Origin of the sequence: Acidiphilium sp. AL, from assembly GCF_025499445.1 — a bacterium.
GTDB lineage: Bacteria > Pseudomonadota > Alphaproteobacteria > Acetobacterales > Acetobacteraceae > Acidiphilium > Acidiphilium iwatense.
In genome coordinates this window covers 1-56900 of sequence record NZ_JAIMBZ010000006.1, presented here as the reverse complement: position 1 = coordinate 56900, position 56900 = coordinate 1, and the positions used below count along the sequence as shown (strand labels likewise).

53 protein-coding genes, 1 tRNA gene and 1 pseudogene (1 of these 55 running past the window's edge) are annotated in these 56900 nt (G+C 65.3%); 31 read left to right on the top strand and 24 right to left on the bottom strand.

Features of this window, described 5'->3' with window-relative positions:
- Together AiwAL_RS06400 and AiwAL_RS06395 are read left to right on the top strand one after the other, a co-directional pair.
- Window positions 1–212, top strand: the end of a protein-coding gene (locus tag AiwAL_RS06400) for an MFS transporter (RefSeq protein ID WP_408851335.1). 394 nt of this gene lie to the left of the window's left edge; the window shows 212 of its 606 coding nt (coding positions 395–606); its start codon lies off the left edge, out of view; its stop codon occupies window positions 210–212.
- Window positions 209–667, top strand: a complete 459-nt coding sequence (locus AiwAL_RS06395; RefSeq protein ID WP_262312341.1) for a GNAT family N-acetyltransferase — start codon at window positions 209–211, stop codon at window positions 665–667. Before AiwAL_RS06400 ends, AiwAL_RS06395 begins: the two co-directional genes overlap by 4 nt.
- Here the strand turns inward: AiwAL_RS06395 and AiwAL_RS06390 are convergent.
- From AiwAL_RS06390 to AiwAL_RS06355, 8 genes are all read right to left on the bottom strand, one after another.
- Window positions 639–875: a hypothetical protein gene (locus AiwAL_RS06390; protein ID WP_262312340.1), complete on the bottom strand. Its 237-nt coding sequence runs from the start codon at window positions 873–875 to the stop codon at window positions 639–641. The genes AiwAL_RS06395 and AiwAL_RS06390 overlap by 29 nt on opposite strands.
- A 34-nt stretch (window positions 876–909) precedes the next feature.
- A tRNA-Pro gene (locus AiwAL_RS06385) sits at window positions 910–986 on the bottom strand.
- A 61-nt stretch (window positions 987–1047) separates the two neighbouring features.
- Window positions 1048–1632 (bottom strand): MerR family transcriptional regulator, encoded by a 585-nt coding sequence (locus AiwAL_RS06380; protein WP_407932542.1) that lies wholly within the window; start codon window positions 1630–1632, stop codon window positions 1048–1050.
- Window positions 1629–1943, bottom strand: a complete 315-nt coding sequence (locus AiwAL_RS06375; RefSeq protein ID WP_235704486.1) for an integration host factor subunit alpha — start codon at window positions 1941–1943, stop codon at window positions 1629–1631. The genes AiwAL_RS06380 and AiwAL_RS06375 overlap by 4 nt, the downstream gene beginning before the upstream one ends.
- A gap of 59 nt (window positions 1944–2002) precedes the next feature.
- The gene (locus AiwAL_RS06370; protein ID WP_235704487.1) at window positions 2003–2962 is read right to left on the bottom strand and encodes a beta-ketoacyl-ACP synthase III; all 960 of its coding nucleotides are present in this window, start codon (window positions 2960–2962) and stop codon (window positions 2003–2005) included.
- Window positions 2963–2965: 3 nt separating this feature from the next.
- On the bottom strand, window positions 2966–4090 hold the full coding sequence (gene plsX / locus AiwAL_RS06365; RefSeq protein ID WP_235704519.1) for a phosphate acyltransferase PlsX: 1125 nt from the start codon (window positions 4088–4090) through the stop codon (window positions 2966–2968).
- Window positions 4091–4138: 48 nt separating this feature from the next.
- Window positions 4139–4342 (bottom strand): 50S ribosomal protein L32, encoded by a 204-nt coding sequence (gene rpmF, locus AiwAL_RS06360; RefSeq protein ID WP_235704488.1) that lies wholly within the window; start codon window positions 4340–4342, stop codon window positions 4139–4141.
- A gap of 135 nt (window positions 4343–4477) precedes the next feature.
- A complete protein-coding gene (locus tag AiwAL_RS06355; protein WP_235704489.1) occupies window positions 4478–5017 on the bottom strand; it encodes a DUF177 domain-containing protein in 540 nt (179 codons plus the stop codon).
- 81 nt (window positions 5018–5098) lie between these two features.
- On the opposite strand from AiwAL_RS06355, the gene AiwAL_RS06350 reads away from it, so the two are divergent.
- The 3 genes from AiwAL_RS06350 to AiwAL_RS06340 all read left to right on the top strand — a co-directional run bounded on the left by AiwAL_RS06350 (window position 5099) and on the right by AiwAL_RS06340 (window position 7684).
- Entirely contained in the window at window positions 5099–5632 is a 534-nt protein-coding gene (locus AiwAL_RS06350; protein WP_235704490.1) for an outer membrane protein assembly factor BamE, read from the top strand.
- Window positions 5633–5716: 84 nt separating this feature from the next.
- A complete protein-coding gene (gabD, locus tag AiwAL_RS06345; protein ID WP_235704491.1) occupies window positions 5717–7201 on the top strand; it encodes an NADP-dependent succinate-semialdehyde dehydrogenase in 1485 nt (494 codons plus the stop codon).
- Between the two features lie 36 nt (window positions 7202–7237).
- On the top strand, window positions 7238–7684 hold the full coding sequence (locus AiwAL_RS06340; protein WP_235704492.1) for a PAS domain-containing protein: 447 nt from the start codon (window positions 7238–7240) through the stop codon (window positions 7682–7684).
- Window positions 7685–7699: 15 nt separating this feature from the next.
- On the opposite strand, the gene AiwAL_RS06335 is transcribed toward AiwAL_RS06340, so the two are convergent.
- A complete protein-coding gene (locus AiwAL_RS06335; protein WP_262312339.1) occupies window positions 7700–8671 on the bottom strand; it encodes a succinylglutamate desuccinylase/aspartoacylase family protein in 972 nt (323 codons plus the stop codon).
- A gap of 126 nt (window positions 8672–8797) precedes the next feature.
- On the opposite strand from AiwAL_RS06335, the gene AiwAL_RS06330 reads away from it, so the two are divergent.
- Genes AiwAL_RS06330 through AiwAL_RS06305 form a run of 6 tightly spaced genes read left to right on the top strand, consistent with a single transcriptional unit; the run spans window position 8798 to window position 16641 of the window.
- Entirely contained in the window at window positions 8798–9994 is a 1197-nt protein-coding gene (locus AiwAL_RS06330) for a glycosyltransferase family 4 protein (RefSeq protein ID WP_262312338.1), read from the top strand.
- Between the two features lie 31 nt (window positions 9995–10025).
- Complete coding sequence (locus AiwAL_RS06325) at window positions 10026–11018, top strand: mitochondrial fission ELM1 family protein (protein ID WP_235704495.1); 993 nt, start codon at window positions 10026–10028, stop codon at window positions 11016–11018.
- A 3-nt stretch (window positions 11019–11021) separates the two neighbouring features.
- On the top strand, window positions 11022–12911 hold the full coding sequence (locus AiwAL_RS06320) for a hypothetical protein (protein ID WP_262312337.1): 1890 nt from the start codon (window positions 11022–11024) through the stop codon (window positions 12909–12911).
- Window positions 12912–12962: 51 nt separating this feature from the next.
- On the top strand, window positions 12963–15638 hold the full coding sequence (locus AiwAL_RS06315) for an AsmA family protein (RefSeq protein WP_262312336.1): 2676 nt from the start codon (window positions 12963–12965) through the stop codon (window positions 15636–15638).
- 6 nt (window positions 15639–15644) lie between these two features.
- Window positions 15645–16340 (top strand): ATP12 family chaperone protein, encoded by a 696-nt coding sequence (locus AiwAL_RS06310; RefSeq protein ID WP_235704498.1) that lies wholly within the window; start codon window positions 15645–15647, stop codon window positions 16338–16340.
- A gap of 25 nt (window positions 16341–16365) precedes the next feature.
- A complete protein-coding gene (locus AiwAL_RS06305) occupies window positions 16366–16641 on the top strand; it encodes an acylphosphatase (RefSeq protein ID WP_262312335.1) in 276 nt (91 codons plus the stop codon).
- 26 nt (window positions 16642–16667) lie between these two features.
- On the opposite strand, the gene AiwAL_RS06300 is transcribed toward AiwAL_RS06305, so the two are convergent.
- Together AiwAL_RS06300 and AiwAL_RS06295 are read right to left on the bottom strand one after the other, a co-directional pair.
- The gene (locus tag AiwAL_RS06300; RefSeq protein WP_262312334.1) at window positions 16668–18014 is read right to left on the bottom strand and encodes an ATP-binding protein; all 1347 of its coding nucleotides are present in this window, start codon (window positions 18012–18014) and stop codon (window positions 16668–16670) included.
- Window positions 18015–18025: 11 nt separating this feature from the next.
- On the bottom strand, window positions 18026–18745 hold the full coding sequence (locus AiwAL_RS06295; RefSeq protein ID WP_235704501.1) for a response regulator: 720 nt from the start codon (window positions 18743–18745) through the stop codon (window positions 18026–18028).
- 340 nt (window positions 18746–19085) lie between these two features.
- Between AiwAL_RS06295 and AiwAL_RS06290 the strand changes: the two genes are divergently transcribed.
- From AiwAL_RS06290 to AiwAL_RS06275, 4 genes are all read left to right on the top strand, one after another.
- Window positions 19086–20216 (top strand): type III PLP-dependent enzyme, encoded by a 1131-nt coding sequence (locus AiwAL_RS06290; RefSeq protein WP_235704502.1) that lies wholly within the window; start codon window positions 19086–19088, stop codon window positions 20214–20216.
- A gap of 60 nt (window positions 20217–20276) precedes the next feature.
- Window positions 20277–20993 carry a dienelactone hydrolase family protein gene (locus AiwAL_RS06285; protein WP_262312333.1) on the top strand — a complete coding sequence of 239 codons (717 nt, stop codon included), beginning with the start codon at window positions 20277–20279 and terminating at the stop codon, window positions 20991–20993.
- A complete protein-coding gene (locus tag AiwAL_RS06280) occupies window positions 20990–22189 on the top strand; it encodes a hypothetical protein (RefSeq protein WP_235704504.1) in 1200 nt (399 codons plus the stop codon). Before AiwAL_RS06285 ends, AiwAL_RS06280 begins: the two co-directional genes overlap by 4 nt.
- A gap of 80 nt (window positions 22190–22269) precedes the next feature.
- Window positions 22270–25305: a glycosyltransferase gene (locus AiwAL_RS06275; protein WP_262312332.1), complete on the top strand. Its 3036-nt coding sequence runs from the start codon at window positions 22270–22272 to the stop codon at window positions 25303–25305.
- A 100-nt stretch (window positions 25306–25405) separates the two neighbouring features.
- On the opposite strand, the gene ppdK is transcribed toward AiwAL_RS06275, so the two are convergent.
- Genes ppdK through AiwAL_RS06260 form a run of 3 tightly spaced genes read right to left on the bottom strand, consistent with a single transcriptional unit; the run spans window position 25406 to window position 30961 of the window.
- On the bottom strand, window positions 25406–28075 hold the full coding sequence (gene ppdK / locus AiwAL_RS06270) for a pyruvate, phosphate dikinase (protein ID WP_262312331.1): 2670 nt from the start codon (window positions 28073–28075) through the stop codon (window positions 25406–25408).
- A gap of 7 nt (window positions 28076–28082) precedes the next feature.
- On the bottom strand, window positions 28083–30077 hold the full coding sequence (gene glyS / locus AiwAL_RS06265) for a glycine--tRNA ligase subunit beta (protein WP_262312330.1): 1995 nt from the start codon (window positions 30075–30077) through the stop codon (window positions 28083–28085).
- Window positions 30077–30961, bottom strand: a complete 885-nt coding sequence (locus AiwAL_RS06260; protein ID WP_235704508.1) for a glycine--tRNA ligase subunit alpha — start codon at window positions 30959–30961, stop codon at window positions 30077–30079. Before AiwAL_RS06260 ends, glyS begins: the two co-directional genes overlap by 1 nt.
- Before the next feature lie 54 nt (window positions 30962–31015).
- Between AiwAL_RS06260 and AiwAL_RS06255 the strand changes: the two genes are divergently transcribed.
- From AiwAL_RS06255 to AiwAL_RS06245, 3 genes are read left to right on the top strand one after another with little or no spacing between them, the layout of a single operon-like run.
- Window positions 31016–31420 (top strand): hypothetical protein, encoded by a 405-nt coding sequence (locus AiwAL_RS06255; protein ID WP_235704509.1) that lies wholly within the window; start codon window positions 31016–31018, stop codon window positions 31418–31420.
- Window positions 31407–32579, top strand: coding sequence for an isovaleryl-CoA dehydrogenase (locus AiwAL_RS06250; protein WP_235704510.1), 1173 nt, complete (start codon window positions 31407–31409; stop codon window positions 32577–32579). Before AiwAL_RS06255 ends, AiwAL_RS06250 begins: the two co-directional genes overlap by 14 nt.
- Before the next feature lie 36 nt (window positions 32580–32615).
- On the top strand, window positions 32616–33572 hold the full coding sequence (locus tag AiwAL_RS06245) for an acetyl-CoA carboxylase carboxyltransferase subunit alpha (RefSeq protein ID WP_235704511.1): 957 nt from the start codon (window positions 32616–32618) through the stop codon (window positions 33570–33572).
- On the opposite strand, the gene AiwAL_RS06240 is transcribed toward AiwAL_RS06245, so the two are convergent.
- The 9 genes from AiwAL_RS06240 to AiwAL_RS06200 all read right to left on the bottom strand — a co-directional run bounded on the left by AiwAL_RS06240 (window position 33547) and on the right by AiwAL_RS06200 (window position 40579).
- Window positions 33547–34845, bottom strand: a complete 1299-nt coding sequence (locus AiwAL_RS06240) for a chloride channel protein (protein ID WP_235704512.1) — start codon at window positions 34843–34845, stop codon at window positions 33547–33549. The genes AiwAL_RS06245 and AiwAL_RS06240 overlap by 26 nt on opposite strands.
- Before the next feature lie 14 nt (window positions 34846–34859).
- The gene (gene speE, locus AiwAL_RS06235; protein ID WP_235704513.1) at window positions 34860–35720 is read right to left on the bottom strand and encodes a polyamine aminopropyltransferase; all 861 of its coding nucleotides are present in this window, start codon (window positions 35718–35720) and stop codon (window positions 34860–34862) included.
- A gap of 68 nt (window positions 35721–35788) precedes the next feature.
- The gene (gene speD, locus AiwAL_RS06230) at window positions 35789–36253 is read right to left on the bottom strand and encodes an adenosylmethionine decarboxylase (protein ID WP_235704514.1); all 465 of its coding nucleotides are present in this window, start codon (window positions 36251–36253) and stop codon (window positions 35789–35791) included.
- A 168-nt stretch (window positions 36254–36421) separates the two neighbouring features.
- Window positions 36422–37123 carry an arsenical resistance protein ArsH gene (arsH, locus tag AiwAL_RS06225; protein WP_262312329.1) on the bottom strand — a complete coding sequence of 234 codons (702 nt, stop codon included), beginning with the start codon at window positions 37121–37123 and terminating at the stop codon, window positions 36422–36424.
- Complete coding sequence (locus tag AiwAL_RS06220) at window positions 37116–38438, bottom strand: arsenic transporter (RefSeq protein WP_262312328.1); 1323 nt, start codon at window positions 38436–38438, stop codon at window positions 37116–37118. The genes arsH and AiwAL_RS06220 overlap by 8 nt, the downstream gene beginning before the upstream one ends.
- Before the next feature lie 23 nt (window positions 38439–38461).
- Entirely contained in the window at window positions 38462–38884 is a 423-nt protein-coding gene (gene arsC / locus AiwAL_RS06215) for an arsenate reductase (glutaredoxin) (protein WP_235706246.1), read from the bottom strand.
- The gene (locus AiwAL_RS06210; RefSeq protein WP_262312327.1) at window positions 38881–39405 is read right to left on the bottom strand and encodes an arsenate reductase ArsC; all 525 of its coding nucleotides are present in this window, start codon (window positions 39403–39405) and stop codon (window positions 38881–38883) included. Before AiwAL_RS06210 ends, arsC begins: the two co-directional genes overlap by 4 nt.
- Complete coding sequence (locus AiwAL_RS06205; RefSeq protein WP_262312326.1) at window positions 39402–39755, bottom strand: helix-turn-helix transcriptional regulator; 354 nt, start codon at window positions 39753–39755, stop codon at window positions 39402–39404. Before AiwAL_RS06205 ends, AiwAL_RS06210 begins: the two co-directional genes overlap by 4 nt.
- Before the next feature lie 68 nt (window positions 39756–39823).
- Window positions 39824–40579, bottom strand: a complete 756-nt coding sequence (locus tag AiwAL_RS06200; RefSeq protein ID WP_235705756.1) for an alpha/beta hydrolase — start codon at window positions 40577–40579, stop codon at window positions 39824–39826.
- A 218-nt stretch (window positions 40580–40797) separates the two neighbouring features.
- Here AiwAL_RS06200 and AiwAL_RS06195 point away from each other — a divergent pair, with 218 nt between their 5' ends.
- The 10 genes from AiwAL_RS06195 (at window position 40798) to AiwAL_RS06150 (ending at window position 54014) form a co-directional block, all read left to right on the top strand.
- Window positions 40798–41934, top strand: a complete 1137-nt coding sequence (locus tag AiwAL_RS06195) for a glycosyltransferase family 4 protein (RefSeq protein ID WP_235705757.1) — start codon at window positions 40798–40800, stop codon at window positions 41932–41934.
- The gene (locus AiwAL_RS06190; RefSeq protein ID WP_235705758.1) at window positions 41931–42890 is read left to right on the top strand and encodes a glycosyltransferase family 9 protein; all 960 of its coding nucleotides are present in this window, start codon (window positions 41931–41933) and stop codon (window positions 42888–42890) included. Before AiwAL_RS06195 ends, AiwAL_RS06190 begins: the two co-directional genes overlap by 4 nt.
- The gene (gene thrS, locus AiwAL_RS06185; RefSeq protein ID WP_235705759.1) at window positions 42868–44790 is read left to right on the top strand and encodes a threonine--tRNA ligase; all 1923 of its coding nucleotides are present in this window, start codon (window positions 42868–42870) and stop codon (window positions 44788–44790) included. The genes AiwAL_RS06190 and thrS overlap by 23 nt, the downstream gene beginning before the upstream one ends.
- An 18-nt stretch (window positions 44791–44808) precedes the next feature.
- Window positions 44809–45441, top strand: a complete 633-nt coding sequence (locus AiwAL_RS06180) for a trimeric intracellular cation channel family protein (protein WP_262312325.1) — start codon at window positions 44809–44811, stop codon at window positions 45439–45441.
- A gap of 165 nt (window positions 45442–45606) precedes the next feature.
- The gene (locus AiwAL_RS06175; RefSeq protein ID WP_262312324.1) at window positions 45607–48150 is read left to right on the top strand and encodes an acyl-CoA dehydrogenase; all 2544 of its coding nucleotides are present in this window, start codon (window positions 45607–45609) and stop codon (window positions 48148–48150) included.
- Window positions 48147–49556 carry a 3-oxoacyl-ACP reductase gene (locus AiwAL_RS06170; RefSeq protein ID WP_262312323.1) on the top strand — a complete coding sequence of 470 codons (1410 nt, stop codon included), beginning with the start codon at window positions 48147–48149 and terminating at the stop codon, window positions 49554–49556. Before AiwAL_RS06175 ends, AiwAL_RS06170 begins: the two co-directional genes overlap by 4 nt.
- 3 nt (window positions 49557–49559) lie before the next feature.
- The gene (locus AiwAL_RS06165) at window positions 49560–50450 is read left to right on the top strand and encodes a MaoC/PaaZ C-terminal domain-containing protein (RefSeq protein ID WP_262312322.1); all 891 of its coding nucleotides are present in this window, start codon (window positions 49560–49562) and stop codon (window positions 50448–50450) included.
- Window positions 50437–51723 carry an acetyl-CoA C-acetyltransferase gene (locus AiwAL_RS06160; RefSeq protein ID WP_262312321.1) on the top strand — a complete coding sequence of 429 codons (1287 nt, stop codon included), beginning with the start codon at window positions 50437–50439 and terminating at the stop codon, window positions 51721–51723. The genes AiwAL_RS06165 and AiwAL_RS06160 overlap by 14 nt, the downstream gene beginning before the upstream one ends.
- A 63-nt stretch (window positions 51724–51786) precedes the next feature.
- A complete protein-coding gene (locus AiwAL_RS06155; RefSeq protein WP_235705765.1) occupies window positions 51787–53517 on the top strand; it encodes an AMP-binding protein in 1731 nt (576 codons plus the stop codon).
- A gap of 14 nt (window positions 53518–53531) precedes the next feature.
- Window positions 53532–54014, top strand: a complete 483-nt coding sequence (locus tag AiwAL_RS06150; RefSeq protein WP_262312320.1) for a DUF4442 domain-containing protein — start codon at window positions 53532–53534, stop codon at window positions 54012–54014.
- 9 nt (window positions 54015–54023) lie between these two features.
- Here the strand turns inward: AiwAL_RS06150 and AiwAL_RS06145 are convergent, their stop codons facing one another.
- The gene (locus AiwAL_RS06145; RefSeq protein ID WP_235705767.1) at window positions 54024–54461 is read right to left on the bottom strand and encodes an Lrp/AsnC family transcriptional regulator; all 438 of its coding nucleotides are present in this window, start codon (window positions 54459–54461) and stop codon (window positions 54024–54026) included.
- A 145-nt stretch (window positions 54462–54606) separates the two neighbouring features.
- Between AiwAL_RS06145 and rocF the strand changes: the two genes are divergently transcribed.
- The 3 genes and pseudogenes from rocF to AiwAL_RS06130 form a co-directional block, all read left to right on the top strand.
- The gene (rocF, locus tag AiwAL_RS06140; protein ID WP_235705768.1) at window positions 54607–55536 is read left to right on the top strand and encodes an arginase; all 930 of its coding nucleotides are present in this window, start codon (window positions 54607–54609) and stop codon (window positions 55534–55536) included.
- On the top strand, window positions 55536–56597 hold the full coding sequence (locus AiwAL_RS06135; RefSeq protein WP_262312319.1) for an ornithine cyclodeaminase: 1062 nt from the start codon (window positions 55536–55538) through the stop codon (window positions 56595–56597). Before rocF ends, AiwAL_RS06135 begins: the two co-directional genes overlap by 1 nt.
- 66 nt (window positions 56598–56663) lie before the next feature.
- Window positions 56664–56900: pseudogene (locus AiwAL_RS06130) on the top strand (helix-turn-helix domain-containing protein); the annotation flags it as partial.

The following is a 56900-nucleotide window of genomic DNA, read 5'->3' as shown; positions in this document are numbered from 1 at the left end:
GCAATGTCAGCGGGATCATCGGCATTCTCTATACCAGCGTCGCGATCGGCACGCTGATCGGCCCCATCGCCGCCGGATTCGCCTTCGATATGAGCCACAGCTACATGGTACCGATCATTGCCGGCGTCTGCGCGAATTTCATCGCCGCGGGAATCGTGGCCGGCACCTCGAAGGTGCGTGAACCGATAACCGATATGGTGGAACCAACATGACAACCGGCACCGATATCAGCATTCGTCCGTTGCAGCGCGAGGATCATTCGGCCTGGCTGCCGTTATGGCGCGGGTATCAAGCCTTCTATCAGGTCGATATTCCGGCGGATGTTTCCGACCTGACCTGGGCGCGGCTGCTCGATCCGGCGGAACCGGTTTCCGGCGCGCTCGCCTGGGATGGTTCCGTGGCGGTCGGCCTGGTCCATCACATCAGGCATCGCTCCACCTGGACATCCGGCAATTACTGCTATCTTCAGGATCTGTTCGTCGCATCGGCGACTCGCGGCCAGGGGATCGGCCGCAAGCTGATCGAGCATGTCTATGCGACGGCGGCGCGCGACGGCTGCGCGCGGGTCTACTGGCTGACCCACGAGACGAACGCGCCGGCGATGCGGCTCTACGATAATGTCGCGGAGCGGTCCGGGTTCATCCAGTATCGCCATCGCCTCGACTAACGCTCGTGAGCGAGACGCCGCCGGCACAGACCGCGAGCAGCGAAACCGGACCGTAACGCTCCGCCGCGCCGCGCAGCGCCCGCGCATCGTCTTCATGCGTGAGATCGCCGCAATCGGCATGTTTCGCTGCGCTTGAAGATTCATCCCGGCGCGCGTGACCAGGGCCGGGAACATATCGGCCATCGCCGACGCCAGACATCACCGGCACCAGCCAATCTTCCTGTGCGTCAAACCGGAAACCATGGTCGGAGCGGCGGGATTCGAACCCACGACCCCCAGTCCCCCAGACTGATGCGCTACCAGGCTGCGCTACGCTCCGACGGACATTCCCTTAGCAACTGCGCCGATGCGAGGCAATCGAGCGGCGGCCGCCAAACCGATCAGCCGGCCAGCCGGTCGCGGAGACGCTCAAGCTCGGCGAGCGCCTCGCGCAGTGCCGCGCGAAGCAGCGCGGCCGCGCGGGTTTCACCGGGCGGGGTTATGGGAGCGCCATCGCGCTGGACCGGCGCGGCCTGCCGGCCCGGTTGGGGAGCGGGGGCGATCGGCAGTTCGGGAAGATCGCTCGCGCGCGGCTTCATCGGCGCCATGGCGCCGGCCTGTGCGCGCTCGGCGGCGGCGGCGGCCCGTTCCTCGTCCGACGCGGGCGGGATCTCGTCGTGAAGGGCACCGCCGCCTTCCTTCAGAAGCCGCTGCACGCCTTTGATCGTATAGCCTTGAATATACAGCAAATCGGCGATCCGGCGCAGCAAAACCACATCGTCCGGCCGGTAGTAGCGCCGGCCGCCGCCGCGCTTCAGCGGCTTGATGCGCGGGAATTTGGTTTCCCAGAATCGCAGCACGTGCTGAGGCACATGCAATTCGTCGGCGACCTCGCTGATCGTGCGATAGGCTTCGGCGGATTTGCGGGGCCGCGCCCTTGCGGGTTCGTCCGGTTCGCCGCTCAGTCCGGTCAGGGTATCGGTCAAGAGCGGGACGCCTGGCCGGCGGCGTTGCCGGCATCGACCGCTTCGCGCAGAATCTGGCTGGCGCGGAAAATCAGCACGCGGCGCGGCAGGATGGGTACTTCGCGTCCGGTTTTCGGATTGCGGCCGATCCGACGCCCCTTCTGCCGCACGGAAAACGTTCCGAACCCGCTGATTTTAATGGAATCTCCATCGGCAAGGGCGCGCTTCATGCGATCGAGCACCGCTTCCAGCAGGTCGGCGGATTCGTTGCGCGACAGACCGACCGCCGCATAGATCGATTCAGCCAAACCGGCGCGCGTCAACGTGCTCATTTTTCAAGATTACCAAGAACTCGGGCCCGGTCAACACGCAAGCACCGGCAAACCCCGCCTCAAAGACGGATCAGCGCCGATCCCCAGGTCAATCCGCCGCCCAGCGCCTCGAGCAGAACGAGATGGCCGGGTTTGATCCGTCCGTCCTGGACCGCTTCGGCCAGCGCCAGCGGGATCGACGCCGCCGAAGTGTTGGCGTGGCGCTCGACCGTCATCACCACCTGGTCCGGCCTGAGATTCAGCCGCTTGCCCATGGCATCGATGATCCGCCGATTGGCCTGATGCGGCACCAGCCAGTCGATATCGGCGTGGGAGAGATTGTTCGCCTCCAGCGCCTCGTCGACCGCGGCGGCGAGCTTGGCGACCGCATGACGGAACACCTCGCGGCCGTTCATCACCAGGTGCTGCGACTTGCCGGTCTGCCCGGTCGCGCCGTCGATATACAGGATGTCGCCGTACCGCCCGTCGGCATGCAGATGGGTCGAGATGACGCCGCGCGACTCGCCCTGGCCGGACGCGCGGAGAAACACCGCACCAGCGCCGTCCCCGAACAGGACGCAGGTGCCGCGATCCTGCCAGTTCAGGATGCGCGAATAGACCTCGGTGCCGATGACCAGGACGTTGCGACACTGGCCGGCGCGGATCATGCCGTCCGCGACCGACAAGGCGTAGACGAAGCCGGAACAGGCGGCGGAAATATCGAAGGCGAAGCCCTGGGTGACGGCGAGCGCGCTCTGGATGTTCACGGCGGTCGCGGGGAAACCCTGATCCGGGGTCGATGTCGCGACGATGATCGCATCGACGGCGCCGGCCTTCGCCCCGGCGGCGGCCAGGGCACGTTTCGCGGCTTCGGCGCCCATGAAGGTGGCGGTTTCGTGCGGTCCCGCGATATGGCGCTGGGCGATGCCGGTGCGCTCGCGTATCCAGGCATCCGACGTATCGATCCTGGCGGCGAGTTCGTCGTTGCTGACGATTCGTTCGGGCAGATAGGCGCCGACGCCTTCGAGCAGGGTTCGCATCCGCTACCCCGCCGTCGCGACCGGGTTGGCGCCGAGTGCCGCCTCGGTCGCCGGCTCGGCGACGAGCGCGGCGCGGCCTGCATATTGGCTCAGCCCGTCCTTGATCCGCTCGTTGAACCGATTGACGATCATGTCCATGGCGACATCGACGGCATGGGCGAAGCCTTGGGCATCGGTGCCGCCGTGGGATTTGACCACCACGCCGTTCAGGCCCAGCAGCACCGCGCCGTTATAGCGCCGCGGATCGAGCCATTCGCGCAGCCGGTTCAGCCCCGGCCTCGCCAGCAGATAAGCGAGTTTCGCGGCGATGCTGGCGGAAAACACGCGTTTCAGCAGGTCGCCGACCAGCCTGAGCGCACCTTCCCCGGTTTTGAGCGCCACATTGCCGGTGAAGCCGTCGGTCACGACGACATCGACGGTGCCGCCGGCGATATCGTGCCCCTCGACGAAACCTTGGAATTGCGGGCTGAGCGGGCTGGCACGCAACGCCTCGGCCGCGCGCTTCAGGATTTCGTCGCCCTTCATTTCCTCCGAGCCGACATTGAGCAACCCCAGCGTCGGGCTCGGCAGACCGAGCACGGTGCGGGCGAACATATCGCCCATCACGGCGAATTCGACCAGGTTGCGGGCATCGCAGACCATGTTCGCGCCAAGATCCAGCATCACGACATCGCCCCTGGCCGAAGGGCCGATCGCCGCCATCGCCGGACGGTCGATCCCGCTCATGGTCTTGAGAACGATTTTCGCGAGCGCCAGCAAGGCGCCGGTATTGCCCGCGGAAATCACGCCTGCCGCCTCGCCGGCGGCGACCGCGTCGATCGCGCGGCGCATCGAGGCGTCGCGCAGGCGGAGTGCCGCGGTCGGCTTCATATCGTCCGGGATCGTCTCGGTGGTTGGCCGCACGACCACCCGGTCTTTCAGGCGCTTGGTCTGCCGCAGCAATGCGTCGATCCGAGCCGGATCGCCGAAAACCTGGAAAACCGCTTTCGGGTGGCGTTCGGCGGCGATATCGAGTCCGGCGATCACCACGTCGGGCGCGTGATCCCCGCCCATTGCATCGACCGCCAGAACCGGCGCCGACGATCTGGCCTGCGATTCCGTCGCCGAGGGACCTTGCGGGTCGATCATCATGACCGGATCATGGAAAAATGCGAAACGCGATGTGCCGCGGCCCGCTCAGATCCGAACCGTGCCCTTCAGCTCCTTACCCGCGGCGACAACCTCGCGGCCGTCATAATGGCCGCAATAGCCGCAAACGTGATGCGGCCGCTTCAGTTCGCCGCAATTGCTGCATTCGGCATGGGCTTCGCCGCGCAGAGCCAGGTGGCTGCGGCGCATGCCCTGCCGGGAGGGGGAAGTCTTTCGCTTGGGTACGGCCATGATCGGGTCTCGTTTCTGGTGTCTCGGCGGCGCGACAACGCACCACCGTCCCGTGGACAGGGATGATCTCAAGCACGGGCGTCTAGCAGACGCGACTTCGGGCAGCAAGCGGGCCCGCGCCGCAGTTGGGCATGCCTATTTGCCTGGAGCTTTGCCGAGTCCCTTGAGCGCGGCCAAGGCAGCGAACGCGGCCTCACCCGGTGCCGCGGCAAGTCCGGGCAGTTCCGCACCGGGCTTGCGCGGATAGGGGTCGAGCGCCAGTGCCAGTTGCTCGGCGACCAGGGCGCCGAGATCGACGATGGTGCCATCCACGACGATTTCGTCCGGCGAGTCGAGATCGGCGATCAGGGTGTCCTCGGGCTCGGTTTCGCCGCCGGCCGACGGCATGATGACAAGCGCGGTCCGCTCGGCGATGTTCTGTTCGAACGGATCGAGCGTGACGACGCAAACCTGGGTCACACGGGCGGCAAGGTCGAGCCGTGCCGCGACTCGCCCGTTCGGCATCCGGCTCAGCCGGATTTTGCCGCCGAGCGAAGCGATGGCGGGCAGAGCGAAGGCGGCGGCGACGGCAGCGCACTCCTCGGGCGAGGCGGTGACGGTGATCGTCTCCGGCTTGCCGGCAAGCCGGGCGAGATCGAATTTGCGGGAAAAACCTTGTGACGCGCTATGCTGCATGGCCGATTAGTCGCGCATCTTGCGCGATCATGGAAGCTCGCCCATAGGACTGCGATCAGATACAACCAAGGACCGAGCCGCGTGCGCCGACCCGCCATCAAGCTCCATCGCCTGTTTCCGCTTCTGCTACTGCCCGCGCTTGCCGGCTGCGCAATCTTTTCGGCGCGCCCGCATTATCGCGGCAATGCGGTCTCGGCCCATGAGCTGAAACAGCTCAGGCCAGGAGTCTCGACCAAGGCCGATGCGCGGGCGCTGCTCGGCTCGCCCACGTTGCGCGAGACCTTCAACGACGACGACTGGCTTTATGTCAGCCAGATCACCAAGCGCCGCATCGCCCGCACCCAGGGCGTGATCCGCCAGCATGTGGTGGTGCTGCAGTTCAACCAGCAGGGCGTGCTGCAGTCGATCCACGGAATCGACAAGAAGAACGCCGTGATGGTCGCGATGGCGGGCGGCCACACCCCCGCGCCGGGCGGCCGGGCGAGCCTGTTCCAGCAACTGGTCGGCGGCGTGGGGCATTACAATCCTGGCCTCGGTGCCGGCCAGCCCGGCGGATTTGGCGGCGGCAGTCCCGGCTATGGCGGTGGCAACGCGGGCGGCTTCTCGGGCTTCTGATTTTCGGGCCGCCGATTTATCGGCGAGGGTTCTGCCCGGCATGTTGCATTCCTATTTTCCGAATGACTCGATCAGGAGGACGCCATGCTGAACCAACCCGACCGACTGAAGCTGAACGACCCGACATTGCTGCGCGAGGCGAACTATATCGGCGGCAAATGGATCGGCGCCGATAGCGGCAGGACGGTCGACGTTCCCAATCCCGCGACCGGCGAACTGGTCGGGCGGGTGCCAGCGATGGGCGAGGCGGAAACAAGCCGCGCGATCGAGGCCGCCGAGCGCGCCTTCGACCCCTGGCGCTCGATGCTTGCGAAGGAGCGCGCCGCGATCCTGCGCCGACTGTTCGATCTGATGATGGCGAACCAGGACGACCTCGCCGTCATCATGACGGCGGAACAGGGCAAGCCGCTCGCCGAATCGAAAGGCGAAATCGCCTACGCCGCCGGCTTCATCGAATGGTTCGCCGAGGAGGGCAAGCGCATCTACGGCGACACGATTCCGCAGAACGCGAAGGGTCGGCGGATCATCGTGCAGAAACAGCCGATCGGAGTGTTCGCCGCGATCACGCCGTGGAACTTCCCCGCCGCGATGATCACCCGCAAGGCGGGACCGGGCTGGGCGGCGGGCTGCACCGGGGTGATCCGCCCGGCGAGCCAGACGCCGTTTTCGGCGCTTGCCCTCGCCGTGCTTGCCGAGCGCGCCGGAATGCCGGCCGGGGTATGCAACGTGATCACCGGACCGTCCGGGCCGATCGGCAAGGAGCTGACCGGCAATCCCTTAGTGCGGAAATTATCGTTCACCGGCAGCACCGAGGTGGGTGCGAAGCTGCTCGCGCAATGCGCGCCGTCGATCAAGAAAACCTCGATGGAACTGGGCGGCAATGCGCCGTTCATCGTGTTCGACGACGCCGACCTCGACGCCGCCGTGAGGGGCGCGATCGATTCCAAGTTCCGCAATGCCGGCCAGACCTGCGTGTGTGCCAACCGGCTTCTGGTGCAGGATGGCGTGTTCGATGCATTCGCCGAAAAGCTCAAACGCGCGGTCGAGGCGCTGCGCGTCGGCAACGGCATGGAGCCAGGGGTGACGCAGGGCCCGCTGATCAATGCCGAAGCGGTGACGAAAGTCGAGCTGCATATCGGGGATGCCGTGAAGCGCGGCGCCCGCGTGATGACCGGCGGCGAACGCCATGCGCTCGGCGGCAATTTCTTCACCCCCACCGTGCTGGCCGACGTGCCGCATGACGCCTTGATCTTCCGCGAGGAAACGTTCGGGCCGGTGGCGCCGTTGTTCCGCTTCAAGACCGAGCGGGAGGCGATCGACCTCGCCAACGACACCGAATTCGGCCTCGCGAGCTATTTCTACGCGCGCGATGTCGGGCGGATTTTCCGCGTCGCCGAAGGGCTGGATTACGGTATCGTCGGCATCAACGAGGGCCTGATCTCGACCGAGGTGGCACCGTTCGGCGGCATGAAATATTCCGGCCTCGGACGCGAAGGCTCGAAATACGGGATCGAGGATTATCTCGAAATCAAATATCTGGCGCTGGGTGGCCTCGGCGGCGACAGGTAGCGGCGAAATACCATTCGGGCCGGTGGAGACTGCATCATGTCATTCGACGTTACCCGGTTCTGTGTCGCTTTGACCTCCGCGATGGCCGATGCGGTCGTCTATTCCGACGCCGCCGGCAAAATCCAGTTCTGGAACCAGGGTGCGGAGCGGGTTTTCGGCTTCACCCAATCCGAGGCGATGGGGCAGTCCCTCGACATCATCATCCCGGAGAACCTCCGGCAGCGCCACTGGACCGGCTATGACCAGACGATGCGGACGGGAAAGACCCGTTACGGCGCCGGCGACATGCTGGCGGTTCCGGCACTCCGCAAGGATGGCCAGCGAATCTCCATCGAATTCACCATCACGCCGTTCCACGACGAAACCGGTGCCCTGGCCGGTATCGCCGCGGTGATCCGGGACGTTACCGCGCGGTTCGAGGAGATGAAGCGATTGCGGCAAGAACTCCGGGCATTGCGGGCCGTGGCCAAGACCGAAGGATAGGGTTTCGCGCGGCGCCTATTCGACGAACCGGGCCAGCCGCACCGCCGTATGGCCGCGCCCGGTGCGCAGGCTCGGCATGATGAGCAGGCAATCGTCGTGCGGTGTGCGAATCTCCGCCGTCCCGTCATGCGCGAGCAGCGTTTCGCGCCGGCGGATCACCTCGCCGCCCCGGAACGGCCGGACGAAGGCAAACCGCCCGGTCGTCGCCGTGACCACCCGCGTCACCTCGGCGAAGCGCGCGCCCGCCGAGCGTGCCGGCACCGGTTCGACCATTCCGGCATGGGCGAGCAGTGCGGCGATGCTCGCCTGCATCTGGCCCACCGTGGTTTCCTGCCAGTGCTGCCCCGCTTCGACCAGGACCGAGGCCGCGTCGCCCCGCTCGGCGGTGAAGCGCGGATAGTCGATCAGCCGGCGGCCGCCGGCATGGCCCCCATCGGCAACGACAAGGCCTGGTGTCGCGATCGCCAATGCCAGCGCCTTGCCGCGCGCGCCGCTGCCGCAGAGCAACAGCGGATCGGACGGCCAGAGCATCGAATGGAGATCGAGCACCCAGTCCGCCGTGTCGATCAGCGCGCGCATCTCCCGCGCCCGGTCGAGTTCCAGCGAGCGGCGCGGCCCATCCAGCGTCGCCACATCCCATACCCGGTTCATATCCTCGTCGACGAAACGCGACGCGATCGGGTTCGCCGGGTCGAATCGGCCAAATGCGTCGATATTGGCGAAGCCCAAAGTGAGCCGCCCGCGCATCGGCCGCAGTTCCGCGCGCAGCATTGTATCGAGCGCGATGGCGCCGCCGATTTCGTTGCCGTGAATCAGGGCGATGATGACCACGTGCGGGCCGGAACGCGGTGCCGCGAAACTGGTAAATCCGCGCACTCCGGTATTGCCTTCGAGCCAGGGCGACAGATCGGGCGGCGCGAGCGACACGGCGAAACGCGGCCACTCGGCCGTTTCGATGCCCTCCCCTGGGGGTGCGATTACGCTCATCACTCGCTTTGGCACTCGCTTTGGTCGTCGCTTTCTGGCACCCGCTTTCGGCGAGATACGGACACGCACTCTAAACGGAGATCGAAACATCGCAACCGTCCCGCGCCAGCGACGCCAGGAACCGGCGTGACCGGCCGGCTTGGCAGGCTGCACCAAATCTGGCGCGCGATTCCGCCGGCGCCGCGCCGCGCCGCGCTGCGCGCGCTGACCTTGGCGGCGGCACCACGCGCCGACGCCACACCGCCGACATCGAGCGCCGGAGCCGTGATCGCCGGCGAGATGGCGCGAATCTCCGGTCTCGGCGAGGCGGCCCGGCTGCTTCATGCGGGTCTTGCCTCACTCGGAGCGGATCGCGGGGCGGTCGAACTCGGCGTGCTGCGCCCGCCGATACCGACCACCCTTCCCGAGGATGCCGCGCTGATCCTGCACGTCAACGCGCCCTCGATCCCGCTGATGCTCGCGCGCGCGGAAAAAAATTTCCTGCGCGGACGGCGTGTCATCGGGTTCTGGAACTGGGAATTGGAATCGCTGCCGAAGAACTGGCGCCGGGCCGAACAGTTCGTCCATGACATCTGGACGCCGTCCGCCTTCACCAAGGCGGCGATCGAGACAATCTATCCCGGACGGGTGCGGCTCGTCCCCTACCCGCTCGCGTCGCTCGATCTTGCCCCGGCGATGCCGGATCGCGCGTCGATCGGCCTGCCCGACCACGCGGTGATCGTCACGGTCATCGCCAATCTCGGCGCCAGTTTCGCGCGCAAGAATCCGCTCGGCGCGATCGCGGCCCATCGCGCTGCTTTCGGCAACCGTGCCGATCGCATCCTTGTTTTGAAACTCGCCGGCGGCGATGCGTTTCCTGGCGACATGGGGCGGGTGCGCGCGGCGATCGGCGATGCCGGCAACATCCGGCTGATCGACGAAACGTGGCCAGGAGAAAAGCTGCGCACCCTGCTCGCCGGTACCGATATCCTGCTCTCGCCGCACCGCGCCGAAGGGTTCGGGCTGGTCCCCGCCGAGGCGATGTTGCGCGGGATTGCCGTGGTCGCGACCGGATGGTCCGGCAATCTGCAATTCATGGACGAGACCAGCGCCGGGCTGGTGCCATACCGGCTGATCCCGGTCGCCGACGACCGGGGCGATTATGACGTGAAGGGCGCGGTCTGGGCCGAACCGGATATCGACGAAGCCGCGTCCCTGCTCCGCCGCCTCGCCGACGATCCCGCCAGGCGCATCGAGCTTGCGCTGCGCGGGCAGGCCTATGCGCGCGCCGCATTGGGTCTCGATCCGCTCGAATCGGCGCTGACCGCCAATGGCATCGGTTGACGAAACCGGGAGGCGGACCCAAAACCGCGCGATGCAAGCTGCCCGCAACGATGTCCTGGACGCGCCGCGCATCGATGCCGCGCCGAAACCCGCCCCGGTCGCTCGCATTCTGTGCACTGATCTCGCCGGGCTGCGCGCCCAGGCGCTCGGCCTCGCCGAAGCTGCCGGTTTCACGCCCGATTGCCGGGTCATCACGCCGAAAACGCCCTGGTCGTTCCTGTCGCCGATGCTCTGGCCCGATCCGCGCCGGGCGATCGATCCGGCCGCTCTCGCCCCGCCGGAAGGCGATCTGCTGATCGGCGCGGGCGGTGCCGCCGCGCGCCTGCTCGGCACGCTGCGCCGGCGCGACCTGCCCGCCGTCATCGTCCAGCATCCGCGCATGGACCCGACGCGGTTCGATGCGATTGTCGCGGCGAAACACGACGGCATCACCGGCCCGAACGTCATCGTCACCCGCACCGCGCTGCATCGGGTCACCGCCGCGCGCCTCGCCGAGGAACGGACGCTGTGGCAGCCGGTTTTCGCGCAGCTCCCGCGCCCGCTGGTCGCCGTCCTGGTCGGCGGGTCGAACGGCCGCTACCGGCTGGATGCGGCGGCGGCGCGCGCCTTTGCCGATGGTCTCGCCACGATGATGGATCGCGACCGCGTCGGCCTGATGCTCACCCCGTCGCGCCGCACCGATGCCGGTGCCCGTGCGACACTCGCGGAGGCCCTGGCACCGCGCGGCGCCTGGATCTGGGACATGACGGGCGAAAACCCGTATTTCGGGATGCTGGCCCTCGCCGACGCCATCGTGGTCACCGCCGATTCGGTCTCGATGGTCTCGGAAGCGGCCGCCACGGCAGTACCCGTCCTGCTCGCCCGCCTGCCGGGGCGATCGGTGCGCATCGGCGCCTTCATGGACGACATGGTCGCATGCGGCCGAGCCCGAAACTTCGCCGGCCGGCTCGACCTCTGGCCGGCTGAGTCCCTGAACGACACGCCGATGGCCGCGGCCGAATTGCGCCGCCGCCTGGGATTTTGAACGATGCTCGATATCGAAACCTTCGACAATCTTCGTGGCGGCAACGCCGTCTACAAGGCGCTGGCGCATCCGCTCGCCGCCGAAAAGCTTGCGGAACTCGCAAACCGTCTCACGGCGCTCGGTCCGGTTGCCGTCTATGATCCCGAGCGGATTTTCGCCCCGCTCCGCGCGCTCGCGCCGGATTTCCCGGTCGAAGGCGTCTATGTCCATGACACTCTGGCCCTGGGGGAGCTGCGCGGTGGCGCGACAACCCGCCCGCTGACCGAACTGCCCGGCGCTAACACCCGAATCGTGCTGATCGCCGCGTTCGATGCCCATCGCCTCGCCGCGCGCATCAAGCCGTTTGCGCCCGCCGGAGCCGAGATCGTCACGCTGGATGCCGTCCGCCTGCCCGACTCGATACTGACCAATCCGCGCCGTTATCTCGATCCACTCAACTTCGCGACCAATTTCGTGTTTTTCCGCGATGACGACAGGATGGCCACGCGCCTCGTCACCGCCAATTACTGGACCGGCTACGGCGCGAAATCGGTGCGGCTCTGGTGCCGCCTGTTCGACGCGGCGGGCGGCCCGATTGCCGAATTCGAGCACGCGATCCCGGATCATGCGGGCACCATCGCGATCGGCAGCGACGCTATCCGCCGCCGCTTCAATCTCGGCCCGTTCACCGGCCAGCTCTTCATCCACGCGATCGGCGTGGCCGGCCACGACGTGGTGAAATATGCGCTCGACACCTTTGCCCGCGACGGCCATGGCAGCCTGTCCTGCACCCATGACGCCAATGCCTGGCCGTCCGAACGGTTCGCCGGCCTGCCCGCCCCGCGCGAGGACGAACGGGTCATCCTCTGGCTGCAGAACAGCCACGCCGTGCCGATCCCGGCAGGTGCCGTCAGCCTCGACCGCATGGGCGCGGAAATTCCTGTGGCGCTAAGCGCGGAGATCCCGCCTTTCGCCACACGCGCCATCGATGTCGCGGAGCACCTGCCCGAGCTTCGCTGGCCGGCGCAGATCGAGATCCGCGCCGGGCGCCACATGGTCCGTCCGCGCTACGAGGTCGAGTGCGCGAACCGCACCCGCATCGCCCATGTCAACGTCGAGCGCGCCGATCTCAAACCCGATCCCAGCCTGAAATCGCTGTCGCCGCTGCTCGGGCGAGGCTTCCTGCTGCCCTTCCCGATCCTGCCGCGCCGGGATTTTCGCACCGTCGCCCTGCCGACGCCGATGGCGCATACCCAGGCCACGATTCCTCTCCGGCTCGATATATTCGCGCTGGACGGCACGCTCCTCGTCCAGAAATCCTATGGCGCATTACGGCGCGACCACGCGAGCGCCATCGATATCGACGAATTACTCGGCGCCGATGCCCTGCCCGAAGGCGGCCATGGCGAACTGGTCTATGATTTCTCCCAGGGCGGCGAGGCCGATGGCTGGCTGCACGGGCTGTTTCGCTACGAGCTGCGCGACGGCAGCCACGCGGCCGAAACCAGTTTCGGCGCGCATATGTTCAACACGATCATGACCTGGAAGAACGAGCCGCAATCCTATGCCGGGCCACCGCCGGGCCTTTCGACCCGGCTGTTTCTCGATCTCGGCACCGAAGCGAGGCCAAGCTTCTGCGTGCTGACCTATCCGGCCTCGGCGCGATGGCACGCTTTTTCCGACACCCATCTCGTCCTGCACGACGCCAAAGGGCGGGTGATCGCCGAGGAGCCGCTCGCCATCGCCTGCTCCGGCTCCGCCATGGTCGAACCCTGGCGCATTTTCACCTCCGAGGCGCTTTCCCGCGCCGAAGGCGGCTACGTGCTGATCCGCGACGCCACCTGCCGGCTGTTCGGCTATCACGGCAAGCGGAGCGGCAGCGCGTTTTCCTTCGACCACATGTTCGGGTTCTGAATTCACCGCAATCCGACCGGCCCGCGCTCGCGGCGGCCGGGAAAATCACGTATGGCAGACATCATGCAGCAGTCGAAGCACTTCCGCCGGATGGCGATCATCGTCGTGGCGATTGTCATTCTGGTGCCGGTTGCCGCCGTCGCGATCTTCGCCGCCAGCTTCAATCCCGACCGTTACAAGCCGCAGATCGTCGCTGCGGTCGAGCGGGCGACGCACCGGCAACTCACCATCGCGGGACCGCTGCACATGCGCCTGTCGCTGGTGCCCACCATCTCCGCCTCTGGCATCGTTCTGGCCAATCCGCCCGGCTTTGCCGATGCGGACATGGCCACGCTGAAGCGCGTGGAGGCGAGGGTCGCGCTGCTGCCCCTGCTGAGTCACCGGATCGACATCGTCAAGCTGGTCCTGGTCGATCCCGCGATCACCCTGGAATACGGCGCGGCGGGACAACCGAACTGGCTGCTGAGCCAGCCGCGCCACGCCAAGGCCATCATCACGCAATCTTTATCGGTTCAGAAGAGCACAGGGCAAAAAATCGCCCTGCAATCGGTTTCGATCGAAAACGGCACGATCACCTACAAGCCGCCGGTGAGGCTCGTTCCGCTCAAGCCGGGAGCGACGCAAGCGGTGCCGCATGGGCAGCCCGTTACCCTGACCATCGCGCATTTCACCGGCCGGGCCGACGCGCTGGATGCGCCGCTGCACGTGTCGATGCAGGCGCGGTATAACAGCGCGCCCTTCACCCTGGACGGCACGGTCGGGCCCGTCGCGCGCCTTACCGGCACGGGGAACGCCCCCTGGCCGGTGGATGTCACGCTCGGAGCAGCGGGGTCTGACCTGCACATAAAAGGCAGCGTCGCCCATCCGCGCCTGCTGCGCGGCTATGTGCTCGATCTTCACGCCACCATTCCCGATCTCGCCGCGCTCGATCCGTATCTGGGCGGCATGAATGCCGGCAAGTCCGGCCTGCCGCCGCTCAAATCCGTCGATGTCAAGGCGCAGCTTACCCAAACCGCCTCGGGTCTGTTGCCGGCGATCAGCAATGCGAGCCTGACCGCTGGCCGGTCGGATCTCGAATCCTGGCGCAAAGGCCTGTCCATCGCATCGCTCAATGCAACCATGGCCTCGCTCGATCAGCCGCTCAATGTGGCGATGGCGGGACAATATCAGGGCAAGGTACTGGGTCTGGAAGGCACCGCCGGACCGCTCGGCCCGATTCTCGAAGCCGCCTTTCACGGGACGAAACCCGCGCAGCCCGGCAATCCCGCGACCATGCAGCGCTTTGGCATCAATCTCGCCGCCAAGGTGGGTAATGCGCAATTCGGCGTCGCCGGCGGAATCGCGAGCCCGGCAAAACTCGCGGGCGTGGCCTTGAAACTCACGGCAAAAATTCCCGACCTCGCGCATCTCTCCGACCTTGCCGGAATGAAGCTGCCCGCCTGGACCAATATCGGCCTGTCCGGCCTGCTCACCGATCCCGGCGGTCAGGGGCTCGACCATGCAATCGGCCTCGACAGCCTCGCGGTCAGCTCGGATCAGGCGCAGTTCGGCGGCGCGTTCAGCCTGATTTTCGCCAAGGCGCCCGATCTGCAGGCGGTGATCAATGCCCCGCGCGTCGATCTCACCGCCTTGATGCGGGCGATGCCGAAGCCCTCCGCCTCGGCGTCGGACGGCGGCAATCCGCCCGCGCCTGCCCCAGCCGCCGGCAAGCATGCCGGCACCGGTCCGCTGATTCCGTCGACACCCCTGCCCTTCGGCCTGCTGCGCCGGGGCAACGGCAATGTCGAACTCACCATCGGCGAGTTGATGTATGACGGTGCGACCTATGACGCGATCACCGCGCACGGATTGTTGCAGAACGGCGTGCTGACGGTCCGGCCGATCAGCGCGGAACTGCCCGGCGGCTCGGTCTCCGGCACGCTGAACGTGGATGCCACCGCCAATCCGCCACGTGTTCACGTCACGGAGGCGGCGCCGGCGTTCCGCCTGGCGCCGCTGCTGACCCTGCTCGGCTTGCCCAACGCGGCGGGAGCGACGGTGCAGCTCTATGCCGATCTCGCCGGCCAGGGGAACACGCCGCGCGGAATCGCGGCCACGCTCAACGGCAATCTCGGCATGGCCACGGTCAATGGCGAGGTGGACGGCGCCTTGCTCAACCGGCTGTTCGGCAACGCGCTCGGCGCCGCCGGCCTGCCCGCGGGTATGGTGGGGGCGCAGGGTCCGGTTTCGGTGCGCTGCTTCGCCGCGCGGCTCGATGCGAAGAACGGTCTGGCCAGCCTGCGCGCGTTCACTCTCGATTCCAGCCGGATGTATCTTACCGGCACCGGCACCCTCGATCTCGGCGCCGAGCGGCTCAATCTGGTTCTGCGCCCGCAGGTTCGGATGGGCAATGGCAGCGCGCCGGTGCCGGTCGCGATTAACGGAACGTTCCGCAATCCGCATGCCGGCGTGGCATCGCCCGGCGCCTATGGTGCCACGGCGGCATCGCTCGCGCAGCAATTGGGCGGCGCCAACGGCAACACGGTGCTGGGGCGGTTTGCCCGGCAACTCGGCATCGGCATCGGCGCGCCGCCGAACCCGCAAAGCTGCCGGGGCGCGCTGGCGCTGGCGCGGATGGGCCATCCCGGCCCGATGCCGGTCACCGCCGCCGCGCCGGGAGTCGCGCCGGCGCAGGGTACGACGCCACAAGGCGGCCCGCAGAACCTGCTGCAATCGCTGTTCCGGTAGGGGTCGATGAAACGGTTCTGGCACTCCGCCGCCTGCGTGGTGGTGGAGGATGGATTCGGCATCTCGCTCGACGGCAAGCCACTTCGCCTGCCCGGCGGCGCGCCGCTCGCGGTGCCGTCCCGTCCGCTCGCCGAGGCGATCGCCGCCGAATGGAGCGCGGCCGGCCACGGCATCGCGGCGGATGATTTGCCGCTCACCCGGCTCGCCGGTGCAGCGATCGAGCGGATCGCTCCCGATCCCGAGCCGGTCCGCGGCAATCTGCTTGCCTATGGCCGCACCGATCTGCTCTGCTACCGCGCCGAGGCGCCGGACGATCTCGCCAGCCTCCAGCATCAGGCGTGGCAGCCCTGGCTCGACTGGGCGGCGGAGAGCTTCGGGGCACGGCTTGCCACGACGACCGGGATGATCGCCGTCCATCAATCCGATGCGGCAATCGCCGCCCTCGCGCGCGTGCTCGTAGCGGAAAATTGCTGGGCCCTGGCCGGACTCGGCGTCATCGTGCCGGCGCTTGGCAGCCTCGTGCTCGGCCTTGCCACGCTGCGCGGCGCATTGGCTCCCGAAGCGGCCTACGGCCTCGCCACCCTGGACGAGACCTGGCAGGAGCGGAAATGGGGGACCGACCCCGAAGCCCTGGCACGGCGCCGCGCGGTCGGTGCCGAGATTGCATCCGGCGTGAGGTTCGTTACACTCGCGCGGTCATGATGGGCATGATCGCACGGCACGCGCCATGATCGCGAAGACCCTGCGCCTGTCGGGCCGGGTGCAAAATGTGGGGTTCCGCGACTGGATGGTGACGCGCGCCCGCCGCCTCGGCCTCGCCGGCTGGGTGCGCAACCGGCGCGACGGCTCGGTGGAAGCGCTGATTGCCGGGGATGCGCCTTCGGTCGAGGAATTGCTGCGCGCCTGCCGGCGCGGGCCGCCCGGTGCCGAGGTGCGCGACATCATCGAGGATTTCGCCAACCCGCCCGCCGAGCCTGGTTTTTTCAAGCGGCCGTCGGAATAGGCGAACGACATACCGGGTTTGAGCGTTCACCGCGGCAGATAGACCGACGCAATCAGCCCTTTGCCGCCGTGTTTGTTGGCCAGGGTGATATCCCCGCCATGGGCGCGGATGGCGTTGCGCGCGATGGCAAGTCCGAGCCCGGTGCCGCCGGTTTCGCGGTTGCGGCTGGACTCGACCCGGCGGAACGGCTCGAAAACCCGGTCGAGCTCGGCGGCGGGAATCCCCGGCCCGTCATCCTCGATGTCGATCCGCAGCGTATCGCGCGCCGCATCGCGCAGCGTTACCCGCGCCGAATCGCCATATTTCAGCGCATTGCCGATCAGATTCGCAAAGGCGCGCTTGAGTGCCAAGGGCCGGGCGCGCAATGTGACATGCGACGGCCCGTCATAGCGCAGCGCATCGGCGCATTCCGGGATGATATCGGCGGCTTCGTCGAGCACGGTGCGCAGCAGGGTCACGAGATCGACAGGCACGCTCGCCTCGCTTTGCGCCACGTCCCGCCCGAAGGCGAGAGTCGATGCCAGCATAGCCTCCAACTCGTCGAGATCGCCGAGGAATTTTTCCCGCTGCTGATCGTCTTCCAGAAATTCGGTGCGCAGCTTGAGCCTGGTGATCGGCGTGCGCAGATCGTGGCCGATCGCCGAAAGCAGGAAGGTCCGGTCCTCGACGAAGCGGCGGATTCGCATGGCCATGGTATTGAAGGCGACCGCTGCGGTGGCGATTTCGGTGGGGCCACTTTCCGGCAATGCGGGTGCGTGGGCGATATCGCGCCCGAGCTGTTCGGCGGCCTCGGCCAGGGTGCGCACCGGCGCGGTGAGCCGGAATACCGCCCAGAAAATCAGCAACGCGCCCAGGACGAACATCACGATGAAGGCGGTCGCGAAGCCGGGGCTTTGCCAGGGTGCCGAGGGATGAAACGGCGAGGAGATGGTCAGCCAGCCCTGATCCGGCAGTTTGAAGCTCAGGATCATGCGCGGCGGCGACTGGATTCTGCCGCGCATCAGGATGCGGTGCGGGCGAAAGCGCGGTTTCATCGGAAAGGCCAGGATGGAGCCGCGGATGATCTGCCGTGCCGGCAGCGGCAGGGCGAAGCTGCCCGAAAAAGGCGGGATGGGGTCCAGGCTGATCCGTTCGCCGTTCAGCCCCTGCTCGGCGGCGACGATCGACGGGCGATCCTCCGCCGGCGCCAGCGCGACGCGCCGATAGAGCAGGATATCCCGCGTCGCGATTTCGCGCTCGGCGATGATGTGATTGAGCGCCATCTGATTGGCCGTATGAATCCCGAGCCCGATCGCCTGCACCACCGCGAAACCGGCAAGCAGCGTCAATGCGGTGCGCCAGGCGAGGCTGGCCGGCCAGAGACGGAATCGCATCGGGCGTGAGATCATGTGCGTTCGACCGAGGCGGCGAGCACATAGCCGCCGCCGCGCACGGTCTTGATGAGCTGGGCGTTGCGCCCGTCATCCTCCAGTTTGCGGCGCAGCCGGGAAATCGCGACATCGATCGCCCGGTCGAACGGGCCGGCCTGCCGGCCGCGCAAGAGGTCGAGCAGCATGTCTCGGGTCAGCACGCGGTTCGGCCGGTCGAGCAGCGCCACCAGCAGATCGTATTCGCCGCCGGTCAGCGCCACATCGACGCCCTGCGGATCGACCAGCCGGCGCCGCGCGGTTTCCAGAACCCAGCCGGCGAATGTGTAGAGCCGTGCCGGCTGCTCCCGGCCGCGCTCCTCGCCCTCGCCCACCCGGCGCAGCACCGCGCGGATGCGCGCGACCAGCTCGCGCGGGTTGAACGGCTTGGTTACATAATCGTCGGCGCCGAGTTCGAGGCCGATGATCCGGTCCGGCTCCTCGCCCAGCGCGGTGAGCATGATGATCGGCACCTTGGTTTCAGTGCGCAGCCAGCGCGCGAGATCGAGCCCGGATTCGCCCGGCAGCATCAGGTCGAGCACGACAAGCTGGTAATGTCCGTTGAGGAAGGCGCGGCGCGCCTCCCGCCCGTCGCGCGCGGCGGTGACGCGGAAGCGCTGGCGTTCGAGGAAGCGGGCGAGCAGGTCGCGGATGTCCCGATCGTCGTCGACCACCAGAATATGCGGCATGGTTTCCATGGCTGTTACAATAGCGTGAAGCCGCGGCGCGCGGCAGGCCGCGTTGCACTTCATTACGTTTCGTACCCGGCGCTCACGATCGGGCCGGCGAAATAAAATTCACTTGCGCCAGCGGGGGTTTGGGTCTATCGCGCCGCTCACGCAGCGCGTCACAGGCGCTGCTCACGCAGCAACGCACGTGCCTCTGCCTCCCATCCGGGGGTTACGCAACGACGTCAAGCGTTCTGGCAACACCCGGCGCCGCACGCGCCGGTTTCGTCTGGTCGCTGGTTCGTTCGACCGTTTCGCAACCCGTCCCGCGCATCGCGCGGGGCTGCACGTCTGGAAAGGGAGTGGGTTCATGACCCCGAAACTCGCCCGTTTTCTCGATTCCGGCGCCTACGCCACCCCTGCCGTCGCGGTTGATCTCGATCGCGTGGCGGCGAATTTCGCCGCTTTGCACGCGGCGTTGCCCGACGCCGCGATCTATTACGCCGTGAAGGCCAACCCGGCCGCCCCGATTCTCGACCGTCTGGCCGGGCTTGGCTCGCGCTTCGACGCCGCGAGCATCGAGGAGATCCGCGCCTGTCTTGCCGCCGGCGCCGATCCAGGCACGATCAGCTTCGGCAATACGGTGAAGAAGCAAAGCGCGATCGCCGAGGCGCATGAGCACGGCGTTGAGCTGTTCGCCTTCGATTCCGGCGAGGAACTGGCGAAACTGGCTCAAGCGGCACCGGGAGCGAAAGTGTATTGCCGGCTTTCGGTCAGCCAGAGCGGCGCGGATTGGCCGCTCTCGCGCAAATTCGGCACCTCGGCGGATCATGCGCGCGATCTGCTGATCGAAGCGCGCGATCTCGGGCTGATTCCGCACGGCGTGTCGTTCCATGTCGGCAGCCAGCAGACCGGGGTTGGCGCCTATCGGACCGCGATCGCCCAGGCGGCGATGGTGTTCACCGATCTGCGCGCTCGCGGCATCGACCTGCGCCTGCTCAATCTCGGCGGCGGCTTCCCGATCCGCTATCGCGAGGACGTCCCGCCGATCGAAACCTTCGGCGAGGCCATCATGGCGTCGGTGCGCGCCGCCTTCGGCAACGACCTGCCCGATCTGCTGATCGAACCGGGCCGCGCGGTGGTGGGCGATGCCGGGGTCGCGGTGTCCGAAGTGGTCCTCGCCTGCGCGCGCGCCGAAGATGGCGGGCGGCGCTGGGTCTATCTCGATATCGGACGGTTCGGCGGTCTCGCCGAAACCGAAGGCGAAGCCATCCGCTACCGGATTTCCGCCCCCGGCATCGCCGGTGCGGCGACGCCCGCCGTGATCGCAGGACCGTCCTGCGACGGGGTGGACGTGATGTATCGCGACACCGGGTATCGCCTGCCTTCGGCGCTGAAAGCGGGCGACCGCGTGCTGATTCACGACACCGGCGCCTATGTCACAACTTATGCGAGCCAGGGATTCAACGGTTTTCCGCCGCCGCAGGAATACTATCTGTGATGTCGGTCGCGCTGCCGACGGAATCCGGCGGCGCATGGCAACCGCAACAGGGAGGATATCATGACGGACAAGATCACCACCACGACCGGCAGCATCGAGATCGAGGCCGCCGACGGCAGCTTCAAGGCTTACACCGTAACGCCCTCGACCAAACCGACCGGCGCCGTGGTTGTCATCCAGGAGATTTTCGGGGTGAACGACGCGCTGCGGGCGACCTGCCAGGAAATCGGCGAGATGGGCTATATCGCGGTCGCGCCCGATTTGTTCTGGCGGCAGGAACCAGGCGTGGACATCACCGACAAATCCGAAGCCGAGTGGAAACAGGCCTTCGCTTTGATGAACGGGTTCGATCAGGACAAGGGCATCGATGATCTCAAATCCACCCTGGTCGCCGCGCGCAAAATGCCGGGCTGCAACGGCCGCGCGGGCACCGTCGGCTTCTGCCTCGGCGGCAGGCTCGCGGTGATGATGGCGACGCGTTCGGACGCCGATATCAACATTTCCTATTACGGCGTCATGCTCGACAAGCTCGTGCCCGAATTCGGCAACATCAGGCACCCTCTTCTGGTGCATATCGCCGAACAGGACGAGTTTTCCAGCGAAACGGTGCGCAACGCCGTGCTCGCCGGCGCGAAGGGCAATCCGCATATCGTGACGCACATATATCCGGGCGTGCCGCACGCCTTCGCGCGGGTGAATGGCGTGCATTACGACCGTCGCGCCGCGACCATCGCCAATGGCCGCACGGCGGAAGCGCTGGTCTCCGTGCTGGGTTGATCAAGCGCCGCTCGCTGATCGCCGGTATCGTTTCGATGCCGGCGGCGGGGTGGGCCGGGGCATCGAAGCCTCTTTCGCTCGCGCAACCGCTGACCGGGGCGATCCGCAAGCGGCTCAGCGCCGTTCCGCGAGGGCCGGCGCTCCTCGCGAGCTATCCCGATGCGGCAGCCAATGCGGATTTTCCAGAATTCGCGCCGGCCAACGACACGGCAGCCTATACCTATGACAATGCGTTAGCCGGGCTGGCGCTGCTCGCCGCCGGACACGCGCTGGAAGCCGCGCGGATCGCCGATGCATTTGTGGCGGCGCAGGCGCATGACCCCGATTTTCGCGACGGCCGGCTGCGCAACGCCTATCGCGCCGGCCCGGTGACGCCGCCGATCGCCCTGCCCGGCTGGTGGGACGCGGAGGCGAAGCTCTGGGCCGAGGACCCGTATCAGGTGGGCAGCGAGGCGGGGCCGATCGCCTGGGCGATCCTGCTCTGGACCGCTTTGCGCGAGGCGGGGGTGAACGGCGCGCGCTATGACGCGGCGGCACGGCGCGCGGCGGGCTGGATCGTGGCGCATTGCCATGACAAGAACGGTTTCTCCGGCGGATATTTCGGCTTTCCGCCGCATCCGCAAAAACTTCTCTGGCTCAGCACGGAGCAGAATACCGATCTCGCAATCGGTTTCGCGCGGCTCGGGATGCACGCGGATGCTGCCCGCGCCGCGGGATTCGTCCGCTCGATGCTCGATCCCGCGACCGGATTGTTCGCCGCCGGGCTGACGCCGGATGGCGCGCGCAACGGACTGCTCGCGGCCGATGCGAATCTCTGGCCGTATCTCGCCGGATTGGCGGACGGATCGGTCATCGCGCCGGCACTGCGCGCGCTCGGCTGGCCGCACGCCCACCCCGCCGGCATCGGATTCAGCGCGGCGAGCCGTGGCATCTGGACCGAAGGCACTGCCTTCGCGGCGCTGTCGCTTCGGCGTGCCGGACGAACCCGCGAGGCGGCACGCTTTCTCGCCACACTCGGGCATCAGGGCGCACCTGACGGTTATCTCTTCACGACGGATCAGCAGAGACTGGCCACCGGCCTGACCATCGGACCGGGTGCAAATTCACCGAAATTCGCCTATTACCGGGTTCCGGCCCTGGCACCCACAGCCTGGTCGGCGCTTGCGGCCCTTGGAATCAACCCGCTGCGCCGATGAATTCCGGCGCGCCACAAAATTCTTGCGCCACCCGATATTCTGTTGTTCAACCTGTATATTCGTTGGGATGAGTAAATAATTTGCCGAAAACTGCGGTTGAATTGTTGCGGGGAGAAACGGAGATCGATGCCGCCTGGGCGGTGTTCGATGCCGAATGGTATCTGGCCACCTATCCCGAGGCCGATCATTGCTGCGGCAGCGATCCCGGCCTCGCGCTCGATTATTATCTCCGCTTCGGCTGCAGGCTCGGCCACAGCCCAAGCCCGCTCTTCGACGAACTGTTCTATCTGAACCGGAACCCGGATGTCGCCGCCCTGATCCGTGCCGGCCAGTATCGCTCAGGCTTCGATCATTACTGCCAGCACGGCTATCGGGGGCTTTCGCCGCACTGGCTGTTCGACGATGCGCTTTACGGGCGGCTCTACGAGGATATGACCCTCGACAATCTCGACCGGCATCGCTGTTTCGGCCGCTACGACCATTGGCTGAAATCGGGCCAGCGCGAGGCGCGGATCGGCCATTTCATGTTCGACCCGCAATTTTACCGCGCGCGCGCGATCGAGGCGGGCGCCGATCCCGAAGACCTCGAACGGTGCGGCCCGTTCGCGCATTATCTGTATGCGCTTTACCGCGATGTACCGGAATTGGCCGCCTCGCCCTATTTCGCGCCGGATTGGTATGCCGCGACCCACGACCGGGCGCGCGCCGCGATCGCCGCAGGCATCGTGCGCAACGCGCTGCACCATTATGTGACCCTCGGCGGCCAGGACGGTTTCGATCCGGTGCCGGAATTCTCCGAATCCTATTATCGCGACACCTATCCCGACATTCGGGCGGCGATCGAAGCCGGACATTTTCCGAGCGGTTACCGGCACTTCGTGCAATTCGGCGCGTTCGAACTGCGCCGGCCGCGCGGCGATATCGACCTGCTCTATTATCGCGACATGAACCCGCGCGTGCGCGACGATCTCAACGCGGGACATGTGCGCGATGCGTTTGCCCATCTGCGCATGATCGGGTTGAAGGACAATCTCGTCTTTTGCCCACCCGAACGCGTACCGGACATTGCCGAGCCGGCGGCGAAGCAGCTTTTCGAACTCAAGGCCCGCAATCAGGTCGCGCTGTTCGCGCGCAGGCGGCTGAATTTTGCACAGCACGGACCTGCGGCGCTCGCCGTGGTGATGGTGCTGTTCAACAGGTTCGAGCTGACGATGCTGGCACTTGCCTCGTTGCGCGACAATTACGCGGACGATATCGAGCTTATCATCATCGACAACGCCTCGACCGACGACACCAGGCGGATCGAAACCTATGTGATGGGTGCGACGATCGTTCACAGCCGGGAAAATCTCGGTTTTCTCAAGGCGTGCAACCGGGCATTGGAACTGGTGACCGCGCCCGCGCTGCTTTATCTCAACAACGATATCGAACTCGGCCATGGCGCGATCGCCGCCGCACTCGACCGCCTCGAAACCGATACCGCCATCGGTGCGGTCGGCGGCAAGGTCATTCGTACCCATGGCCGCCTGCAGGAAGCCGGCTCGATCATCTGGGCGGATGGCAGCACGATCGGTTACCTGCGCGACGCGTCACCGTTAGCACCCGAGGCCAATTTCGTGCGCGACGTGGATTACTGTTCGGGCGTGTTCCTGCTCTGCCGGACCGATCTGATCAGGCGGCTCGGCGGCTTCGATGAGGCATTCAGCCCCGCCTATTACGAAGAAGCCGATCTCTGCGTACGGATGATCGAAGGCGGGCATCGCATCGTCTATGATCCCGATGTCGTCGTGCATCATCTCGAATTCGGCAGCGCCGCCAATACCGAAGCATCGATGGCACTGATGCGACGGGGGCGGCGTGTATTCAAGCGCAAACACGCCGCGTTTCTCAAGACCAAATTCGAATCCACGCCTGCCAACATCATCAAGGGGCGCGCGTTGGACGGCAGGGGAAAGCGCGTTCTATTCCTGGAAGATACCGTGCCGGTGCGGCGCCTGGGTTCCGGATTCGTCAGATCCAATGACGCGGTGCGCGCGATCGCCGAAGCGGGCTGGCGGGTTTCGGTGCTACCGGTCAACGGCGCGCGCCACGATATCATGAGCCTGTTCGGCGACCTGCCTGACACGGTCGAGGTCCTGCACGACCGGACCATCCTGACCCTACCGCAATTGCTGGAGGAGCGGCAGGATTTTTACGACGCGATCTGGATTTCCCGCACCCATAATCTCGACCGGACCTTGCCGATCTTCCGGGAAGCCGGCATCGATCCGGTGCGCACTCCGTTCGTTCTCGATACCGAGGCGATCGTGGCCGCACGGGATGCTGCGTCCGCTGCCGTCGGTTCCGAGCGAGGCGATTTCGATCTTGCCGCCGCTTTGCAGGACGAATTCCGCAACGCCGATGTCTGCCGGCACGTGACGGCGGTGAACCAGGCCGAAGCCGCGATGTTGCGCGAACTGGGCCTGCCGCAGGTTTCGGTTCTGGGGACGATCCGCGATCTCGATCCGACACCGCGCGGTTTTTCCGCGCGTGAGGGGATTCTGTTCATCGCGAGCATCCATCGGCGCGACAGCCCGAATTTCGATTCGCTGCGGTGGTATCGCGATGCGATCCTCCCGGCGCTGATCCGCGAGATGGGCACGCCGCCGAAGCTCATTTTCATCGGCTACACCGCACCGGATATCGATCTTTCGGAATTCGCCGATAATCCTCATATCGAGATTCGCGGCAGCGTGGACGATATTCGCCCCGCCTATAACAGCCACCGGGTTTTCATCGCGCCGACGCGATTTGCCGCCGGCACGCCCTACAAGGTTTATGAAACCGCGTCGTTCGGATTGCCTTGTGTCGCAACCGATCTGCTGATCCGTCAGCTCGGCTGGGACAAGGATGCGGAAATCGCCGGCGCCGCGGTGGACGACGCGCGCGGCTTCGCCCGTGAAATCGCCCGCCTCTATTGCGACGAAGAGACCTGGCGGGGGATGCGCGAAGCGGCTTTGCGCCGGCTGGAACGCGAGAACACCCGCGCGCGTTTCGACGCCACTGTGAAATCGATTCTCGACGAGGCAGGCAAGCCAGCATCGAAACGCCGTCCGTATCTGCGTGCCGTTAGTTAGAACGTGATCGGTTCATGCCGATCACGCTCTACTCATATTTTGGCGAGCAAGTTGGCCGGTTCCGATTGAACGAAATGGTTCAATCAGAACCTACCTTGCTCTAAGCTGTACGGTCGCCGCCAACGCCGATCGCCGCCTGGGCGGCCGCCAGGCGCGCCACCGGCACGCGATACGGACTGCACGAGACGTAATCGAGACCGATTTCCTCGCAGAACGTGATCGATGTCGGATCGCCGCCATGCTCGCCGCAAATACCGAGCTTAAGATTAGGCTTGGTAGCGCGGCCTTTTTCGGCCGCGATGCGCACCATCGCGCCGACGCCTTCGATATCGATCGTGACAAACGGATCCTTCGGCAGGATGCCGGATTCCACGTAGCGCGGCAGGAATTTTCCAGCATCGTCGCGTGATAGGCCAAACACCGTCTGCGTCAGATCGTTGGTGCCGAATGAGAAGAAATCGGCGGATTCGGCGATCGCATCGGCGGTCAGGGCCGCACGTGGCAATTCGATCATCGTGCCGATGCTGTATTCCAGCGTCTGGCCGGCCTCGTCGAACACCGATCTGGCGACGCGCTCGACCTGCTCGCGGGTGATGTCAAGCTCGCGCTTCATGCCGACCAGCGGGATCATGATTTCCGGCACCGGCGCCTTGCCGGTTTCCTTCGCGACCTCAAGCGCCGCTTCGAAAATGGCGCGGGCCTGCATTTCATAAATTTCCGGGTATGAAACGCCGAGGCGGCAGCCGCGATGGCCGAGCATCGGATTCGCCTCGCTGAGTTCGGAGGCGCGCTGGCGCATCGCGTCCACGCCCATTCCCAATGCGATTGCCACCTCCTCGAGTTCGGCCTCGCCATGCGGCAGAAATTCGTGCAGCGGCGGATCGAGCAGGCGGATCGTTACCGGAAGCCCGGCCATGATGCGGAACAGACCGACGAAATCCTTCCGCTGGAATGGCAGAAGTTTTTCGAGTGCGATGCGCCGCCCGCGTTCGTCGGACGCCATGATCATCTGTCGTACCGCCCCGATGCGCTCGGGGTCGAAGAACATGTGTTCGGTGCGCGACAGGCCGATTCCCTCGGCGCCGAATTTGCGCGCGGTTTCGGCATCGAGCGGCGTCTCGGCATTGGCGCGAACTTTCAGCCTGCGAATGTTATCGGCCCAGCCCATCAGCTTTGCGAAGTCGCCGGAGAGTTGCGGTTCGATCATCGGCACCGATCCGGCGAAAACCTCGCCGGTGGCGCCGTCGAGCGTGATGGTATCGCCGGCACGGATGCTGACGCCGCCGGCCGAAAGCGTCTTGGCGCCGTAATCGACATGGATACCGCCGGCACCCGCGACGCAGGGGCGGCCCATGCCACGCGCAACGACTGCGGCATGACTTGTCATGCCGCCGCGTGTCGTCAGGATGCCGCGCGCGGCGTGCATGCCGTGGATATCCTCGGGGCTGGTTTCGATCCGCACCAGAATGACCGCTTCGCCTTTCTGCGCGCGCATTTCCGCCTCGTCGGCCGAAAACACGACGAGGCCGGAGGCAGCACCTGGCGACGCGGGCAAGCCCTTCGACAGCAATTTGCGCGGCGAGTTCGGATCAAGCGTGGGATGCAACAACTGGTCGAGCGATTGCGGGTTGACCCGCGTGACCGCCTCGCGCTGGTCGATCAAATTTTCCTCGGCCATTTCGACCGCGATGCGCACACTCGCCGAGGCAGTACGTTTTCCGTTTCGAGTTTGCAACATGTAGAGCTTGTTGCGCTGAATCGTGAACTCGATGTCCTGCATGTCGTGATAGTGGCGTTCCAGCGTCTCGCGCACTCGCTTGAGCTCCGCATAGGCCTCGGGCAAAGCCTCTTCCATGCTGATCTCGCCGGGTTTCGCATAGGATTTCGAAAGCGGGCGCGGCGTGCGGATGCCTGCGACCACGTCTTCGCCCTGCGCGTTGACGAGATATTCGCCGTAGAATTCATTGAGCCCGGTGGACGGATCGCGGGTGAAGCACACGCCGGTCGCGCAGTCCTCGCCCATATTGCCGAACACCATGGCCTGGACATTGACCGCCGTGCCCCAGTCGGCGGGAATTTCGTGCAAACGGCGATAGGTGATGGCGCGCTGGTTCATCCACGAGCCGAACACGGCGCCCATGGCGCCCCAGAGCTGATCGTGCGGGTCCTGCGGGAAGGGCTTGCCGGTTTCGGCCTGGACAACCTCCTTGTAGCTTTCGACGACGCGGTGCCAGTCCTGCGCGGTGAGCTGCGTGTCTTCGACGGTGCCTTCGTCGAGTTTCACGTTCTCGATGATTTCCTCGAAGCGATGATGGGCGACGCCGAGAACCACCGAACCGTACATCTGGATGAAACGGCGGTAGGAATCCCAGGCAAAACGCGCATCGCCAGCACCTTCGGCAAGTCCCTGGACCGTGACGTCGTTGAGGCCGAGATTGAGCACAGTGTCCATCATGCCGGGCATCGACACCCGCGCACCGGAGCGCACGGAAACCAGCAGGGGTTTGTGCTTGTCGCCGAATCTGCGGCCGACTTCCTGCTCGATTTTCGTGAGCGCCGCATCGACCTGATTCTGCAATCCAGCGGGATATTGCCGGTCATTGGCGTAGAACTGGGTGCAGACCTCGGTGGTGATGGTGAAGCCGGGCGGCACCGGCAGGCCGATGCTGGCCATTTCCGCAAGGTTGGCACCCTTGCCGCCGAGCAGGTTGCGCAGCGCGGCACTGCCATCGCTGGCACCGGGGCCGAAACTGTAAACATATTTGCTCATGGCGGTGTTACCCTTCCAGTTTCGAGAAATCGGCGATTTGGTGCATCACGTCGCGTAGCCTTGCGAGCAGGCGAAGCCGGTTGCGGCGCAGCGCCGGATCGTCGGCGTTGACAGTGACGTGTTCGAAGAAGGCATCGACGGGTTCGCGAAGTGTCGTCAATTCACCCAATGCCGCCCCGAACTGATCTGTTGATAAAAAAATTTTGACCGATTTGATAATGTCATCGAGCTTGTTTCGAAACGCGATTTCTTCATCCGCAATAAGACTGAGCGGCTCGATTTCCCCGATATGCGGCCCATCCTTGGCGTCTTCGATCCGCAGGATATTGGCCGCCCGCCGATACGCGACGACAAGATTGGCGCCATTATCGGTTGCGAGAAAATTACCGAGATCGTCGGCACGTTTCATGATTCGAAGCAGATCGTCATCCGGTGCGGCCTCGAATACGGCGTTGAGAATGTCGAATCGCCGGCCTTCACTGCGCAACTTCACGCGCAGCCGGTCGAGAATGAAGTCGAACAGCTCCGTGTTTTCCAGCAACAAATTCAGCTTCAGGGTCAGCCTGTTTTCGAGGATGATCCGAATGACGCCGAGGGCGGCACGGCGCAGCGCGTAGGGATCGCCGGAGCCGGTCGGCTTCTCGCCGATGCGGAAGAATTCGCGCAGCGTGTCGAGCTTGTCGGCAAGTGCGACGGCGCAGGGAATGATACCGCGCGACACCTCGTCGCTCGGGCCTTTGGGTTGGTAATGGGTGCGGATCGCCGCTCCTACCGCCGGATCATCGGCATAATAGCCGCCCATGATGCCTTGCAGTTCGGGAAATTCGCCGACCATACCGGTCACAAGGTCGGCCTTGCAGAACCTTCCCGCCCGTTCGGCCTGATCGGCAACGGAATCATAACCGAGAGCTGCGGCGATTTCGCGCGCGAGTGTGGCGATGCGTTCGGCGCGGTCGAACTGCGTGCCGAGCCTGGCGTGAAACGTGACGGATTTCAGCTTCGGCAGATAATCCGACAAAGAATGCTTGCGGTCGAGGTTCCAGAAATGCTCGGCATCGGCGAGGCGCGCGCGCAGCACCCGCTCGTTGCCGGCGACGATCGTGGCACCGCCGTCATTGGCTTCGATATTGGCGACGAAGGCGAAATATGGAGCCGGATTTCCCGATGAATCGCGCGTGGCGAAATAACGCTGGTTCACCCGCATCGACAATTCGCGCACTTCCGGCGGCAGCGCCATGTGCCGTGGCTCGATGCGTCCGATCAGCGGCACCGGAAATTCGACCAAGCCGGCCACTTCATCGAGCAGGGCAGCATCTTCGACGAGGGTGAGGCCACGCGACGCGGCTTCCGCGCGCAACCCCGCTTCGATTTTGGCTCGTCGCTTCGCCGCATCCGCGACGACATAACGGCGTTCGAGTTCGCTTTCCCATTGCGCGGCGCTGGTGACCCTGAATGTGCCCGGCGCCATGAAACGATGGCCTTCGCTCTCGTCCGAGGCGGTAACGGGGCCGATGGTGATGGGCACTACCTCGCCATCGAGCAGGCAGGTGATCCGGCGTAGCGGCCGCACCCAGGCAAAATCGCCAGACTCGCCCCAGCGCATCGATTTCGGCCAAGGCAGCTTGCTGACGACAGACGGCAAAACCTCTGGGATAATCGCTCGCGCTGGCCGGTTCCCGATCGTTGGCCGCAGGACAAAGAATTCGCCCTCCCGCTCCAACGCATCGGCGGTAACCCGGTGTTTGCGCAGGAAGCCTTCGATCGCCGCCGGCAGCGCGCCAACGCGCGGTCCGCGAATCGCTGCGGTGCCACCGTCGCTGGACAGTGCCGCATCGATTTCCGCACGATAGGCGATGCGGCGCGGGGCAAACCAGATTTTGCCAGCACGCGGCCGCAGACTGCCGAACGCGCGTTCGACGATACGCTGCAACTGTTCCGCCGCCGCCGCCTGCATCCGCGCCGGGATTTCCTCGGAGAACAGTTCCAGAAAAAACTCGGGCATCAGGCCGTCTCCCCGGCAACCCACGCCTCGGCGCAGGCTTTGGCGAGGGTTCTCACCCGGCCGATATAGGAGGCGCGCTCGGCGACCGAAATCACCCCGCGCGCGTCGAGCAGGTTGAACAAATGGCTCGCCTTGATGCAGTAATCATAGGCGGGAAGCGCCAGTTTGCGCGCGACCAGCGCGCCGCATTCGGCTTCCGCGTCCGCGAAATGGCGGATCAGCATATCGGTATCGGCGAATTCGAAATTATGCGCCGAATACTCTTTCTCCGCGCGGAGAAACACATCCCCGTAGGTGGTTCCCGCGTCGTTGAAGCGGAGCGAAAACACGTTCTCCACGCCCTGGACATACATCGCCAGACGTTCCAGCCCGTAGGTCATCTCGAAGCTCGGCAGATCGACCGCGATGCCCCCCACCTGCTGGAAATAGGTGAACTGGCCGACCTCCATGCCGTCGCACCAGACCTCCCAGCCGAGCCCCCAGGCACCGAGGGTCGGGCTTTCCCAGTCGTCTTCGACGAAACGAAAATCGTGGCGCAGCGGATCGAGGCCGATCGCGCGGTAGCTTTCCAGCAGCAGATCCTGCGCGTCGGCCGGGCTTGGCTTGATGATGACCTGGTACTGGTAATAATGCTGCAGCCGGTTCGGGTTCTCGCCATAGCGCCCGTCGGACGGCCGGCGCGACGGCTGAACGTAGGCCGCCGCCCATGACTTCGGCCCCAGGGCGCGCAGCGTGGTGGCCGGGTGGAAGGTGCCGGCGCCCATTTCCATATCGTAGGGTTGCAAAATCACGCAGCCCTGGCGCGCCCAGAACCGGTGCAGGGTGAGGATGATATCCTGGAAGCTCAGCGCGGAAGAACTGGCGGCGTGTTTCAGGTCGGCCATGATACCATGTTAAGAGGGTGGCGTTTCGCGACGCACCATTACGGGGCAGATGGGATGAGGGCAAGGTTGCACCGGCATGACTGGGCCGGGATCGGCGTGGTTCTGGCCGTTGGGGTCGCCGCGATCCTGTTCCGCGAGGTGACTATCGTGCCGCGCGCCTATGTCGGCGTCTGCGCCGGGCCGCAGGCGCCGCTGGTCTGCGTGCCACGCCAGGCTGTGCTGTGGCTGCAATATGAGCGGCTGTTCGGGCTGGCCTCCCTGGTGCTCGGCCTGCTCGGCTTCGCCTTCGCGCGGCGCTGGCCGGGGGTCGCGGCGCTGGCGGTCGGGGTCGCTGCCGTGGTGAACTATAACGGCACGGAAGGCATTATCGGCGCGGCATTGGGGTTATGGGGCTGGCTCGAAGCCGCCGCTCCACGCTATGCCGGCGCGACGAACGGAGGACAAAATGCTCGCCAATAGCCAGACCATGCTCGATTTCGATCTCGGCCCGGAGATCGACGCCTTGCGCGAGACGGTGCGCCGGTTCGCCCAGGCCGAGATCGCGCCGCGCGCCGCCGCGATCGACCGCGATAACGATTTCCCGGCTGATCTCTGGCCGAAATTCGGCGAGATGGGGCTGCTCGGCGTCACCGTGCCGGAAGAATATGGCGGCGCCGGCCTCGGCTATCTGGCGCATTCGGTGGCGATGGAGGAAATCTCCCGCGCCTCGGCCTCGGTCGGGCTGTCCTACGGCGCGCATTCGAATCTCTGCGTCAACCAGATCAACCTGAACGGCACCGAGGCGCAGAAGCGCAGATACCTGCCCGGCCTGCTCGACGGCAGCGCCGTCGGCGCGCTGGCGATGAGCGAGCCGAATGCCGGGTCGGATGTGGTGTCGATGCGGCTGCGCGCGGAGAAGCTCGGGAACACCTACGTTCTCAACGGCACGAAAATGTGGATCACCAACGGACCGGATGCGGATACGTTGGTCGTCTATGCCAAGACCGACCCGGAAGCCGGTGCGCGCGGCATCACCGCCTTCATCGTGGAGCGAGACATGCCGGGCTTCTCCTGCGCTCAGAAGCTCGACAAGCTCGGGATGCGCGGCTCGAACACCGGGGAACTGGTGTTCGAGGATTGCGCCGTGCCGGAGCAGAACATCCTCGGCGGGCTGGGGCGCGGGGTGAATGTGCTGATGAGCGGGCTCGATTACGAACGCGCCGTGCTGGCCGCCGGGCCCTTGGGCATCATGCAGGCCGCTCTCGATATCGTGATCCCCTATGTCCATGAGCGCGAGCAGTTCGGCCAGAAAATCGGCGAGTTTCAGCTCGTTCAGGGCAAGCTCGCCGACATGTATGTGACGATGAGCGCCGCCCGCGCTTACGTTTATGCGGTGGCGAAAGCCTGCGACCGGGGCCGGACCACGCGCAAGGACGCCGCCGGAGCGATCCTGTACGCGGCCGAAAAGGCAACCTGGATGGCGCTGGAGGCGATCCAGTGCCTGGGCGGTAACGGCTACATCAACGACTACCCGACCGGCCGGCTGCTGCGCGACGCGAAACTCTATGAAATCGGCGCCGGCACCTCGGAAATCCGCCGGATGCTGATCGGCCGCGAGCTGTATAAGGAGACAGCCTGATTTGACTTCACGACGGTTCTGCGACAGGCGAGGCTGATGCGTCATTTCCTGGACTTCGAGAAGCCGGTCGCCGAGCTTGAGGCGAAAATAGAAGAACTGCGCCGGATGACCGATCCCGGCGAGCTCAACATCGCCGAGGAGGTCGCCCAGCTCAGCGACAAGGCCGAGCGGCAATTGCGCACGCTCTACGGCAAGCTCACCCCCTGGCAGAAAACCCAGGTCGCGCGCCACCCGGAGCGGCCGAAGGCAAAGGACGTGATCGCCCGGCTGATCACCGAGTTCACGCCACTCGCTGGCGATCGCGGCTTCGCCGAGGATGCCGCGATCATCGCCGGTCCCGGACGATTCGATGGCGAGCCGGTCATGGTGCTTGCGATCGAGAAAGGCTCGGACCTGGAAACCCGGCTCAAGCACAATTTCGGCTCGCCGCGCCCGGAAGGCTATCGCAAGGCGCGGCGGCTGATCGACCTGGCCGGGCGATTCGGTCTGCCGATCCTGTCCTTCGTCGATACCTCCGGCGCCTATCCGGGAATCGACGCCGAAGCGCGCGGCCAGGCGGAGGCGATCGCGCGGGGGATCGAAGCGTGCCTCGCCGCCCCGGTGCCATTCGTCGCCACCATCATCGGCGAGGGCGGATCGGGCGGGGCGATCGCGATTGCCGCAGCCGATGCAGTGCTGATGTTCGAGCATGCGATCTATTCCGTCATTTCGCCGGAAGGCTGCGCCGCGATTCTGTGGGAAGACCGGGCAATGGCCGCACAGGCCGCCGATGCGATGAAGGTGACGGCGCAGGATCTGAAGCGTCTCGGCATCATCGACCGGATCGTGCCGGAACCGCTGGGCGGGGCGCATCGCGCGCCGGAAACGGCGCTGGCTCAGCTGGGCGAGGCGATCGGCACGGCTCTGGCGCCGCTGAAGACGATGGCGCCCGAAGCGCTCAAGGCCAAGCGGCGGGAGAAATTCCTCGCTATGGGGCAGGCTCCGCTGTCCTGAGATTGTCCTCCGGCTTGCGCTCGATCACCCGCAGGAATTGATGCGACATGGCGTGATAGACCGGCTGCTTGCAGACCAGCCGGGACGCCATGGTGCCGAGCACGGCGGCAAGACCGACCGGCACCGTCATTGCCGGATTGCTGGTCATTTCGATGACGATGGCGGTCGCGGTCAGCGGCGACTGCACGACGCCGGAGAAATATCCGGCCATGCCTACCATCGCGAAGGCCGCTACCGGCACACCCGGCACCAGATGGGCGAACGCGGTGCCGACGCCCACCCCGACGGCCAATGACGGCGCGAAAATCCCGCCCGGAATGCCCGACAAATAGGACACCAGGGTCGCCGCCCATTTCAGCGGCGCGAAGCCGATCGGCGGCAGAACCCCGCGCGTGAGCGCCGCCCGTGCCTCGCCATAGCTCGCATCGAACACCTGGCCGTGCGAGATCACGCCCAGGCAGGCCAGGATTATTCCGCACACCACCGCGAAAACCACCGGCCGGCGTTTCGCCAGCGTGTTGATCGGACCGGGCATGAACCGCGCCGGCGCCACCAGAATCCGCGCGAACAAACCGCCCGCCAGACCGCCGATCACGGCGCAGACCGGCACCAGCGCCCAGGCGATTCCGAACGGCAGCATCGCCCGCGAAAATCCGAAATAGGGCTGGTAGCCGAGCACGAGCAGAAGAGTCACCCCGCTCGCGAAGGCGGCGAGCAGAATGGCGCGCACCTGCCGGTCGTCGAAGCTGCGCGCCATTTCCTCGATCGCAAACACAGCCCCGGCGATCGGCGCATTGAACGCGCAGGTGATTCCCGCCGCGCCGCCGGCCAGGATCAGCAGCCGCTGCAGCGCGTGGCTGCGCTCCAGCCCGAAGCGGCCGCAGATATTCATCGCCGCACAGCCGATCTGCACGGTCGGGCCTTCCTTGCCGATCGAGGCGCCGACCGCGAACCCCAGCAGGGTCAGCAGGAACTTGCCCGCCGCGATGCGAAAGGACAGCACCGAATCGACATCCGCCGGGTCCTGCATCTGCAGCCCGGCCATGGCCTGCGGAATGCCCGAGCCCTGCGCGCCGGGAAACACATTGCGAGTAAGAAACACGATGACCGCGAAGCCAGCCGGGCACAGCAGGAACGCCAGCCAGTCGCGTCCCTGGATGACCTGGGCGAACAGGGCGCTCGCGCGCACCACGCCAATACCGAAGGCGATCGAGACCAGCCCGGTGATGATGGCGGCGATAACGAAAATCAGGTTCCGTTTCGCTACCTGCATGTTAGGTCAATCTCCTACGGCAGATGCTTCGCGATATAGGGCGGCAGATGGAACGCGGCGGCATGGATCTCGGGCGACCAATAGCCGGTCGTGCCGAGAATGCCAGCCTCTCGTGCCCGTGCCTCGATCGTTGCCGCCGTATGCGCGGTCAGGCTGGGATCTTTCCCGGCCCAGCCGAGCGTCATGTAGCCGCCGACATAGGTGGGCACCGCGGTGACATAAGCGGTGACATGCGGAAAGAACCGCTTGCGGCGCCGCGACGTATCGCGCAACTCGTCCGCCTGCATGAACGGCACGCCGCACTGATTCACGATCAGTCCGCGAGCGGTGAGGATGCGCGCGCAGTTTTCGTAGAAATCGTCGGTGAACAGCACCTCGCCCACACCGATCGGGTCGGTCGAATCGACGATGATGACATCGAACGAGGCATCCGGCGCGCGCTTCACATAGTCGATGCCGTCACCCACGATAACCTCGGCGCGCGGATCGTCCCACGCGCCGCCGCCGATCGAGGGCAGGAATTCCTTCGACAGGCGAATCACCTCGCCATCGATTTCGACCATGACGGCCTTGGTCACGGTTTTATGCATCAGCACGCGGCGCAAAACGCCGCCATCGCCGGCGCCGATGATGAGCACGGATTTCGCATCGCCATGCGCCAGAATCGGCACATGGGCGAGCATTTCCTGATAGACGAATTCGTCGCCCTCGGTGATCTGCACGATGCCGTCGAGCGTCATCACCCTGCCGTGGGTTTCGCTCTCGAAAATCGCGATGTCCTGAAATTCGCTGCGCGCGCGGGCGAGTTCGCGCACCACGCGAAAGCGCTGGCCCCAGGCCGGATAGAGGGTTTCGTTATACCAGATATCGGTCATGACGGTCTCTCATGCGAAAGCACCGCCCGGTGCCGACCGGGCGGTGCGACGAGGTCATCGGATCGGGTTCAGGCGATCAGGCCGCGGCGCTGCTCGCCAACCTGCACGCTGCTTGGCGTAAACGCCTGCTTGAGCATCGGAATCGCCTTGTACGGGTTGCAGGTGCCGCACATGAAGATGTCCAGCGCCGCATAGCCCCGTTCCGGCCAAGTGTGGATGGAGATATGGCTCTCCGCCAGCACCACCACGCCGGAGACGCCGCCATTCGGCGAGAAATGGTGAAAATGACTGTGCAGGATCGTTGCTCCGGCGGCGAGGGCGGCCGCGCACAGGGTGGCGTCGATCAAATCCGGTTCGTCGAGACGGTCCGCGCCCCACAAATCCACGAGCAGATGCGTGCCGGCGAATTTCACGCCGTCGCGTTCCACGAAATAGTCCTTCGGCAGCGCCATATCGCCGGCTTCGCCGTGAGCAAACGTCTGGTTTTCGCTCGGAATTTCCGAGACCATCCCCAGTCGGGCAAGTGCGTTCATCGCGAACCCCCTCAACCAGTGACAGCCTGTAGAACGCGGCACCGCGCCGCGCCCCCCGGGGCTAAGAGCGCGCGATATGAGGGCATTCGCCCCCAGACGCAAGTGGTTTTCCCCCCTGGAATTATGAAATTTTACCCCCGCAGACCCGCAAGCCTCGAAGCCGGTGGATCACAACGTCCCTATCGAGCGTGCAACAGCATTTTTCCGCTCGCTGTAACGATCGACCAGATAGGCGCTGCGATCACGAAGCAGAAGCGTGAACCGGAGCAACTCCTCCATCACGTCGACCACCCGGTCGTAATAGGCCGAAGGCAGCATGCGGCCGGCTTCGTCGAACTGTTCATAGGCGCGGGCGACGCTGGACTGGTTCGGAATCACCACCATGCGCATCCAGCGGCCGAGCAAACGCAGCGTGTTCACCGCGTTGAAGCTCTGCGATCCGCCAGAAACCTGCATCACCGCAAGCACCCGGCCCTGGGTGGGGCGCACGGCACCTTCGGCCAGGGGAATCCAGTCGATCTGGTTTTTCATCACCCCGGTGACCGCGCCGTGCACCTCGGGACTGCACCAGACCTGCGCTTCGGACCAGAGTGAGAAGGCGCGAAGTTCCTGCACCTTCGGATGATCGACCGGTACGCTGTTGGCGACCGGCAGGTCGCGCGGATCGTAGATCCGGGTTTCGGCGCCCATCAGATCGAGCAGCCGGGCGGCTTCCTCGGTCGCGAAACGCGAATAGGAACGTTCCCGCAACGAGCCGTAGAGCAGCAGCACGCGAGGCTTGTGGGTTGCGCGGGCGACGGGTTCGAGACGCTCCGGATCGGGTAAGAGCAACAAATCGCGGTGCAAGGCGGGAAATTCGCCGTCATCCATGGCCCACCGCTCCCACAACTGGTAGCCAGAGCGCAAGGGCCGCGAGTGTGGCGAGAAGCACCGGCGGTGTGATGACCAGCCCGATCCGCATATACTGGCCCCAGGTGATCCGCGTTCCCTTCTGGCTCAGCACGTGCAGCCAGAGCAGTGTGGCGAGACTGCCGATCGGGGTGAATTTCGGGCCGAGATCGCAGCCGATCACATTGGCATAGACCATCGCATCGTGGATGCCCGGTGACAGATGCCCCAATTGACCGATCGCGAGCGCGCCGACCAACACGCTCGGCATATTGTTCATGATCGAGGACAGCACGGCCGCCAGGATGCCGGTGCCGAGCGACGCCGCCCAGATGCCGTGGGCGGCGAAAGCCCGGAGTGCATCGGCAATGTAATTGGTCAGGCCCGCGTTGCGCAGCCCATAGACGACGAGATACATACCCAGGCTGAAAATCACGATTTGCCACGGCGCGCCGCGCAAAACCCGGCGGATTTCGATGACCCTCCCCGATCCGCCGGCAAACCAGCGTCCGGCGATGGCGAGCAGCACGACGGCACCGGCGATGGTGACGAACGAGACCGGCACGCCGAGCGGCGCGGTGATGAAATACGCCGCGAGCAGCACCGCGAGCACCGGCCAGGCCGCGCGGAAAACCAGAGGATCGTGGATGGCCGACGAAGGCGCTTCCAGTGCTTCGATGGCATAGCGCCGGTTCGCCGCCCGGCGATACATGAGGCCGATCACGGCGAGCGTCGCGGCCAGCGAAACCAGATCGACCGGCACCATCACCACGGCATACCGGGTGAAGCCGATCCTGAAATAATTGGCGCTGACGATGTTGACCAGATTGGAAATCACCAGCGGCAGGCTGGTGGTATCGGCGACAAAGCCGGTCGCGATGATGAAGGCGAGTGCAGCGGCAGGCGGAAATTCAAGGCTCGTGAGAATCGCCATCACGATCGGCGTCAGCAGCAGTGCGGCGCCGTCATTGGCGAAGAACGCCGCGATGGCAAAGCCGAGCAGCACGATCAGCGGGAGCAGAACCCTCCCGCGTCCACGCCCCCAGCGCGCGACATGCAGGGCGGCCCAGCGGAAAAACCCGGCCTCGTCGAGCAGGAGCGAAATGATGATCAGGGCGACGAAGGTGAAGGTCGCGTTCCAGACGATATGCCAGACCGTCGGGATATTGCGCCAATGGATCACCCCCAGGGCGAGATCGACGACGGCGCCGGCCATGGCGCTCCAGCCGATGCCGAGCCCGCCCGGCTGTCCGATGACGAACACAAGGGTTGCGACGAACACCGCGAGGGCGAGCATGAGAAGCCTCGAATACTGGAGAGTTAGCGGATGCGCCGACCGGCGGAATCGACCACGGCTTCACCGTCTTCCTTGGCGAAGCCAGCCCGTTGCGGCGCGGGCAGGATGTCGAGCACGGTCTCGGACGGGCGACAGAGTTTTACGCCCAACGGCGTGACCACGATCGGCCGGTTGATCAGGATCGGGTGCGCCATCATCGCGTCGAGCAACGCATCGTCGGACACGGCAGGATCATCGAGCCCGAATTCGGCATAGGGCGTGCCCTTCTCGCGCAGCACGGCGCGGACCGGAATACCCATGCGCTCGATCACATCAACCAGGGTTTCGCGGGATGGCGGGGTTTTCAGATATTCGACGATCCTGGGCTCGATCCCGGCGTTGCGGATCAGCGCCAGCACGTTGCGCGAGGTGCCGCAATCGGGATTATGGTAGATGATCACGCTCATGCCGCCGAGCCTTCGCCTTCGTTCGGCCCGATCCGGCCGATCTCCTGTACCCGGCGCCGGAGCGACGCCTGCTCCAGTTTGGCGAAGGGTAGGCTGGCGAAGAGTTTGATACGGGTTTCCAACATTCGGAATGCGGTCCGGAATGAAGCCGTTCGTTCGAGGTCGGTGCCGGTGGCGGAAGCCGGGTCGGGCACGCCCCAATGCGCCGTCATCGGCTGTCCCGGCCAGACCGGACAAATTTCACCCGCAGCGTCGTCGCAACCGGTGAACACGAAATCCATCACCGGGGCGCCCGGCTGCGCGAATTCGTCCCAGGATTTCGAACGCAACCCATCGGTCGGCAGTCCGGCATCTTCCAGCATCGCGAGCGTGCGCGGATGAACCTCGCCTTTCGGATGACTGCCCGCCGAAAATCCCTGGAATTTGCCATCACCCCAGCGCTCGACCAGTTTTTCAGCCAATATGCTGCGGGCGGAATTACCGGTGCAGAGAAACAGCACGTTGAGCGGCTGGTTGGTCACGCCGATTTTGCTTTCGCGCGGAGCGTTTTCTGTTTTGCCGAGGGTAGCGCGGGATTACAGGCCGGTCCGCAAATGGAGACGTCCTGACCACAGCAATTTTTTACCAGGAAGCCAACCAACTCGTTCATCGCGGTGAAATCTGTGGCGTATATGACGTGCCGGCTCGCGCGCCGCTGGCTGATCAGCCCGGCCCGCAGTAGCGCCTGGATATGGAAGGTGAGCGAGGACGGCACCAGGCCGAGCTTTTCGGCGATCTCGCCCGCCGCAATGCCCGCGGGACCGGCTTCAACGAGTAGCCGATACGCCGCCAATCTGTGCTCGTGCGCCAGGGCGGCGAGGGCCGCAACCATCCAGGCGGAGCCGATTTTAGTATTTGATATTTTCATTATTATCGAAATAAAGAATTATCGCAGGATCGTCAACCCGCGCAGGCGATGGTTTCAAGCAACCGTCCGATCAGCGCCAGATCGCTCGCGCGAGAGAGCCGGTGCTCCCCGTCCTTTATCAGCGTGACCCACACATCCTCGCCCGCGATTCGTTCGGCGAGGCGCAGGCTGGTTTGCCACGGCACTTCGGCGTCGCGCTGGCCGTGAATCAGCCGCACAGGAGCGTCGATCGGGATCGGCGCGCGAAGCACGAGATGCCGCGCGCCGTCGTCGAGCAGCGCCGCCGTCATCGGCGTCGGCGAACCATAGGGGTTGGGCACCATCACCACACCGTCGCGTGCCAATGCCGCTCGCGCCGCCTCGGTCAGGCTTGGCTTCATCAGATCCTCGGTGAAATCGGGAGCGGCGGCGATGCCGAGAAACCCCGCGACTCGTGCGCCAAGCGCGCGCGCGAGCAAGAGCCCGATCCAGCCGCCCATCGACGACCCGGCGAGAATCAACTCTCCCTCCGGCAGCACCGTGTCGATGACCGTGCGCGCATCCGCGACCCAGCGCCCGATCGTGCCGTCCGCGAACGATCCGTCGGAGGCACCATGGCCGGAATAATCGAGCCGCAGCATCGCTGAGCCATGCGCGGCGCACCAGTCGCGCAGGAAAATCGCCTTCGTCCCCTGCATGTCGGACGCGAATCCGGACAGAAACACCAGGGTCGGCCCATCCCCCGCCAGATGCGCATAGGCGAGCCGCACCCCATCCGCCCGCTCGATCACGCCCCGCCGTTCGTCCATCGCACTCTCCCCTTCGCCCGCCGCTCATGGTAACGCGCGCGTTCCTAGTGTCCCGATTCGGAAGATCGTCGGCGCTGATTAAGGCGTCTTAACGAACTTCCGAATTGAAAGGATACTGGCAAACATATGATTCTAGTGTTGTTTTTGGTTCTGAAGTTCCTAAACGCACCGCCGCATATACGTAGGAACTTCAGAACCACCACACTAGCAGGTGAACGATGCGCAAACCCTCCGACTACGCGATTCTACAGGTTCTGCCGCGCCTGGAAACCGGCGGCGTCGAACAGGTTGTGGTGGAACTGACCGAGGCGATCGCCCGCACCGGCGCGCGCGCGCTGGTCGCGAGCCTGTCGGGACGGCTGGTCCCGGCGATCGAGCGTGCCGGCGGGATGCATATCGCGCTCGATCTCGAAACGCGCAATCCGCTGCGCATGTCGTGGAACGGCGACCAGTTGGCCAGGCTGATCAAGACCCATCGCGTCTCGCTGGTCCATGCCCATTCCCGCGCGCCGGCCTTCGCCGCCCGCGCTGCCGCCAGGCGCCGCGCTATACCGTTCGTCACTACCTATCACGGCGCCTATGGCGATAGCGGGCCGCTCAAGCGCCGCTACAACGCGGTGATGGCCTCGGGCGACCGGGTGATCGCGGTGTCGCACTACATCGCCGGTCTGGTGCGGGAGCGCCACGGCGTGGCCGAGAACCGGCTGCGGGTGGTTCCCGGCGGAGTGGATCCCGCGCGGTTCGACCCGGATACGGTGAATGGCCGGGTCGAGCGCCTCGCGCGGAACTGGCGCCTGCCCGACGGTGCGCCGACCATCATGCTGCCCGCGCGGCTGACATCGTGGAAGGGTCAGGCGGTACTGATCGAGGCGTTGACCCGGCTACGTCATCGCGACGCCATCGCCATCCTGGTCGGCGGCGCGCAGGGGCGCGATTCCTACATGAAATCGCTGGCCGAGGCGGCGAAGCGCCGGGGCGTAAGCTCCCGCGTGCTGTTCGCCGGCGACTGCGCGGATATGCCGGCGGCCTACATGCTGGCCGATGTGGTGGTGAATGCCTCGACCGACCCGGAAGCCTTCGGACGAACCATCGTCGAGGCCCAGGCGATGCGCCGGCTGGTGATCGCGACCGACCACGGCGCCGCGCGTGAGACCATTCTGGACGGCGAAACCGGCTGGCGGGTGAAACCCGGCGACGCGGCCGCGCTCGCCGCCGCGATCGACGCCGCGCTCGACATGCCGATCGACGCGCGCATCGCCATGGGTGCGGCGGCGCGGGATTTCGTCGCCGAGCATTACTCGATCGCCGCGATGCAGGCGGGCAATCTCGCCGTGTATCACGAACTGCTTGGGTGATGCGCGTCCTGGTCATCCGCCACGGCGCGCTCGGCGATGTCGTGCTGAGTTTTCCGGCCTTCGCCGCGATACGCGCGGCGCATATGGACGCCGAGATCACCCTGCTCACCACGGCGCCCTTTGCCGGTTTTCTGTCCCGCGCCCCCTGGTTCGACCGCGTTAAGGTCGATACCCGCCCGGCTGTCCACGATCTTCTTGGCCTGTTTCGGCTGCTCCGCCAGCTTCGCGGCTTCGACATGGTCTACGACCTGCAAACCTCGGGCCGTTCCTCGCGCTATTTCAGGCTCGCCGGATCGCCGCGCTGGTCCGGCATCGCGCGCGGCTGCGCCTACCCGCACGCCAATCCGGGCCGCGACGCGATGCACACGCGCGAGCGGATCGAGGAGCAGCTGGCGATGGCCGGTATACCGCGCCTGCCGCCGCCGGACCTGGCCTGGCTGCGCGGTGAGCCGGTAATCGCCCTGCCGGACCGTTTCACCGCCCTGGTCCCAGGCGCCGCGCCGCACCGACCGGCGAAACGCTGGCCCACCGGGCATTTCGGCGCACTCGCGGCACGGATCGGCGCGCCTTGCGTCATCCTAGGCGGCAAATCCGAAGCCGCGCTCGCCGCCGAAATCCGCGCCATCGCACCCGATGCCGTCGACCTGACCGGCAGAACCGGCCTCGGCGAGCTTGCCGCAGTCTTCGCCCGCGCGGATCTCGCCATCGGCAACGATACCGGGCCGATGCATCTCGCCGCGACTCTTGGCGTCCCCTCGATCGTGCTGTTCGGCGCCGATAGCGACCCCGCGCTCACCGCGCCGCGCTACCCGGACGGCGCCTGGCCCACCGTGCTGCGCGCGGCAAACCTTGCCGATCTGCCGGTCGATCGGGTTGCCGACGCCGTTTCGGGACGGCATAACCACCCGTCTTTCACACTCCAAGGAGCGAAAAATGCCGGCGATCACTTTGCCTGACGGTTCCGTCCGCGACTATCCGGGCGCCGTCACCGGCACCATGATCGCGGCATCGATCGGCCCCGGCCTCGCCCGCGCCGCGCTGGCGATGGAGGTCGACGGCGCGCTGATGGACCTGTCGCGCGAAATCGAGACGGATTCGCATGTGCGCTTCATCACCCGCAAGGACGCCGCCGCGTTGCCGCTGATCCGCCACGACGCCGCCCATGTCATGGCCGAAGCCGTGCAGGCGCTCTACCCCGGCACCCAGGTCACCATCGGCCCGGCGATCGAAAACGGCTTCTATTACGATTTCTTCCGCAACGATCCGTTCACCCCGGACGATCTTCCGGCGATCGAGGCGAAGATGCGCGAGATCATCGCGGCGAACGCGCCGTTCACCCGCGAGGTGTGGCCGCGCGACGCGGCGATCGGGTTTTTCGAGGCGCGCGGCGAACGGTTCAAGGCCGAGCTGATCCGCGACCTGCCCGACGGCGAGGCGATCACCGTCTATCGTCAGGGCGAGTGGCTCGATCTCTGCCGTGGCCCGCATATGCGCGCAACCGGCGATATCGGCCCCGCGTTCAAGCTGATGAAGGTTGCCGGGGCGTATTGGCGCGGCGACCATCGTAATCCCATGCTTTCGCGGATTTACGGCACCGCCTGGCGCGACCAGAAGGAGCTGGACGCGCATCTGCACCAGTTGGAGGAAGCCGAACGGCGCGACCATCGCAAGCTCGGCCGCCAGATGGACCTGTTCCACATGCAGGACGAGGCGGTGGGCAGCGTGTTCTGGCACGAGAAAGGCTGGCGGCTGTACCGCACGGTCGAATCCTATATGCGCCGCCGCCAGGAACAGTTCGGCTATCGCGAGGTCAGAACGCCGCAACTGCTCGATCGGGCCTTATGGGAAAAATCCGGCCACTGGGAGAATTTCCGCGCCAACATGTTCATCGCCGAGGTCGAGGACGAGGACAAAATCCTCGCGCTCAAGCCGATGAACTGCCCCTGCCATGTCGAGATTTTCAAGCACGGGCTGCGCTCCTATCGCGAACTGCCGCTGCGCATGGCCGAGTTCGGCGCCTGCCACCGCTATGAACCCTCCGGTGCGCTGCACGGCATCATGCGCGTCCGCGCCTTCACCCAGGACGATGCCCATATTTTCTGCACCGAGGATCAGATCGCGAGCGAGACGGTGCGCTTCGTCGACATGCTGCGCCTCGTTTATGCCGATTTCGGCTTCGCGGAGTTCACCGTCAAATTCTCCGACCGGCCGACCCCGCGCGCCGGGTCTGACGATGTGTGGGACCGTGCCGAGGCCGCGCTGCAATCCGCCTGCGCTCAGGCCGGCGTGAGCTATGCGCTCAACCCCGGCGAAGGCGCATTCTATGGCCCGAAGCTCGAATTCGTGCTTCGCGACGCGATCGGCCGCGACTGGCAATGCGGCACGTTCCAGGTCGATTTCGTGCTCCCCGAACGACTCGACGCCAGCTACATCACGCCCGAAAGCAGCCGCGCCCGCCCGGTGATGCTGCACCGCGCGATCGTCGGCAGTTTCGAGCGCTTCATCGGCATCCTGATCGAGAACTGCGCCGGCCGCTTCCCGCTCTGGCTCGCCCCCACCCAGGTCGCGGTCGCCAGCATCGTCACCGACGCCAACGACTATGCCGAAACCGTCGCGGCGAATCTGAAATCCGCCGGGCTTTCGGTCGCCACCGATCTGCGCAACGAAAAGATCAACGCCAAGATCCGCGATCTGAGTCTTTCCCTGGTGCCGAACATCCTGGTGGTCGGCCGGCGCGAGGCGGAGCAGAATACCGTCGCACTCCGTCGCCTCGGCGGCGACGCACAGGAAATGCTGTCGCTGGATGAGGCGGTTTCGATCCTGAAAACCGAGGCGACGACGCCGGATTTGCGGTAACGTCTAGACGGTGCGGACATGAACCACGTCCTCGCCGCCACGCTGCTGGTTCGGGCGCTCAACCTGATCGGCACTTTCGTCTTCGCGCTCAGCGGCGCGGTGCTCGGGGCGCGGCGCGAGATGGATTTGTTCGGCGTTCTGGTGCTCGCTTTCGTCACCGCCGTTTCGGGTGGGATCATGCGTGATGTGCTGATCGGCGCGATCCCGCCCGAGGCGTTTTCCTCCTGGCACACGCTGGCGATCGCGCTGATCGCCGGGCTGCTCGGCTTCGTGCTTTACGACCGGCTCGAAATCCTGCGCAATCCGGTGCAGATTTTCGATGCCGCCGGCCTCGGCATATTCGCAGTGGCGGGGACGCAAAAAGCCCTGGAATATGGGCTGAACCCGCCGATGGCCGCGATTCTCGGCATGGTCAGCGGCATTGGCGGCGGCATGGCGCGCGACGTGCTGACCGCACAGGTGCCGATCGTGCTGCGCACCGATATTTACGCGCTCGCCGCCCTCGCCGCAGCACTCGTGGTCATTGCCGGCCACGCGTTCGGCCTGCCGTCGGCACTGACCGATCTGCCCGGCGTGGCGCTCTGCCTGTTCCTGCGGCTGATGGCGCTCTATGGCGGCTGGCGGCTGCCTTCCGCGCACCGCAAGCGCTGATTTCATCAGGATCACCCGGCGAATTTATCGGTCATTCGAAATCTGCCGATAATTCTATTGACAAAAAAGTCAATAAAAGCCTATCCCGCTCCAGAAGGTGGGTTCCAAGCTCGGGGGCCACCATATACCTGCATATCGAATGCACGAGGATTAGGGAGAGGACACATGGCAATCACGACCGCGATCTGGTGGTTGGCCGGGATTATCGGCGCGGGCGCGCTGATCGCCGCACGCCGTTCCGCGCGCGCGTGGCTGGGCGCGCTGGCGCTCTGGCTGGTCGCCGGGCTGGTTCTGGGCACCATCGGCCTGATCGGCTTTATCGTGCTCGCGATCGTCGTGGGGGTACCGGCGGCGCTGCTCGCCAGCACGGCACGGCGACAGGCCATCATCACTGGACGGCTGCTCCCGGTGTTTCGCCGGATCATGCCGCAAATGAGCGAGACCGAGCGCGCCGCGATCGAAGCCGGCACGGTCTGGTGGGACGCCGATCTGTTCAGCGGCCGGCCGGACTGGCGGAAGCTGCTGCGCACTCCGGCGGCCAAACTGTCTCCCGAGGAACAATCCTTCATCGATGTCGAAACCGAACATCTGTGCGATCTCTCGAATGACTGGGACAGCACGCAGATCTGGCAGGATATGCCGCCCGCCGCCTGGGATTATGCGAAACATGCGGGATTCCTCGGGCTGGTCATTCCGAAATCCCATGGCGGCAAGGGCTTCTCCGCCGTGGCGCACTCGGCGGTGGTGATGAAGCTCGCGACCCGCTGCTCCGCCGCCGCCGTGTCGGTCATGGTACCGAACTCGCTCGGCCCGGCGGAATTGCTGCTGCATTACGGCACCGAGGAGCAAAAAAATCATTACCTGCCGCGCCTTGCCCGTGGCGAGGAGATTCCCTGCTTTGCCCTGACCAATCCCTATGCCGGGTCCGACGCGGCCTCGATCACCGATATCGGCGTGGTGACGAAGCGGCAATGGGACGGCCGTGAAACCCTCGGGTTCCTGGTTACGTTCGACAAGCGCTATATCACGCTCGCCCCGGTCGCGACGGTGATCGGGCTTGCCTTCCACGCCCACGACCCCGAAGGACTTCTGGGCGGCGAGGCGGATGTCGGCATCACCTGCGCGCTGATTTCACGCACCCATCCCGGCGTGGAGATCGGCCGGCGTCACTGGCCGCTGAACGCGGTGTTCCAGAACGGCCCGATCAAGGGACAGGACCTGTTCATCCCGATCGACATGGTGATCGGCGGTGCGGTGCAGGTTGGCAAAGGCTGGCGGATGCTGATGGAATGCCTCGCCGCCGGGCGGGCGATCTCGCTGCCGTCCTCCGCCGTGGGTGCCGCCAAGATCGCAACCAACGGCACTGGCGCCTACGCGGGAATTCGCCGGCAGTTCAACACGCCGCTCGGCCAGTTCGAGGGGATCCAGGAACCGCTCGGGCGGATGGGCGGGCATCTCTACGCGATGGACGCAGTGCGTTGCCTCTCGGCGGTCGCGATCGATATCGGCGAGAAGCCGTCGGTGATCTCGGCGATCGCCAAATACCACATGACCGAACGCGCCCGCATGGTGGTGACCGACGCGATGGACGTGACCGGCGGCAAGGGCATCTGCATGGGGCCAAGCAATTTTCTGGCGCGCGCCTATCAGCAGATCCCCATCGCGATCACGGTCGAGGGTGCGAATATCATGACGCGCAGCCTGATCATTTTCGGCCAGGGAGCGATCCGTTGCCATCCCTATGTCATGACATTGATGCAGTCGGCGGCGAATCCCGACCGCAAGCAGGGGCTGCGCGATTTCGACCGCGCGTTGTTCGGCTATGCCGGTTTCGTGACGAGCAATCTGCTGCGCGCGGCGTTTCACGGCCTGACCTTCGGTCGGCTGATCCGCGCGCCGCGCGGTGCCGCGCGCGAGCTTGCGCCCTACTACCGGGAAGCACAGCGACTTTCGATTCTGCTCGCGCTGAACACCGATGTCGCGATGGCGGCCCTCGGCGGCGCGCTGAAGCGCAAGGAGAGCGTCACCGCTCGGCTCGGCGACGTGCTCAGCCAGCTCTACATCCTCTCGGCAGTGCTGAAACGCTATGAGGATGACGGCCGGCAGAATGCCGATCTGCCCCTGGTCCATTGGGCGGCGCAGGACGCGCTCGGCCGCGCCTATGACGCGCTGCGCGCGCTCTATGCGAATTTCCCGGCCCGCCCGGCGGCGTTCGCATTGCGCGTCATCGGCTTTCCATTCGGCGTGCCGCGCCGCCAGCCTTCCGACCGGCTGCATGCCGATATCGCGGACATTCTCCGGCAGATGAGCCCGACTCGCGAGCGGCTGATGCAAGGCTCCTGGCGTCCCCGCCCCGAAATCGAGCCGGTGCTCGGCGTGCTCGAAGCGGCGGCGCTTGCCTATCCGCGGATCGAGGCGATCGAACGGCGCGTCAAGGACGCGGTCAAGGCCGGCACCGTCGACCGGATGCCGCAAGCCATGCCGCTGCTGAGCGCCTGGGCGGACGAGGCTAACCAAAAAGGCTTGATCGACGCAGATGAGGCGGCGGAGATTCGCGCCTTCGCTGAAAACGCCGCGAAGATCATCGCGGTGGACGACTTCCCGCAGGATTTCAACCTGATGGAGGATTTGCAGACGCGTAAGGCCTATTGGGCGCAGCAGAACGGCCGCAAAGCGAAGGCATCGGCCCCGCGCGCGGCGGCCGAATGATGGCGCGGGATCGCTATCTGGCGTTCGCGAATTCGCCGTTCGGGAAAAAGCTGACCGGCGCGATCGGCCTTCCCCAACCGACCCCGCTCGAACGCTTCGCCCCCGGACGGCCGGATCTTCTCGGTCCGGTCATTGTCGGTGCGGCACAAGGCGGGCGCCTCGCCGCGCCACTGGCCGAACTGCTCGCCGCCGCCCCCGTCGCCACGCTGTTTCACGGCGAATATGCCGGCTGGACCGATATCGCCGCGCAACACCGGCTGATGACAGGACGGTTCGATGCGAAATCCAGCGGCACTGTGGGCTCGGCGGTGTTCGACGCCACAGGCATCGCCGATCCCGATGATCTTGCCGCGATCTATCGGTTTTTCCACGACACGATCCGTTCGATCGCGCGCAACGGACGCATCCTCGTGCTCGGCACACCGCTCGAGGACGCGCCGAACCTTGCAGGGCGGATCGCCCAGCGCACCCTGGAAGGAATCGTCCGTTCGCTCGGCAAGGAAGCCCAGCGCAACATCGCCGCCCAGCTTTTGTATGTCGCGCCGGGCGCGGAAGGGGCGGCCAACAGCAGTCTGCGGTTTTTTCTCTCGCCGCGCAGCGCCTATGTCTCCGGTCAGGTGGTTCGAATCGGCAAGCCGGTCGCTCAGGACACTGACGGATACGATTCGCATGCGCCGCACGCCGGCAGGACGGTTCTGGTCACCGGCGCGGCGCGCGGCATCGGCGCCGCGATCGCCGAGGTATTCGCGCGGGACGGAGCGAAGGTGATCTGCCTCGACGTGCCGCAATCCACCGCCGATCTTCTGGCGCTCGCGCAACGGATCGGCGGCGAGCGCCTGACCCTCGACATCACCGCTCCCGAGGCGCCGAAGACCATCGTAGAGGATGCAATGGCGCGCGGCGGTTATGACGTGGTGGTGCATAATGCCGGGATCACTCGCGACAAGACGATCGCGAATATGACGCCTGATGCCTGGAACATCGTGATGAACGTGAACCTCGTCTCGGCCTTGCGTATCACCGAGGCACTGCTCGATGCGGATGCGCTGAAGCCGAACGGGCGCGTCGTCTGCGTCTCCTCGATCGCGGGGATCGCGGGCAATCTTGGGCAAACCAATTACGCCGCCTCGAAGGCGGGGGTGATCGGCATGGTGCAGGGTTTTGCCCCGGTGCTTGCCGCGCGCGGTGCCACGATCAATGCGGTCGCGCCCGGTTTCATCGAAACCCAGATGACGAACGCGATTCCGCTGACAATCCGCGAAGCCGGAAGGCGGATGAATGCGATGGCGCAGGGTGGCCAGCCGGTCGATGTCGCCGAAACCATTTCCTGGTTCGCCGATCCGGCCAGTGTCGGGTTGAACGGCAATGTGGTGCGGGTCTGTGGCCAGAGCCTCATCGGAGCCTGAGCGATGACCGATTGGCAAATCGCGCCACGAGTGATGACGGGCCCGCCGGAAGGTGGGGCCGTGTTGCGGGGTGCGATCGCCAGTTTGCGCAAGCGCGGCATAACGGGCGATCTCGATCCGGTCGCGCTGCTCCGGCCCGGCGTTATGCTGGATGCCGCGCGCATCCATGCCTATGCGCAGGTCTGCGGTTTCGGCGAGCGAGGCGGCGTGCCGCTGACCTATCCGCATCTGCTCGCCTTTCCGCTGCACATGGCGGCACTGCTCGCGCCGTCCTTCCCGTTTCCGGCGATCGGCCTGGTGCATCTGGAAAACACCATCGTTCAGCATGCAAAGCTCGATTCCGGCGACCGGCTCGATGTCATGGCCGGTTTCGGCGCGTGGATCACCCATGAAAAAGGCCAGGCTTTCACAGTCGAATCGCGGATCGCGCGCGCCGGACAGATCGTCTGGGAAAGCGCCAGTCTCTATCTGCGGCTCGGCGTCGATGCGCCGAAAGGCGCGCCGTATCAGGGGCTTCCCGCCGACGAATTGCCGCTCGCGACAATCCGCCGGTTCGATCTACCCGCAAATCTGGGCCGCCGCTACGCGCGGGTTTCGGGCGATTCCAACCCGATCCACACCTCCGCCATCGCGGCGCGGATGTTCGGCTTTCCTCGCCCGATCGCGCATGGCATGTGGACCAAGGCGCACGCTTTGGCGCAACTTCTGCCCGATGAACCGATCGAACACGCAGAGGTCAGGGTCGCGTTCAAAACACCGGCCTTCCTGCCCGGCGGCGCGTGTTTGATGGTGGCGCCTGACAGTTCGCCGCTGGTTTTCGAATTGCGCGACCGGCGCGAACAAAAGCCGCATCTGCGCGGATTATTGAAGGACGTACGATATGTTGACCGCTAACAGCCTGCGGCGCGTGGCGATCATCGGCGGATGCCGAATCCCGTTCGCCCGTGCCAACACCGCCTATGCCGAAGCCTCGAACCAGGACATGCTGACCGCCGCGCTGCAAGGGCTCGTCGACCGGCACAAACTGCACGGCGAACGTCTGGGCGAGGTCGTCGCGGGTGCGGTACTCAAGCACAGCCGCGACTTCAATCTCACACGTGAATCGGTTCTCTCGACCACGCTCGATCACGCCACCCCGGCCTACGACGTGCAGCAAGCGTGCGGCACCGGGCTGGAGGCTGCCTTGCTGGTCGCGAACAAGATCGCGCTTGGTCAGATCGAAGTGGGGATCGCGGGCGGCGTCGATACGACCTCGGATGCGCCGATCGCGATCAACGAGCGACTACGCAAAGTGCTGATGAAGGCGAATCGCGGCAAGACGACGGGCCAGAAACTTGCTGCCCTCGCCGCCATCCGCCCGCGGATGCTGATGAAACCGGAGCTGCCACGCAATTCCGAACCGCGCACCAAACTCTCGATGGGCGAGCATTGCGAGTTGATGGCGAAGCGATGGAACATCGCCCGCGCGGCGCAGGACGAGCTTGCCTGTGCCAGCCACCGCAATCTCGCCGCGACCTATGCGCGCGGATTTTTCACCGACCTGATGGTGCCGTTTCGCGGGTTGACCCGCGACAACAACCTGCGGCCGGATCTGTCGATGGAAAAGCTCGCCGCGCTGAAGCCGGCGTTCGACAAGCACGGCGGCACGCTGACCGCCGGAAACTCGACCCCGTTGACCGATGGCGCCGCCGTCGTTCTGCTCGCGACCGAGGATTGGGCGCGGGCGCATAACCTGCTGATCCTCGCCTATCTGCGCGCGGGCGAGACCGCCGCAGTCGATTTTGTGAATGGCGACGAAGGGCTGTTGATGGCGCCCGCCTATGCGGTGCCGAGACTGTTGGAGAAGCTCGGAATTATGCTCCAGGATTTCGACTTTTACGAAATTCACGAAGCATTCGCGGCACAGGTGCTTTGTACCCTGGCCGCCTGGGAGGATGCCGGTTACGCACGCGACCGGCTCAAGCTCGATACACCGCCCGGCCCGATTGACCGGACGAAACTCAACGTCGCCGGCAGTTCGCTTGGCACCGGCCATCCGTTTGCCGCGACCGGCGGGCGGATTCTGGCGACGCTCGCGAAACTGCTCGCCGAAAAGGGCAAAGGGCGCGGGCTGATCTCGATCTGCGCCGCCGGCGGCCAGGGCGTGGTCGCGGTGGTCGAGCGCTGAGCGCTGAGCGCTGAGCGCTGAGCGCTGAGCGCCAAAAATGACAAAAAATAACGGAGGAACCGAATGACCATGGCAGCCCAGGTGACGGAGCGGATCTGGCTCAAATCCTATCGGCAGGGCGTTCCCGCCACGATTGACGATGAGCTTGCGAACACGCCGTCGCTCAATTTCCTGTTCGAGAAATACACCGCCGACTATGCCGAGCGCGAAGCCTTCGTCAGCATCGGCACGGCCATGACCTATCGCCAGACCGCCAAGCGCTCCAGGGCATTCGCCGCGTGGCTCCAGAACACCGGCATCGCGCGCGGCGACCGGGTCGCGATCATGATACCGAATTCGCTGCAGTACCCGATCTGCGTGTTCGGCACGCTGCTTGCTGGCGGAACGGTGGTGAACGTCAATCCGCTCTACACGGTGCGCGAGCTTCATCATCAGCTCGCCGATAGCGGCGCGAAATATCTTATCGTGTTCGAGAATTTCGCCAAGACCGCCGAAGATGCCCTGCCCGGCACGTCGGTTGAGCGCGTTCTGATCACCGGGATTGGCGATCTTCTCGGCGGGCTGAAAGGCATCGCGCTGAATGTCATGCTGCGCCATGTGCAGAAGGCGGTGCCGAAGCATCGTCTGCGCGCCGAGCGTTTCACCGCCGCGCTGAAACGCGGTGCCACGCTGCCCTATCGCAGGGTCGAACTGGGCCACGAGGATATCGCCTTCCTGCAATATACCGGCGGAACCACGGGTGTTGCCAAGGGCGCGATGCTTACCCACCGGAACATCATCGCCAATATGCTGCAGGCCTATGCCTGGGGCGGCGATCAGTTCCACGGTGAGCAGGTCAATAACCTGACGTTATTGCCGCTCTATCATATTTTTTCGCTGACCGTGAATCTCTTCATGTTCATGGTGCTCGGGGGCCGCAACGTGCTGATCGCCAATCCGCGCGACACCAAGCGTGTGATGATGATCATCCGCAAGGAGCGGTTCGACGGCATGGCCGGAATCAACACGCTGTTCAACGCCTTCCTCGACAATCCCGATTTCAGGAAGCTCGATTTCTCGACATTGCGCCTCGTCATCGCCGGCGGTGCGGCGACGCAAAGCGAAGTCGCCAAACGCTGGCGCGAGGTGACTGGCCGGCCGATCACCGAAGGTTACGGCCTCACCGAGTGCTCGCCCGTGGTCTGCATCAACATGATCGATCTCGATCGCCCGGACCACATGGAATTCACCGGAACCGTCGGCCTGCCGATACCCTCCACCGAGGTCAGGATGCGCAAAACCGGCGGAGAATGGACGGCGATCGGCGAGCCCGGCGAAGTTTGCGTGCGTGGCCCGCAAGTGATGCGCGGCTATTGGAACCGCCCGGACGAAACCGCCGCCATTCTCGATTCCGAGGGCTGGCTCGGCACCGGCGATATCGGCGTGATGGATGAGAACGGCTATGTCCGCCTGATCGACCGGGTCAAGGACATGATCCTGGTATCCGGCTTCAACGTCTATCCCGCCGAGATCGAGGATGTGGTGATGATGCACCCGGACGTGATGGAAGTCGCCGCGTTCGGCGTGCCCGATCCGGGTTCGGGCGAGCGGGTCAAAGTCGTCGTCGTTCCGAAATCCGACCGGCTGACCGAAGCGGAGCTTCTCGCGCATTGCCGCAAGAATCTGACCGGCTACAAAATGCCGAAACTCGTCGAGTTCCGGCACGAGGAATTGCCGAAAACGCCGGTCGGCAAAATCCTGCGCCGGGAATTGCGTCAGCAGGATGCCGCAGCGCGCGATACAAGCGGCGTCTGAGTTTCATCGCTCCGATGGTGGTCGCGCCAAAACGCAAGGTCACGCCGAGGCTGATGCGCCTCGGCATGAACCTCTACCCGCCCTATCTGTTTTCCGGCATCCGAATCGACGAGATTTCGCCGGACTGGCGGCACTGCCGCGCGCGCATCACCCCGCGCTGGTTCAACCGCAACGCCGTCGGCACGATCTTCGGCGGCACGCTGTTCGCCCTGACCGACGGTCCCTGGGCGCTCATGCTGATGCATTTGCTCGGGTCGGATTATTTCGTCTGGGACAATGCAGCGAGTATCGACTTCATCGCCCCCGGTCGCGGCCGCGTCCGCACCGAGTTTTATATTTCGCCCGAAGCCGAGGCGGCGATCCGCGCCGAGGCCGCCACCGGCGACAAGGTTCAGCCCTGGTTCGACAACGACATCCACGACGATTCGGGCGTCCTGGTCGCGCGGGCGCGGCGGCAGCTTTACGTCCGGCTCAAGCCGCGGGCCCGCCCGGCGTAGTGTCCAGAATCACAGCCGCGCCTTGGTGGTGCGCGGTGTGGCGAGAAGCAGGGTCGTCTCGCTGGCGGTGATGCCGGGGATCAGCCGGATCATCCGCAGGATCGCATCGAAATCGGCGAGCGTCGCGGCGCCGAGTTCGACCACCAGATCCCAGCGCCCGTTGGTGGTGTGGATCGCTGAGATTTCGGTGAAACCACCCAGCGCGCGGATGACCCGGTCGGTCGCGTGACCCTCGATTTCGATCATGGTGATGCCGCGCACCGGCAGGTCGATCGCGTCCGCCCGCAGGATCACCGTATAGCCGAGGATCGCGCCGGATTGCTCCAGCCGCTCCATCCGCGCGCGCACCGTCGCGCGCGAAATCCCAAGCGCTGCCGCGAGATCGGACACGCTGCGCCGCCCGTTGTGGCGCAGCAGGGTGGTCAGTTTCTTGTCGAGGTCATCCATGTCAATTCACGTACGATTGTGCATTCCGGCAGAATGATCTGCCATTATGGTAATCTGTTCCGATTATTTTGCCAATTTTGCCCGTTCACATCGCCGGCCATGCCGCGTTTAATGCAGCCCGGCTGGACGGAAGGACTGAACGCCGATGCCGAACCGACACTGCAAGCTGCTGGGCATTCCGGTGCAGGACGGCGCCGGGCGCATGGGCTGCGAGATGGGGCCGAGCGCCCTGCGCACGGCGGGACTCGCCGCAGCGATTACCGAGCTTGGCCACCGGGTCAGCGATCTCGGCACGCTGTCGCCCGTGCCGTCGCGCATGCTCAGCCATCCCAACGCAGCGGTGCATCATCTGCCGGAAGTCGCCGCCTGGACCGAAGCGATCACTGCGGCTGCCTATGAGGCGAGCGCCGACGGCATGCCGATTTTCCTCGGCGGCGATCACAGCCTGTCGGCCGGAACCGTCGCCGGCATCGCCCGGCGCGCCACCGAGCGGAACCGCCCGTTGTTTCTGCTCTGGCTCGATGCGCATCCCGATTTTCACACGCTGGAAACCACCGCCAGCGGCAATCTGCACGGCGTGCCGGTCGCCTACGTCACCGGGCAGCGCGGGTTCGCCGGCTATTTCCCTTCCCTCGCCGCGACGGTCGAACCGTCGCGTGTCGGCATGATGGGAATTCGCAGCGTCGATCCGGCGGAGCGCGCGGCGCTGCTGCCCACCGGGGCGAGCGTCTATGACATGCGCATGATCGACGAGCACGGCGCGGCACCGCTGCTATCGCGCTTTCTCGATCGCGTCGCCGCGGAGAACGGCCTGCTCCATCTCAGCTTCGACGTCGATTTCCTCGACCCCGCGATCGCGCCCGCCGTCGGCACCACGGTGCCCGGTGGTGCGACCTTCCGCGAAGCCCATCTGGTGATGGAAATGCTGCACGACAGCGGCCTGGTTTCCAGCCTCGATCTGGTCGAACTCAATCCTTTCCTCGATGAACGCGGACGTACCGCGACCCTGCTGGTCGATCTGGTCGCGAGCCTGCTGGGCCGCCGCGTGATGGACCGCCTTACCAGGAGCTTCTGATGACCCCGATCCCCAATCTCAACATCGTCCCCTTCGTCAGCGTCGATCACATGATGAAGCTGGTGGTCAAGATCGGCATCGAAACGGTGCTCACCGATCTCGCCGCCTATATCGAGGAGGACATCAAGCGCTGGGAGAGTTTCGACAAGACGCCGCGCATCGCCGCCCATTCAGTGGATGGCGTGATCGAATTGATGCCGGCCAGCGACGGCAGTCTCTATGCGTTCAAATATGTCAACGGCCATCCCAAGAACACCCGCGAGGGCCGGCAGACTGTCACCGCGTTCGGTCTGCTCGCCGATGTCGGCACCGGCTACCCGACCCTGCTGTCGGAAATGACCATCCTGACCGCGCTGCGCACCGCCGCGACCTCCGCCGTGGTGGCGAAATATCTTGCCCCGAAAGGCGCCGATTGCATGGCGGTGATCGGCAACGGCGCGCAATCCGAATTCCAGGCGATCGCGTTCAAGGCGCTGCTCGGCGTGAAAAAGCTACGGCTTTACGATGTCGATCACGCGGCCACCGAAAAATGCATGCGCAACCTCGCCGGCCTCGGCTTCGATCTGGTTCCCTGCACCACCATCGAGGACGCGGTGCAGGGAGCCGCGATCGTCACCACCGCGACCGCCGACAAGCAGAACGCCACGATCCTGACCGATAACATGGTCGGCGCCGGCATCCACATCAACGCGATCGGCGGCGACTGTCCGGGCAAGACCGAACTGCATCGCGACATCCTGCTGCGCTCGGATATTTTCGTCGAATACACTCCGCAAACCCGGATCGAAGGCGAAATCCAGCAATTGCCGAAGGATCACCGGGTCACCGAACTCTGGCAGGTGATGACCGGGCAGGCCGAAGGCCGCAAGAGCGCGCGGCAGATCACGCTGTTCGACTCGGTGGGTTTCGCGATCGAGGATTTTTCGGCGCTGCGCTATGTGCGCGACCAGTTGCAGCGCACCCGGCTCTACCAGGAACTCGACCTGTTGGCCGACCCGGACGATCCGCGCGATCTGTTCGGCATGATCCAGCGCAGCACGGCGAATCTGGCGGTGGCCTAGTACCCTCCGTCATTGATTTTGCGGCGGACCTTCGATTCGATGACTCCGCAACGACGGAGATGGTTCGTGACCGCGAAACAAAGTGCCGTAAAGAAGTATGTGGTGAAGCTCAGCCTCGAAGAGCGCGAGCGGCTCGACACAATGATCCGGGTTGGAAAGCACCTGGGTTGGAAGCTGCTGAAAGCGCGCATCCTGTTGAAGGCCGACGCCTCCGAGGCCGGCCAAGGCTGGAGTGACAGCCAGATCGCCGCCGCCCTGGACACCAGCGTCGACACCGTCGCCAGGACCCGTCAGGTCCTGGTG

Coding starts and splice junctions, on each gene's coding strand:
- AiwAL_RS06170 (WP_262312323.1), top strand. CDS start 48,147: ATGATGGCGCGGGATCGCTATCTGGCGTTCGCGAATTCGCCGTTCGGG.
- glyS (WP_262312330.1), bottom strand. CDS start 30,077: ATGCCCGAGTTTTTTCTGGAACTGTTCTCCGAGGAAATCCCGGCGCGG.
- arsC (WP_235706246.1), bottom strand. CDS start 38,884: ATGAGCGTGATCATCTACCATAATCCCGATTGCGGCACCTCGCGCAAC.
- AiwAL_RS06250 (WP_235704510.1), top strand. CDS start 31,407: ATGCTCGCCAATAGCCAGACCATGCTCGATTTCGATCTCGGCCCGGAG.
- AiwAL_RS06205 (WP_262312326.1), bottom strand. CDS start 39,755: ATGGTTGCGGCCCTCGCCGCCCTGGCGCACGAGCACAGATTGGCGGCG.
- ppdK (WP_262312331.1), bottom strand. CDS start 28,075: ATGAGCAAATATGTTTACAGTTTCGGCCCCGGTGCCAGCGATGGCAGT.
- AiwAL_RS06300 (WP_262312334.1), bottom strand. CDS start 18,014: ATGCGATTCCGTCTCTGGCCGGCCAGCCTCGCCTGGCGCACCGCATTG.
- speE (WP_235704513.1), bottom strand. CDS start 35,720: ATGACCGATATCTGGTATAACGAAACCCTCTATCCGGCCTGGGGCCAG.
- AiwAL_RS06325 (WP_235704495.1), top strand. CDS start 10,026: ATGCAAGCTGCCCGCAACGATGTCCTGGACGCGCCGCGCATCGATGCC.
- AiwAL_RS06375 (WP_235704486.1), bottom strand. CDS start 1,943: ATGAGCACGTTGACGCGCGCCGGTTTGGCTGAATCGATCTATGCGGCG.
- AiwAL_RS06255 (WP_235704509.1), top strand. CDS start 31,016: ATGAGGGCAAGGTTGCACCGGCATGACTGGGCCGGGATCGGCGTGGTT.
- AiwAL_RS06180 (WP_262312325.1), top strand. CDS start 44,809: ATGAACCACGTCCTCGCCGCCACGCTGCTGGTTCGGGCGCTCAACCTG.
- AiwAL_RS06335 (WP_262312339.1), bottom strand. CDS start 8,671: ATGAGCGTAATCGCACCCCCAGGGGAGGGCATCGAAACGGCCGAGTGG.
- AiwAL_RS06165 (WP_262312322.1), top strand. CDS start 49,560: ATGACCGATTGGCAAATCGCGCCACGAGTGATGACGGGCCCGCCGGAA.
- rpmF (WP_235704488.1), bottom strand. CDS start 4,342: ATGGCCGTACCCAAGCGAAAGACTTCCCCCTCCCGGCAGGGCATGCGC.
- AiwAL_RS06320 (WP_262312337.1), top strand. CDS start 11,022: ATGCTCGATATCGAAACCTTCGACAATCTTCGTGGCGGCAACGCCGTC.
- AiwAL_RS06160 (WP_262312321.1), top strand. CDS start 50,437: ATGTTGACCGCTAACAGCCTGCGGCGCGTGGCGATCATCGGCGGATGC.
- arsH (WP_262312329.1), bottom strand. CDS start 37,123: ATGGATGACGGCGAATTTCCCGCCTTGCACCGCGATTTGTTGCTCTTA.
- AiwAL_RS06315 (WP_262312336.1), top strand. CDS start 12,963: ATGGCAGACATCATGCAGCAGTCGAAGCACTTCCGCCGGATGGCGATC.
- AiwAL_RS06135 (WP_262312319.1), top strand. CDS start 55,536: ATGACCCCGATCCCCAATCTCAACATCGTCCCCTTCGTCAGCGTCGAT.
- AiwAL_RS06150 (WP_262312320.1), top strand. CDS start 53,532: ATGGTGGTCGCGCCAAAACGCAAGGTCACGCCGAGGCTGATGCGCCTC.
- thrS (WP_235705759.1), top strand. CDS start 42,868: ATGCCGGCGATCACTTTGCCTGACGGTTCCGTCCGCGACTATCCGGGC.
- AiwAL_RS06245 (WP_235704511.1), top strand. CDS start 32,616: ATGCGTCATTTCCTGGACTTCGAGAAGCCGGTCGCCGAGCTTGAGGCG.
- AiwAL_RS06355 (WP_235704489.1), bottom strand. CDS start 5,017: ATGCAGCATAGCGCGTCACAAGGTTTTTCCCGCAAATTCGATCTCGCC.
- AiwAL_RS06175 (WP_262312324.1), top strand. CDS start 45,607: ATGGCAATCACGACCGCGATCTGGTGGTTGGCCGGGATTATCGGCGCG.
- AiwAL_RS06200 (WP_235705756.1), bottom strand. CDS start 40,579: ATGGACGAACGGCGGGGCGTGATCGAGCGGGCGGATGGGGTGCGGCTC.
- speD (WP_235704514.1), bottom strand. CDS start 36,253: ATGAACGCACTTGCCCGACTGGGGATGGTCTCGGAAATTCCGAGCGAA.
- AiwAL_RS06395 (WP_262312341.1), top strand. CDS start 209: ATGACAACCGGCACCGATATCAGCATTCGTCCGTTGCAGCGCGAGGAT.
- AiwAL_RS06155 (WP_235705765.1), top strand. CDS start 51,787: ATGACCATGGCAGCCCAGGTGACGGAGCGGATCTGGCTCAAATCCTAT.
- AiwAL_RS06310 (WP_235704498.1), top strand. CDS start 15,645: ATGAAACGGTTCTGGCACTCCGCCGCCTGCGTGGTGGTGGAGGATGGA.
- AiwAL_RS06290 (WP_235704502.1), top strand. CDS start 19,086: ATGACCCCGAAACTCGCCCGTTTTCTCGATTCCGGCGCCTACGCCACC.
- AiwAL_RS06240 (WP_235704512.1), bottom strand. CDS start 34,845: ATGCAGGTAGCGAAACGGAACCTGATTTTCGTTATCGCCGCCATCATC.
- plsX (WP_235704519.1), bottom strand. CDS start 4,090: ATGATCGACCCGCAAGGTCCCTCGGCGACGGAATCGCAGGCCAGATCG.
- AiwAL_RS06145 (WP_235705767.1), bottom strand. CDS start 54,461: ATGGATGACCTCGACAAGAAACTGACCACCCTGCTGCGCCACAACGGG.
- gabD (WP_235704491.1), top strand. CDS start 5,717: ATGCTGAACCAACCCGACCGACTGAAGCTGAACGACCCGACATTGCTG.
- AiwAL_RS06305 (WP_262312335.1), top strand. CDS start 16,366: ATGATCGCGAAGACCCTGCGCCTGTCGGGCCGGGTGCAAAATGTGGGG.
- AiwAL_RS06370 (WP_235704487.1), bottom strand. CDS start 2,962: ATGCGAACCCTGCTCGAAGGCGTCGGCGCCTATCTGCCCGAACGAATC.
- rocF (WP_235705768.1), top strand. CDS start 54,607: ATGCCGAACCGACACTGCAAGCTGCTGGGCATTCCGGTGCAGGACGGC.
- AiwAL_RS06285 (WP_262312333.1), top strand. CDS start 20,277: ATGACGGACAAGATCACCACCACGACCGGCAGCATCGAGATCGAGGCC.
- AiwAL_RS06340 (WP_235704492.1), top strand. CDS start 7,238: ATGTCATTCGACGTTACCCGGTTCTGTGTCGCTTTGACCTCCGCGATG.
- AiwAL_RS06195 (WP_235705757.1), top strand. CDS start 40,798: ATGCGCAAACCCTCCGACTACGCGATTCTACAGGTTCTGCCGCGCCTG.
- AiwAL_RS06220 (WP_262312328.1), bottom strand. CDS start 38,438: ATGCTCGCCCTCGCGGTGTTCGTCGCAACCCTTGTGTTCGTCATCGGA.
- AiwAL_RS06295 (WP_235704501.1), bottom strand. CDS start 18,745: ATGGAAACCATGCCGCATATTCTGGTGGTCGACGACGATCGGGACATC.
- AiwAL_RS06260 (WP_235704508.1), bottom strand. CDS start 30,961: ATGGCCGACCTGAAACACGCCGCCAGTTCTTCCGCGCTGAGCTTCCAG.